Source organism: Larkinella ripae, assembly GCF_054780775.1.
The window spans coordinates 57,672-115,342 of sequence record NZ_BAAGVR010000028.1; the positions used below are offsets into that span (position 1 = coordinate 57,672).

Here is a 57,671-nt window from a genome sequence, read left to right on the forward strand (position 1 = left end):
GTCAGTTTATTGTCTTCAGGGAACGCCTGCCGGTGACGGACCAGAATCTCGCGACCGATCTGTTCCAGACCCATGCCGCCGATGCGGGAGATCGTACCCGTAAAGTAGGTGTCAACGACTTCTTTGTTCAGCCCCAGACACTCGAAAATCATGGCACCCTGGTAGGATTGCAGGGTCGAGATGCCCATTTTCGAGAAGATCTTCAGCAGCTCCTTGTTAACGGCCTTGATGTAGTTCTGGTGCAGTTTTTCCACCGGGTAATCGACCTGAATCAGGCCGCGCTCCTTCATGTCGGTAATCGTTTCAAAGGCCATGTAGGGATTCACTCCCGAGGCTCCGTAACCAATCAGCGTGGCAAAATGGTGCGTTTCCCACACGTCACCCGCTTCCACCAGAATACCGACCTGGCCGCGTAATCCCTTGCGAATCAGGTGGTGGTGGATGGACGAGGTCGCCAGCAGCGACGGAATCGGCGCGTGGTCGGAGTCGATGGCGCGGTCGGAGAGGATGATGATTTCAAAACCGTCTTCGATGGCATCTTCGGCGTAGCGGCAAATCCGTTCCAGGGCCCGCTCCAGCCCAATTCCGCCCTGATCGGCGCGGAAATAGGTGTTGATGGTTTTGGCCTGAAAGTGATTTTTGTCCACAAACCGCAGTTTGTCGAATTCTTCGATGGTCAGCACCGGCTGCGTCAGTTCGATCAACCGGCAGTGTTCGGGTTTTTCGCTCAGCAGGTTGCCGTTGGCACCCACGAACGAAATCAGCGACATGATGGCCCGCTCGCGGATCGAGTCGATTGGTGGGTTGGTCACCTGCGCAAACAGTTGCTTGAAGTAGTTGGCCAGGTGCTGGCTTTGGTCCGACAGCACGGCCAGGGGCGAGTCGGTTCCCATCGAACCCAGCGCTTCCAGACCGGTTTCGGCCATCGGTCCCAGAATCATCCGCAGGTCTTCGGAAGTGTAGCCAAACGCCTGCTGACGCTGCGTAATGTCCTGTTTCCGCATGTGACTGAACGTGCGGACCGGTTTTGGCAGGTCGGAAATTTTGATTTTATTTTCGTCGAGCCACTGCTGATACGGTTGTCGTGAGCAGATATCGGCTTTCACTTCTTCATCGCTGATGATCCGGCCCTCCTGCATGTCAACGACGAACATTCGACCCGGTTGCAGACGGCCTTTCTTGACCACCCGGGCGGGATCAACATCGTTCACCCCGGCTTCCGACGCCATGATCACCACATCTTCGTCGGTCACCCAGTAGCGCGAAGGCCGTAAGCCGTTGCGGTCAAGGGTGGCGCCCACAATCCATCCGTCCGTGAACGAAATCGACGCGGGACCGTCCCAGGGCTCCATAATGGCCGCGTGGTATTCGTAGAAAGCGTGCCGGTCGGGGTCCATGCTTTCGTTGCCGTCCCAGGCTTCCGGAATCAGCATCATCATCACGTGCGGCAACGACCGTCCCGACATCACCAGCAATTCGATGGCGTTGTCAAGGTTGGCCGAATCCGACTGATTCAGGTTACAGATCGGGCGCAGCATGGCCAGCTCGTCCTTGGTAAATAACTTGGACTCCAGCATGGCTTCGGCCGTTTTCATCCAGTTGACGTTGCCTTTCACGGTATTGATCTCGCCGTTGTGGGCAATGTACCGGAACGGCTGCGCCAGTTGCCAGGATGGAAAGGTGTTGGTCGAAAACCGGGAGTGCACCACGCCCAGGGCCGAAACAAGTTCTTCGCGTTGTAGATCCGGGAAATAATCCCGGAGTTGTTTGGTCGTTAACTGACCCTTATACGTAATGACCCGGCTCGAGAGCGAGGAGTAGTAAAAACTGTTTTGCAGGCCGGTTACGGTTTCGTTGATGATCCGGCTGCTGTAGTTTCGGATGATGTAAAGTTTACGCTCAAATTCGTCGGCGGTCAAGGTTTCGGGTTTGCGAATGAACACCTGCTCCATCTGCGGCTCGACGGAACGCGAACCGTTGCCCAGGTCGGACGAATCAACCGGAACGACGCGGTAGCCGATCAGTTCCAGGTTTAGTTTTTTGATGGTCCGGTTCAGAATATCGCGGCATTCTTTCCGCAGACGGTCGTCTTTGGGCATGTAGATCATCCCGACCCCGTAGTCGCCGGCCGATGGCAGGGAAAAGCTCAGCTTGCGGCATTCATCGACAAACAGTTCGTGCGGAATCTGAATCAGGATGCCCGCGCCGTCCCCCGTATTGGTTTCGTATCCAACCGCACCCCGGTGATCCATGCGCGTGAGCATCGTCAAGGCATCCTCCACAATCTGGTGCGATTTGCGGCCTTTTACGTGCGCGACGAATCCAATTCCACAGGCGTCATGTTCAAACTCAGGCCGGTAAAGACCCTGTTGCGGTGCGTTAGAAGAAGACATCGGCGTAAACTCTTTTGTGGTTTTGTTATTGAAAAAATGACAAAAAAAGTGGTCTACATGCAGGTTAAGGAAAAACTCGAAATGGAAGTAGACACTACTGTTTTTGCGTTGGAAGTGCAAGTTACATTAAAATATATTTTGTGAAAAGACCGAAATGCGGAATTTCATTTGCATCAATCATTTTATGATTTCGGTGCAAAATACTCTTGGTTAGTGAATAATTTTGAGAGATTTTACCGAAAATTTGAAGAAGTCTAAATAGGAAAAAACCGCTTTTTTTGCGGTTTTTTCTACTCCTAAATAGATAGTTGGGCTACCTGTTCAAGCAGGGGGAGGTATTCCAGCTCAACTTCCAGCCCAATACGGCCAATCAGCCCCGGTAGTAGTTTGCCGACGGTTTTTGTCCAGCCCGATTGCAGTTTTTTCTTCTGTAGACGCTGAATGTAGCCGGTCAGATCCGTGCCAAACGGGCGATCAGCCGCTACCCAGCGCGTTCGGATGTAGGCCATCAACTGAATCAGGGCGCCCAGAAGCAGCGGTTTTTTGACGGCATTTTTAAGTAGGGTCAGCAGGAAGAAATCGAAGCGGTACGGAATCCGGCCTTTGAATTCGCCGGTTTCGTAGTGGTTCGTAAGGGAGTTGTGCCGGATTCCTTCCGGCTTCAGGTGGTAAAAATGGTAGGGGAGCGTGCGGGTTTCCCAGCCTTTCAGCCGGGCCAAAAACGTATCGATTTCATCCTCCCCGCGGATGGTGTAAAACGGGCCGATCTCGTCGAAACAGCGCCGGCGGTAAATTCGGGTGGCGCCCCGCACCCCCGTCCAGTCGGTGATTTCTTCCGGAAGGCCGTCCTGTACCAGATGACCGGAGGCCAGCCCCAATTGCGGGTTTTGGCGAAATTCGGCGAAAATCTGTTCAAAAAAATCCGCCGGAAACGAAATGTCAGAATCGATCTTGACGACAAAATCGACGGGTTCATCCCGGATCAGTTCCCGGGCGTGGTTGAGCAGGGCTCCGCTGCGGCCGCCGGTGGTCTGCAGGTCGGGCCGGAAATCCCGGAGCGTAATGACGTCAATCCAGGGATGCTGCCGCTGGTAGCGCTGAATAATTTCGGGGCTTCTGTCGGTTGAGTTGTCATCCAGGATAATCCATCTCTGGGGCGTAACCGTCTGGGAACAAACGGATTGTAGGGTCCTTTCGATGTACTTCTCTTCATTTTTAGTGGGGGACAGGATGAGGTAGTTCATAACGGTTCTCGCAGGCTGCTCATTGGATAACGAATTAGCTGGGGTCGAGGTTGCGGTATTTCCAGAAGTAAGCCCGCCAGGTTGCCACCACGAAAATGCCGACACTGAGTGGCCAGAGCAGCGGCAAACCGTGTTTTCGGTAGAAATGAATCGTTTTTTGAATCGAGTTTACGGAATACCGATTAAAAAAACTTTTGAAAAAAACCGGAAAAGCCGGTTTCAGGTAAGCGGTTCCGGCGGCCGTTAACGAAACCCGGTCATAGACTACCGCATCCCACGAAATAAAAACCGGGATTCCGGCCGCCAGCGCCGTAAGGGCCAGGTCGTCGTCCGAACCGTACTGCGGAAACCGCCGTTCGTCGAGCAGACCGATCTGGTCAAAAACCGAAAAGGGGATGAGCGTGCCGCGACCGTTGAGGGCCTGCGTCGGATAATTTCCGGAAAACCGCTCCCGCTGAAAGGGGGCAAACGATTCCAGGTAATTGACGGTTTTCATCGACCAGAGAATGGTTTTTCGGGTGCCGCCAAACGTGATCCGGGCGGGTTGTTCGTAAGTCACGGAAAGGCTGCCCACAATGGCGTTTTTGCCCGCCCTGTGCTGCGCCTGCACCAGATTCCGGACATAATCCGGCTCAACGTACGAATCGTCGTTCAGGATCAGGACGTGATCGCAGGAAAGATGGGTTTGGGCAAACCCAATGCCCTGATTGACGGATTTGGTAAACCACCAGTTTCCGGGTCCCCGGACCACATGAACCCGCGGATAATCCTGTTGCAGCAGGGCGACCGTACCGTCGGTAGACCCGTCGACGACCACCACAATTTCAAGCGAAAAGGGGCCGGTTTGTTGCTGAAAGAGTTGATTCAGCAAGAGTTCTAAGTACGTTTTCCGATTGTACGTAGGAATGACAACCGCCATTGAATACGTAAAGTTCATTCGAAATAAGCTGGGGACAGGATGGTAAAATACCAGTCAAATATAAGAAAAATTACGTTTGTCGGCTGCTCATATTACCGTTTGATCAAGCTTGTACACTTCAGTACCAATTTTTGACGACTCATTCGTACAATTGTGGCGGCAATCGCGTTCTGTCGTCTACCTTCGTTCCGTTCAGAATCATCCGCATCATGCTGAAAACAGTCATCATAGGAGTTGTCATGTTGCTCACTGGCGGGACCGGTATCGCCCAGACCGCATCCGCCGGTTCACGATACCCGTTTTCGTACAAAAACCGCCAGCTTATTGTCGGTGAGGGGGGAGGATTTACGGGCGAATCGCGGGCGTATTACCTCTTGGAAAACGGCTACCTGTATGCCAAATCCGACACGGATTCGCTGTATACCCGCCTGGGCCGAAAATCAGCCGCTACCACCCGACGGCTGTTTAACGAGCTGGAAACCGGGTGCCGAATCAAAACGACCCGCTTTGATCAGCCGGGCAACCGCTACCAGTTTGTCACCTGGAAAAAAAACCGGCAGGAACACACCGTTACCTGGGGCAATGAGCGGCAACCACCACCCGCCCGGTTTACCAAATTCTACAAACAATTCATGGCCCAGATTCCGGCCGCTCCCTGAGTACAAAACCGTTTTTACAACAAATACACCCATGAAATCATTTTTATCATCTGTCTTTCTCCTGTGTGCCGTCGGGGCGCTGGCCCAATCTCCGCCGACGGGTTTTGACCGGAAGCTGAAAACGCAGCCCCCCACGCCCGATCTGGCGCAGAAGCTCAATGCCGAGGTGGCGGCTTCGCCCCGAACCGGCAACGTTCGGGTGGCTGCGGGAATCAGCCCGGTTTCCTTTTCGACGCAACCGCTGCATCTAAGGGTGGTGCGCGACACGGCCACCAACCTGCCGATTTACATCGAAAACCGCGCTCCGGTTCCGGCTTCGGCCAAAGGAGCGCGCGTGAGTGCCCGCGTTTCGGCTTTTGCGTTTATGAACCAGATCAAAACGCTGCTGAACGTCGAAAAACCGGAAGATCAATTCCAGATCAAAAGCACCGAAACCGACCAGCTGGGGCAGACGCACGTCCGGATGGCGCAGACGTTCCAGGGCATTCCGGTGTATGGCCGGGAGCTGGTGGCGCACCTGAAAAACGGAACCGTAACGCTGCTCAACGGGCAGTATAGTCTGATCAAAAATGCCACTGTGACGGCCCGGCTGTCGCTGGAACAGGCCACCGAGCGCGCTTTCCGGGATGTCGGCAGTGAATCGGTGGTGCGGACGTTCGGGCAGAATCTGTTCGATATGAAACCCTCGCAGGGGGCGCTGTGCCTCTATCCGGTAGCCGATAAAACCGTATTGGCCTACGAAATCACGATTCGGCCGAACCTGGTGGAACGCTGGCAATACATGGTGGACGCCCAAACCGGCGCAATCCTGAACAAATACAACCACACCTGCGGGGTTGATGGACCGGTGAAAGCAACGAGCAAAGACCTCAACGGCATTTCGCAGAACATCAACGGCTACCAGGCGGGTTCGACCTACTACCTGATGGATGCCGCCCGGGGCATGTTCGATGCCAAATCGTCGACGATGCCCCAAAAACCGGTGGGCGTTATCCTGACCTACGACGCCCGGAACAAGCGCACCGATGACGGCAATATGAGCCTGTATTACGTGACTTCCCAGACCAATTCCGACTGGAAACCGACGGCCATTTCGGCCCAGACCAACGCGGGTCTGGCCTACGAATACTTCCTGAAGGCCCACAAGCGCAATTCGCTAAACGGCAAAGGCGGCTCAATCTATTCGATCATCAACGTGGCGGAAAAGGATGGTACGGGCATGGACAACGCGTTCTGGAATGGCGGTTACATGGGCTACGGCAACGGCAACAAGAGCTTTAAACCCCTGGCCGGTGGACTGGATGCCGCCGGCCACGAAATGACCCACGGCGTGATCGAAAATACCGCCAACCTGATTTATCAGGATCAGTCGGGGGCCATAAATGAGTCGATGGCCGACGTATTCGGCGTAATGATCGACCGCGACGACTGGAACGTGGGCGAGGATGTGGTGCTGAAAACCGCCTATCCGACGGGCACCATGCGGAGCATGTCGAATCCAAACCAAAACGGTCCCAGTGTGCGGGGGTATCAGCCCAAAACGATGGATCAGTTTCTGGTGACCAAAAGCGACAACGGCGGGGTGCACGGCAACAGCGGGATTCCGAACTATGCCTTCTATTTGTTTGCCAACAAGATCGGGAAAGACAAAGCCGAGCAGGTGTACTACCGGGCCCTGACGAACTACCTGACGCTATCGTCCAAATTTCTGGATTTGCGGCTGGCGGTCATCCGGTCGGCGGGCGATCTGTACGGGGCCGGAGGGGCCGAAGCCAAAGCCGCGCAGGATGCCTTCGACGCCGTTGGCATTGTTGAAAGTACTACCAAACCGGAAGAGCCGAAGGATTTGCCGACCAACAACGGAACGGATATGCTGATGCTGTACAGCGCGGGCGATCAGAAGCTCTACACGGCCCCCATCAGCACGGGCAACCTGACGGCGCGGGTCAAGGCGGAAGTCAAGCACAAACCGAGCATTACCGACGACGGCAAAGCCGCCTATTACGTGACGACCGACGGCCGAATCCGGGCGGTGAGCCTGACCGGCGCGGTGGAAGAAGTGGTGGTGTCGAACGAGACGATCTGGGATAATGTGGCCGTTTCGCGGGATGGCAAGAAGCTGGCGGCCCTGACGAAAGAAAAAGATAAGTCGATCTGGATCTACAGCTACGACCTGAAAAAATGGAAGAAATTTCCGCTCTTCAACCCCACGACGGCGGAGGGAGTGACCACGGGCGAAGTGGAGTATGCCGACTCGTTCGAGTGGAATCATTCCGGCGAATTTCTGGTGTATGACGCCTACAACAGCCTGAAAAATGCCGACGGCGACGACATTAATTACTGGGATGTGGGATTCATCAATGTCTGGGACAAAGCCGGAAATACATTCGGCGACGGCAGCATCCTGAAGCTGTTTCCCAAACTGGAAGAAGGCGAGAGCGTGGGCAACCCGAGTTATTCGAAAAATTCGCCCGACATCATTGCGTTCGATTACCTGAACAGCATCGATGAAACCTACAGCATTCTGGCGGGGGATCTGCAAACCGGTAAACTGAGTGCGGTTATCACCAACACGACGATCGGGTATCCGGATTATTCGCGGCTGGACGACCGGCTGGTTTTCAATACGCTGAACAAAACCGGTGATGTGGAAATGGTGGCCATGATTGAATTGCAGGCCGACAAAATTTCGCCCAAAGGCGACGTAAAACCGCTGTATGACCACGCCAAATGGGCGGTCTGGTATGCCACCGGCACGCGGCTCGAAACCAGCAAAACCGCCCAGACCATCACGTTTAACGAAATCCCCGACAAGTACGCCGACGATGGTTCGTTTACGCTGGCAGCCACGGCTTCGTCCAAACTGCCGGTCAGCTTCGTTATTGTTTCCGGTCCGGCCACGCTTTCGGGCACCAAATTGACCCCGACCAAAGCGGGAGTGGTAACGGTGCGGGCCACGCAGGCGGGTAACGATCAGTTTGCCGCTGCCACACCGGTTGAACGGAAATTCAACGTGCTGGCGGTGACGGGAACCGAGCCGACCTGGGCCGATGCGCTCAAGTTTTACCCCAACCCGGTCAGCACGTCGTTGACGGTCGAGTTGCCGGAAGGCGAATATTCCGAGGAGGTCACGCTGACGACGGTTTCGGGAGCGACCCTGATTCGGGAAACCGGCAAAAACCGCCGGCATCAATTGGATACCAGCCAGTTGCCGTCCGGTTTTTACGTCCTGAAAGTGCAGACGGCGAAAGGCGTTGTGCACCGCAAAGTGGTAAAACCGTAAGGCCAGGGTTCCCGGTCAAAAGGACCAATGGGATAGCCCAAGAAAAACTCCGGAAGAGCGCCCTTGATTTGGTTCAGGACGCTCTTCCGGAGTTTTGGTGAACTACGGTCCTAAACCGGTTTTGACAGGAAGCCGCTGCGGGATTTTCGGACCAATTGCCGGGCGACCGACTCGCCAGCGATCCCGGATTTTCAGATTTCCGTCGTCTGGCCTTCAACAGCCAGGTACGTTTCCGGAAAAACCGCCCGGGCCTGCACCAGAAATTCCTCGGTGGTTTTGTAGCGGGACGAAAAATGGCCGATCATCAGCCGGCCCACCTCGGTCTGGCGGGCCGTTAACGCGGCCTGGCGGGCGGTGGAGTGAAAGTATTTTTCGCTGAGCGCTTCCATGTCCTCCAGAAATGAGGCTTCGTGATACAGCAAATCCACCCCGCGAATCTGGTCGAACATGGCTTCGTTGTAGCGGGTGTCGGAACAGAAGGCGTAGGAGCGGGGCTGGGGCGCGGGCAGCGTGAATTCCTCGTAACTGTACAGCACCTGTCCCTGATCGTCCAGAATGTCCTGACCGTCTTTCAGCAGCCGGTAATAAGCCACCGGCAGGTCGGTGGGCAGTTTGTCGGCAATGAGCTTCCGGCGCCGGTTTTTTTCCCGAAACAGAAAACCGGTACAATCGATGCGGTGTTGCAGCGGAATGGTTTCCACCCGCACCTGCGGATGGTCGAGCAGCAGCGTCGGTTGCTGGGGGTTCGTTTCCTGAAAATGAATCGGGTAATTCAGTTTGGTGTCCGAATAGCGGAACTGCACGGAGATGATCTCCCACAGCCCGCGCGGCCCAAACAACCACAGATCATCCGTACGGCCCGACAGATTCAGGCTCGACAGCAGCGGCACCAGGCCAAAATAATGGTCGCCGTGGAGGTGGCTGATAAAAATGTATTTGAGACGCCCCGGCCGGAGGTGATTTTCCATCAGCCGGTACTGCGTTCCTTCTCCGCAATCGATGAGAAAATAGTCGCCCTCGACGGTAATGACCTGGGCGGTGGTGTGGCGGTCCAGCACGGGCGTGGCCGAGCCGCTGCCGAGGATGGTCAGGTTGAATGTCATATTTTTCGTAAACTTGCCGGAATTGCATTCAGTTTCCAAAAACCGGCGAAATATTCAGACGGTTTGCGGTTTTCGGTATCCGGTTTTCGGTTGACGGCCTGGCGTGTACAGGCTGTCAAAGCGTCGCCCAGCGAATCGTTGCCCGACAAATCGTTGCCCGGCGAAAACCGGATACTGTAAACCGAATACCGTAAACCGTATACCGAAAACCCAAAACTGAAAACCCGTACTCAACTCTTCTTTATGCTGCATCTTGGTTTTGTAAGTGCCATTCTGGCGGAATATGATCTGGAACACGTGCTGGAATTTGCCTCCGAACACCGGTTCAAGTGCGTCGAAGTGATGTGCTGGCCCACCGACAACGCCGACGCCCGTCGGTATGCCGGGGTTTCGCACATCGACGTGGATCATTTCGACGGCAAACACATTCAGTTGCTGACCCAAAAATACGGCGTGTACATTTCGGGTCTGGGGTATTACCCGAATCCGCTCGACCCCGATCCGGAAAAGGCGGAATACTACCGCGAACACATCAAAAAAGTGATCCGGGCGGCTGCCCGGCTGGGCGTGCCGGTGGTCAACACGTTCATTGGCCGGAATCCGGGGCTGAGCATCACGGAAAACCTCCGGCTGTTTGCCCAGCACTGGCCCGCGATCATCAAAGTGGCCGAGGAAAATAACGTCAAGATCGGAATCGAAAACTGCCCGATGTGGTTTACGGACGATGAGTGGCCGGGCGGCAAAAACCTGGCGACGACGCCCGCCATCTGGGATCGGATGTTCGAGATCATTCCGTCCCGGATTCTGGGCTTGAATTACGATCCGTCGCACCTGATTTTTCAGATGATGAACGAGGTGCGGCCCCTTTACGAGTACAAAGACCGGCTGCACCACATTCACCTCAAGGACGTAAAAGTGTACCGCGACAAGCTCGACCGCGTGGGCATCATGGCGAATCCGCTGGAATACCACTCGCCGAAACTGCCCGGTTTGGGTGATGTGCGCTGGGGAGACTTTTTTGCGGCCCTCACCGACGTGCGGTACCGCGGCCCGGTCTGCATCGAAGTGGAAGACAAAGCCTACGAAGGCAGCGCCGAAGACGTCCAAACCGCGATTCTGACCGCTCGTAATTACCTAAGTCAGTTCCTGGTGCTTTAACTGTTTACGGTTTTCGGTAGCCGGTTTTCGGTTTAAAGCCAGCCGCTCCGAGACGGCGGCCTGGCGAAGCATCGCTGGCGAAAACTGAAAACCGGCTACCGAAGACCGTAAACCCAAAACCGTATTCCGGATGCCGAAATTCAAAGTGGCCCTCATCGGTGGGGGAAATATTGCCGATAAAAATCACATTCCGGCCCTGAAACAACTGCCGGATCTGGCGGAAGTGGTGGCCGTTTGCGGCCGAGATGGCGTCAAAGCGGGCGCGCTGGCACAGAAGCACGGCATTCCGCACGCTTTTACGGATGCCACCCTGATGCTTGCGCAGTGCAAACCGGATGCGGTCGTCATCAGCACGCCGAACAACCTGCATTATCCGTTCGCGATGCAGGCACTGGAAGCCGGCTGCCACGTGCTGTGCGAAAAACCGCCCGCGCTGCGCGCCCACGAAGCGCGGGAAATGGCCGATCTGGCGACCCGCAACGGGCTAGTGCTGGCGTATAACCTGCAACTGCGGCAAACCAGCGAATGGGAACTGCTGATGCGGAGCAAAACCGCCGGGCAACTGGGCGAGATTTACCACATCAAGGCCAATTTTCTGCGTCGGCGGGGCATTCCGGGTTGGGGGTATTTTACCGACAAAAGCATGCAGGGCGGGGGCGCGTTGATGGATCTGGGGGTCCACGTCCTCGACCTGGCGTTGTCGGCGCTTGATTACGCCGTTCCGTCGCAGATTCTGGCCAACACCTACGATTTCATCGGAAAAACCGGCGGGAAAGGGCTGATGGGGGCCTGGGACCCGGCAAAGTTTGAGGTGGAAGATGCCTGCATGGCGTACCTGTCGTTTCCAAACAACGCGTCGATCATGCTGTCGTCGTCGTTTGCCCTGAACACGCAAACCGACGTCAACCGGAATCTGGAGGTATTTGGCAGCAAAGGCGGGGCCAGGCTGTTTCCGTTCACGCTCTACACTGAGGTGGCGGGTGAATTGGCGGACGTGAGTTTTCCGTATCTGGAAGATCGGGATATTCAGCTCAAAAACACGGCGGCTTTTCTGGATGCCTGCCTGGGAAAACCGTCCAACGTTTGCACGGGTGAGCAGGGGGCGGTTTTGCAGGAGGTCGTCGAGCGGATTTACCAGTCGGCGGAACGGGCCCGGGCCTAGCACTGGGTTCGCAGGCGGTTTTTAAGTCCCCGAACTTAAAAACCGCCTTGTTCGCTTGACCGGGATTTGGCTAGTCTTCCGAGCTGCCGCCGAATTCGTAGCTATCGTCGTCTTCGCTGCGGAAATCGTTCTCGAGTTCGTTCATAAACACGGCATCGACGGCTTCCTCCACGGTGGGCAGAATGGTCAGATCCGGGATTTTTGCTCCGTCGAGGTAATCGATCACCTCATCCTGCTTGGTTACCAGAATAAACAGGCCGGACTCGTTGGTACACTGCCGGTTGATTTTCCGGATGATGGGCACCCCCGCATCGTCAATTTCATTGACGCCACTGATGTCGACGATGATGTTGCTGTATCCTTCCCGAAACAGGTTGCGGCTGAGGGTTTCAAACGTGGCGGGAACCTCTCCGCCAAAAACCGGTTCTTGGAGCGATACCAGCGTATATTGCTCGTTTTTTTCGATTGCGTAATTCATAGTAGGAACGAACTTTCCGTTTCAAAAATAAGTAACCGCGAGCGAACGACGGATGTTTTCTTCGATCCGGTGGTAAATCGTGTCGGTTTCGGAGCGAACAAACGACTGACCGGTGACGGTTTCGTAGAGTTCGATGTACCGGTTGGTGATCTGGCTGATCCATTCGTCGGTCATCGCCGGAATGGTTTGCCCTTCTTTGCCCTGAAACTGGTTGGCGATGAGCCACTCCCGCACGAATTCCTTCGACAACTGCTTTTGCTGAATGCCTTTCGCCTGGTTTTCGGCGTAGGAGTCGGCGTAGAAATACCGGGAGGAGTCGGGCGTGTGAATTTCGTCGATCAGGTAAATCTGGCCGTTTAGGGCGCCAAATTCGTATTTTGTATCGACCAGGATCAGGCCGCGCTCGGCGGCCATCTCGGTGCCGCGCTGAAACAGGGCCAGCGTGTATTTTTCCAGCTGAACATACTCGCTTTCGGGAACGATGCCCTGTTTCAGAATCGCTTCCCGCGAGATATCCTCATCGTGCCCTTCCTGCGCTTTTGTGGACGGTGTGATGATGGGTTCGGGTAATTGATCGGATTCGTTCAGGCCCTCGGGCAGCGTAACGCCACAAAGCGTCCTTTTGCCGGCGCGGTACTCCCGCCAGGCGTGGCCCGCCAAATACCCCCGAACCACCATTTCGACCGGGTACGAACGGCATTTCAGGCCCACGCTCACGTTCGGATCGGGCACATCCAGCAACCAGTTCGGCACGATGTCGGCGGTGGCTTTCAGAAAATGGGCTGCGGTTTGGTTCAGCACCTGCCCCTTGTACGGAATGGCCCGGGGCAGCACCACGTCGAAGGCCGAAATCCGGTCGGAAGCCACCATCACCAGCCGGTCTTCAAAATGGTACACATCGCGGACTTTGCCCCGGTAAAAACCGGTTTGCCCGTCAAAATGAAAGTTGGTCTCTTTTATGGCCTGATCAGCAGTGCTCATGGAATGAAAAATTAATTATAAATGTAAAATGATAAATGTTGAATGTAAAAGTTGCTTGTGGAGAAATCACTTTTACATTCAACATTTATCATTTATCATTTTACACTTTTAAATCAAATCTTCTCAATCACCAGCGCCGAAGCTCCTCCTCCGCCGTGGCAAATGCCGACGGTGCCGATGCGGCCGTTTTCCTGCTGCAAGATGCTGGTCAGGGTCGTTACGATGCGGGCGCCGGATGCGCCCAGCGGATGCCCCAGGGCCACCGCCCCGCCGTAGATGTTCAGTTTGGCCTGCGGAATTTCCAGGATTTGACTGCACACCAGGGCTACGGCCGAAAAGGCTTCGTTAATCTCGTAAAAGTCAACCGCGTCCGGTTTTAGACCCGCCCGTTTCAGAGCCGCCGGAATGGCCAGCGTCGGGCTGGTCGGGAAACTGGCCGGTTCCTGTTCGGCATCGGCGTAGCCCAGAATGCGGGCCAGCGGTTTGATGCCCAGTTCATCGGCTTTTTTCCGGCTCATCACCACCAGTGCCGAGGCACCATCGTTGATGGTCGATGCATTGGCCGCTGTCACCGTTCCGTCGGGCATGAAAGCCGGTTTCAGGTTCGGAATTTTGTCAAAAAAGACGTTTTTGTATTCTTCGTCTTCGGTGACCGTCAGGCTGCCCCTGGACTGCGGAACATCGACCGGAATGATCTCGGCCCCAAATTTACCTTTTTCCGTCGCATCAGCCACCCGTTTGTACGATTGGACGGCAAAAGCATCCTGCGTTTCGCGGCTGATGTTGTATTTTTTCGCCGTAATATCGGCGTAAACGCCCATGGCGCACTGGTCGAAGGGGTCCATCAAACCGTCTTTGGCCAGCCCGTCGATCAGTTGCGCATTTCCGTATTTGTAGCCAAACCGGGCTTTCGGGACGTAGTACGGCGCATTCGACATGCTTTCCATCCCCCCGGCGATGATGATATCGGCCTGCCCCAGCTGAATGGACTGGGCCGCCAGCATAATAGCTTTGGTGCCCGACGCACACACTTTATTGATCGTGGTGCACCGCACGCTGGGCGGCAAACCGGCTTTCAGCGTGGCCTGCCGCGCCGGAGCCTGGCCGAGATTGGCCGACACCACGTTTCCCATGATTACTTCATCCACCAGTTCGGGCGGAATACTGGCTTTTTCATACGCGGCCCGGATCGCCATGCTGCCCAGGTCGGTGGCCGAGAGCGGGGCCAGCACCCCGCCGAAACTACCGATGGGCGTGCGAACGGCCGATACGATAACTACTTCATTCATGTTCAGTGGTAAGTCTGTGGTTGGTTGATGAACGCGGTGACGATTGCCCGTCAATAGGTATTGAATTGCTGACGGACTTTGGCCGTCGATGCCTGTTTGCGCTGGTGAATATACTGCACTTCATTGTCCTGCATGGCATTCAGGATCGACAGGGCTTGTTCCTCCGACAAATTTAACGAGCGCAACCGGCGCAGCAGTTCATCCTTGTTGTCGCCCGGTTCCACCTGCGTGCCTGATTCCTGACCGCTTTCCGGCGTCACCTCGGTTTCGGTCCGGGTTGGCCGGGGCCGGGGTTTGGGGCGCTGGGCGAGGTGGGGGTTCGGTTGGCCCGAATAGGTTTTTCGGATCAGCTCGTAGTTGAACTGGGCCGGTTCGAGGGCCGGAACGGTGGTCAGCGCTTTTCGGAACAGGGTCAGCGCGGAGGCCGAATCGCCCTGCATTACGGCGAGAATGCCCAACTGGACTTCGGCGGCTGCGGCCAGGTCGGGCTGGTTGACCTGCGCCACCAGGCGGTAGTGCTTCTGCGCCTGGGCATACTGCCGAAGCTGAAAATACGAATGCGCCAGGTTCAGCCGGGCCGACGGTTCGACGAACAGGGTGGAATTGACCAGGGCCGCGTAGTACTCGGCGGCCCGTTTGTACTGACCGGCCTGGTAGGCCCGCAAGCCCTCCAGCCGGGCAACATTATCATGCGAAATCTTATCGAACGATCGGTTGTCGTACAACCAGAGCAGGACCGATAAAACCAAATAGGTCATAGTGGGTTTAAAAGCGTCCGGCAAAAATACAAACTCTTTTCACAAAGGGAACGCCGGTTAGAGCTTAAATGTTCGGACGGTGATCAGAACGTCGATGGCGATCAGGGCGAGCGCCACGGCCAGAAAATAATAGTATTTGTTGGTGGTCACTTCCAGTTTGCGCTGGTCGATCAGCCGGTTTTCGAGGTTCTGAATGGCCGCAATCAGCGGGCTCAGGTCGCCCGACGACGACGCCAGCTCGAGGTACGAACCCCGGGTGTCCTGCACAAACTGGCGCAGGAAGCCCCGGTTCAGGTGCGTATGAACAAGGGTGCCGTCTTTGGCGCGCAGATTTCCGCGGGGCGTCGGAATGGTGGAGCCGTTTTCGGTGCCGACGCCCACGACAAAGGGCGCCACGCCGTATCGCCGGACCTGAGCCGCCAGCGCCGGGTCGCATTCGCCGAAATCTTCGCCGTCCGTTAGCAGAATCAGGACTTTGGTTTGGGTCAGGTCCGAGGTTTCGGCCAGTTGTTTCCGGAGGGCCAGCTCAACGGCCGAGCAAAGGTTGGTGCCGGATTCGGGCACCAGCCGGGTGTTCAGCGACTGCACAAACAGGGCCAGCGCACCCTGGTCGGAGGTGAGCGGAGCGTGCACGTAGGCTTCGGTGGAAAAAACCAGCAGGCCGAAGCGGTTGCCGGGCAGGGCTTCGATCAGCCGTTTGAGTTCGTACTTGACTTTTTCCAGGCGGGTAGGGGGAATGTCGGGTGCGTCCATCGACTTCGACAGGTCCACGGCGATATAGATGTCTTTGCCTTCCGAAATCAGTTCTTTTTCGACCACCCCGAACGACGGTCCCAGCAGGGCGATCAGCAGCAGCGTCAGGTAGCCGGTGCGCAGAAAAAATTTCGGGATGGTGGCCCAAGCCGTGGTGCCCAGCTGGCGGGCTACCCGAAACGTCCGGAAAAAGTAGTAGCCGTAGAGCAGCAGAAAAACCGCAATAAACAGATACTCAGTTTGGGTCAGGCTGTGATTCCAATTCATGCACGCAGACGGCGGATCAGATCGGCGGCCCGGCCAGGGCGTTGGACTGCATCCGTGAAGGGGCTAAATTACGGGAAATAAGCGGTTGGCTGGTTATCGGCGGCCCATTGCTGCGAAACTTTTGGGGAAAACCTTTGGCGATACGGATGGAAAACTTCTATATTTGTGACCCCAATGACGCCAAAGCGGGATTTGGGAGGTGACTGGAGAGATGCCTGAGAGGCCGAAAGGAACAGTTTGCTAAACTGTCGTACTGGCAACGGTACCGAGGGTTCGAATCCCTCTCTCTCCGCCAGCCGTGCTCACGGTGAGAATAAACACAAACCGGTTTTCATTTCTGACAAAAAACCGTACCTTTGTGCTCTCAAACGTTTTCGGGGTGTAGCGTAGCCCGGTATCGCGCCTGGTTTGGGACCAGGAGGTCGTAGGTTCGAATCCTGCCACCCCGACGCTAAAAACCGCCTGAATCTCCGGATTTGGGCGGTTTTTTTGTGTTTATTGGTTTAGGATTTACTCGACGGCCGGGGGTGTTGACGGGCGGTCGTTTGCTAACTTCAGTGGCCCATTCCTGGTACTCTTTTTCCGTCTTGCCAGTGATGGCAACAAATCGCTCTAAATTCCGGCGAGCAACTTGAATTCTTCCATTGATTTATAGATAGTTAATTTTTAGATATCCTCTGTGAATTCTCCCGGCATTACGGATTGAAAAAGCGTTTTAACGAAAATATTTTGCGCTTATACTAAATGTTACCAATCTTGGAAAAATTTAGACAAAATAGTTATCTTTCCAAGATTATAAACTTTAAGCGCAAAAAACAATGAAAGTATTGTTTATTCAATTATCGGATATACATTTTAGAGAGAATAATAATCCCGTTTTAACTAAATCTGAAAAACTTTTTGAAGCTATTGCCAATAATACATTAGGTGTAGATAAAGTCTTTTTAATATTAACAGGTGATATAGCATTCTCTGGAACCGAGGGAGAATACAAAATTGCATATAATTTTTTTTATGATTTAGTATTGAAATTAGAAATATATTCAACATTGCCGGTTGACACAATTATGATACCTGGAAATCATGATTGTGATTTCAGAAATAAAAATAATTCACGTGAAGCCTTAATAAAATCAATTCAAACAAATGGAGTTGATATTGTAGATAATAGTATTATTGATATTTTAACAGCTCCACAGAAAGATTTTTTTTATTTTCAAAATCGCTTAAGTGTAAAGGATAATTGCACATTAGAAAGTAAAATTGTTAATATTTATAAATTCAAATTAAACGATAAAGAAATCTGTATTAATTGTATAAATTCAGCATACATATCTCAGTTAAATGAACTTCCTGGCCAGATGTTTATGCCCATAGACTTTATGGCCCAGGATATTGTCAATAAATCATCTGATCTTATTATCACTTTATTTCATCATCCTATTCATTGGCTTAATCCTGATAATAGAAGAGAATTTAAAGCTTTCATAGAAAGGAACTCAGATGTTTATTTAACGGGACATGAACATCAGAGCTCAATGTCTCTAATCTCTGACCTTGAAAATAATAATACTCTGTATATTGAAGGAGACGTCTTTCAAGAATCAAACGATCCTAACAAAAGTGGATTTAATTTAATATTTTTTGATTTAGATACAAATGAATATTCTATAAACAAATACCAATGGGAAGAAAATATATATAATAATACATCGTTAGGGAAAGGCAACATTTTGAAAGAGGTTTGCCTAAAATTATTAACTCATTTTTTTTAAACAATGAATTTAAAAAATCTTTAAATGATATTGGAGCGAATCTGACGCATCCAAATGTTTCACAGGTTGGATTAAAAGATATATTTTTGTACCCTAAGATTGAACAAATAAATTATGATGAGCAAAATTCGAAAGAAAGAGTACATTATATTTTTGATTCAGAATCTGTAATAGATTCTTTGGGAAATAACATAAATATTTCTATTGTTGGCCCTGAAAATATTGGAAAAAGTTCATTGTTGAAAATGATTTTTTATAAATTATATACTAAAGCTCTTGTGCCCATTTTGATCCAAGGATCTAAAATTACTCAAACCGGTATTGAAGATTTTAGACGTTCAGCGGCTGACGAGTTTTTGAAGCAATATCATTTTGATAGTTCCCAATATTTTTATCAACTTCCTAAAGAAAAAATTGTAATTATAATAGATAATTTTGACAAAGTTAAATTTAATAAAAAGTACAAAGGTAGGCTTCTTAATTCATTAAAATCATATTATGATAATATAATTATTTCTGGGAATGATTTGATGTCAATTGAAGATTTTTTAACTGAGGACTCTGCTGACAGTGTTCTTATGTCTTCATTTAAAACCTATAGGATAAGACCATTTGGACATCTATTACGGAGTAGATTTATAAATAAATGGATCACTCTTGGAAATCAAGAAATTATTTCTGAGGAAGATAGAATAAGGAAATTGAATGAATCTGAGGCCATTATAAATACAGTAACTGGAAGGAATTTAGTGCCGAATTACCCTATCTTTATATTAACTATATTACAGGCCATTGAACTCGGTAATCCATCTGATTTAACGGCCAGTACATTTGGTCACTATTACCAATATTTAATTCAGAAAGCGTTTGGGAATATTTTAAAGACCCAGCATGAAATTACTAGTTATAATAACTATCTAGCTGAACTGGCTTTTCACCTTTTTGACAAAAAGGTGAAAAGCCAAAGTATTGAGGAAATGAATTCGTTTGACAAAATATACAGGGAAAAATATACCATCACACATTCTATTCATACTATTATCGATAATCTTTGTAGTGCAAAAATATTGGTAGAATATGATAAAAATTTCGAATTTAAATATTCCTATATTTATTATTTTTTTATTTCGAAATATTTGTCTGATAATATTGATAATGATAATATTAAAATTATGATTACCTCGATAACAAAAAGAATATATCAAACGGAATTTGCCAATATACTACTGTTCTTAACACATCATTCTAAACATAAGTTTCTTTTAGAAGAAGCCTTGAGGAGTTCGAAAGATATTTTCAATGAATTGGAAGTTTTTAAACTTGAACAGAATAATAAAGTTTTTGCAAAGTTACTTAATTCTCTACCAAATAGAGTCTATGAAGCAAGAACAGTTAATGAATACAGAGATGAGGTAAATTATAATAAAGATGAAGATGAAAACGACAAAGATGAAGGATTGGTTCAAACTGCTGACTTGAATGATGATGTATCGAAAGTGGATATGATTTCAAAATTAAATTTGTCATTTAAAATGTTAGAAGTTCTAGGTCAAATTCTAAAAAACAATTATGGAAAGATTTCAAACCAAGTTCTATATAGCATAGTTGACGAGTCTTATTTCCTTGGTTTGAGAACATTAAACATTTTTTTTAAATCATTAGAGGGTAATATAGATAGTTTAATTAATCAAATAGTCCAAATTTTGTCTGAAAAAAATTATGATTCTAAATTGAAAATTGAACAAGCGGCAAAGAGGATACTGTTCGTTATAGTTAGCGAAATTACTTACGGATTTGTAAAGCAAATCTCTGAATCCTCAGGAACTCAAGATCTAGAACGTATTTACAAAGAAGTACTGTCAAAGAATGATTATAACTCAGTTAAACTCATAGATTTTTCAATTAAATTAGATCATTTTCGAAATTTTCCTAATAGCGAAATGAAAAAGCTGCATGGTGATTTTTTGAAAATACCTCTTGCTACAGATATTATGAGAAGAATGGTGATTGATTATTTATATTTGTTTCCAACTACTACGGACCAAAAACAAAGAATATTAAATTATTTAGGAATTCCGATGAGTTTTCAAAGAAAAATAGAATTTGATTCTTCAAAAAAGAAGTAAACATCTGGTTCAATTTTAATTCTTAAAATGGAATTTTTAGCGTCTTTTGATAGGCATGTTTTAGTTTGGTTTTGATACTTGATGTTTTTATAGTAACAAAATCCGCCCCAAAAACTTGTTGCAGATTCCGAAACTCGGTCAATCCGGCAGAAAGCACAACTGTATCCTTCTGATCAAAGCAATACCGTGTACCTATCCACAAGAGCCGATGTTCGTAAATGATTCGGCCACCAAAACTGGTTAGCTGGCAAACAGCCGAAATTGTAACACAATCACAATCCGGCGGTTTTATTGACTTTATGCCGGATTATGGGCTACTTACGGAAACTTCACACCGAAACGACATGGCACTCGCGTGGTTCATCTCAATCGTGATCCTGGCCTATTATTGCGGAAAGGCGCTACGGACTCCGGGCAAACCCAATTGGAACAAGGCGATTGTGTCGGCGCTCTTCTGGCCGTTGTCGATCCTGACGAACTGGCTGGCCGAAAAGAGAAATCCGCACTAACCACGACTCCATTCGATTTCGACCCTAACCCTCCCTTTTGATGCTGTCAACCATCCTGGCCGGGCTGGTAAGCCTGTCCGCGCTTCGTTGCCCTCCGCCCAGCTCCGCCGTTCGGGCCGACACCCTGTCCGTCAGCGGGCAATGCTGGGACGTTTCGACCGGCGCCGATCTCAAAGCCCGCATCAGCGCGACGGTGGGGGCGGAAGTCATCAAGGTCGGCGAAAGCAATGCCGTGGGCCAGTTTGCCATCCATCTTCCGGATTCGACCCGGTTTTTGACGTTCGAAGTTGAAGGCTACCCAACGACAACTGTGCCGGTGCATATGGTGGGAAAACCCGGAAAGAACGACCGGTTTGGGATCTCGCTGCCGATGATCAACCCGGATTCGCAGCAGGTGGTCCGAAACTATCCGGCGGTTTTGACGCCCGGCAAAAAACCGGAAAAACCGCCCCAGGGGGCTAAAGAGGTTTACTTTCAGGCGAAAGATGCCCGGACGTTCCGGCGTCTGCCGGCCACCGTTTGCTTCACGGATGCTGGCGGCCGCACCCACTGTGCGGCATTGGATTCGGTCCGGATTCCGTCGGCGGTCGGGCTAAAACCGGGTGAGAACTTCGCGTTTGAAGTGCGCTCGGCGGGTTACCAGACCTACCGGGGCAAGCTGGTGGTGGGGCCGTCCGGAAGCGAAGACGTTCTGTATCAAATCAAACTGTTACGGCTTAACAACGTGCTGGCGATGGCGTATGACGTGCCGGAAACTCTGAAAATTCAGTACGAATTTCGGGTCGCTAAAAACCGGGCGGTTCAAACCCGGTTTGACGTGCCCTTGTCGTATTTTGAGTGGAATCTTTTCAAACCGGGCGAAACGTATGAACTGAGGGCCGCGACGGAAGACGGGCGTTTGTTGCTGACGGACCAGTTTACGATGGAACCCGGTTTTAATTTCAAGGTGAATCGCTTGCCAAAACCGGTGTCGCCGAACTTGCCAACGGCGTCGGGGCCCGACCGGTTTTTCGACAGTACGGTTTTGTATTTTGCCCAGAGCGACTACACCCTGCGAAAAGACGCCAAAGGAAAACTGGACTCCATTTCGTGGCTCCTCATCCGGCAACGGGGTCTGGTCGCCCAGCTGACCGGCCATACCGACAACGTTGGAAACCGGGATCTGAACCTGACCCTGTCCGAGTACCGGACCCGCGTTGTTGCCAGCTATTTGCAGCAGAAAGGCATTCAACCCCACCAGCTTTCACCGACCTGGCGGGGCCCCGACTCGCCCGCTGCCCCCAACGACACCGAGGAAAACAAGACCAAAAACCGGCGGGTGGTGGTGCGGCTTTTCCCGAAATGAGGGCTGCCGAAGCAGGTTTCAGTAACGGATTGCTGCAATGGCGTTGACGGTAGAGGCTGCCAGCCAGACGACGGGCAACCGGATGGGCGGAAATCAGGTGGGGTTTTCTTGCGAATTGCGGCCATTGTTGTATTTTTGCGCCCTGAACGGCAGCATTCCGCCGGCTCATCCGTCCATTTCAGGTCCCGTAGCTCAGTTGGATAGAGCAACTGATTTCTAATCAGTCGGTCTTTGGTTCGAATCCAAACGGGATCACTTGATAATCAGTAGATTAGCCACTCATTTTAAAAGAGTGGCTTTTTCTTTGATACGCCGTTTGATACACAATTTGGGGTTGTTACTCGTCCACAATAGCCATTTCCCCCCGACTATTTTTGTAATTTCTTACACTTTTTGCAATTAAATCACGGATGGCGTCAGACGCGCTTATCTCGCGCTCCTCACAGGATGCCATAACTCAGCTTTGAGCTTGCTGCTAATTTTAATGTTCAAACTGCTGTCTTTCATTGTTTTAGTAAGTTGGTTACGTACTACTAAAGATAGCAAAAAATACGTATAACGTGAGTATAAATCAGGCACTTAAAGGTGAGTACGTTGTACACACGGCCCTATGAGAACTCTTGTACGTTCGATTAAGTCTTGTCAATTCAGGCTATTCTCACCATCTTTTAGGTCTCACTATAAATGCTGCACTACCGGCGAAACGGGTAATACGTATGAAAAGAATATTTACGTTCGTTGCCATCGGAGTAGCAGGGTTTATTCAATCATGTACGCAAAGTCATGGACAAACCCAGGTCAGTATCCAGGATGTAGTTTCTATTCGTCATGCGGCATTTAATCACAATGAAGTTAAAAAGAGAATCTCCACGGCTTATAGCATGGGTTACAAAATTGAAAACTCGATTACCTCCTGCTACAATCAAGATTGCTTGACCACATTAGTGTTTGCCTCTAGATAAGTTATGTACGCCATGGCAAAAAAGGCAGCTCAACAGGTAGGAGAACGGAAGTACGTAGCTAATTACAGGGTATCGACGGCAAAGCAGGGCCGGTCAGGGCTAGGGCTTGACGCGCAGAAGGCGGCCGTTGCGGGCTTTGTCAAAGATGCCCCAATCATTGATGAATTTATTGAGATAGAGTCTGGCAAGAACAACCAGCGCGAGCAGTTGCAGCAGGCTATCAATGCGGCCAAGAAACACGGCGCCACGCTGATCATTGCGAAGCTCGACCGCCTGAGCCGTAATGTGGCTTTCATTTTCGCGCTTCGGGACTCGGGCGTTAACTTTCAGTGTGTGGATCTACCCGAAGCCTCAACGTTGACTGTGGGCATATTTGCGACTTTGGCCCAACACGAGCGCGAACTGATCAGCGGCCGGACGAAGGCCGCACTGGCGGAAAAGATTGCTCAGGGTGCAAACCTAGGTAAGCCAGAGAATATGACGCACCAGGCGCAGCTCAAGGGTGCAGAGACCAACCGGCAGAAGGCAGCCAGCAACTAAAACAACCGCCGGGTGTCGGCAATGGTCGCCTATCTACGGAGCCAGGGCAAGACGTATGCCCAGATCGCCGAGCAATTAAACAAGGATGGATTCTTTACCTCTACCGGAAAAGATTTTCAGGCCAAGCAAGTGCAACGGCTCCACATACGGGCTGAAATGGCAAAAAATAATTGAAAAAACTTAAAGCTATTTACTGACAAAAACCCTTAGAGGCAAAGTGTTCAACAAAGGTTAGTTTCTTGACGTTGATTTCTAGTCTGAGTTAATGAATTGCCCATTCTCAACAGGTCAGATAGGGGCGGGAAGAATGATCGTGACTATTAATCTCTCGTTTTTGAGTCAAATCCCTAGTTGTCTCAATTGGAATTCGGCAGTCTGGTTTAATTGACGAAGCTCTTCCAACGTTCTTCTTTGGGCCTTCTAGCTTGCTTCATAGGTAGCGATAAGCGATTTACTTGAAGCGAGATTATCAAAACTGGGAGCAATATGCAAGCCATCAGCAAATTTAAAGCTAATGTGTTCAGTTCGTTTGATTTGCCGTGGTAGTGAACTAATATCCAGCCGGAGCCAATTTAAATGAGATTGCTTATCCATACGCCTGGCCGTTTACAGGGGCAAAAACATTATATTAGCTAAAATGCCTACTCTTGGCAGTCTTTCTAAATCTGGGGTATGATAGCCGTCTCCCACCAAAACTTTCGAAGGCCCAGTATGGTTTGTTCCCACCTTTCGGACTTAAAGTGTGGCCGTGGCTGATCGATTTGCCTGAATAACCGGAATGCTGCCGAGCCGTCAATGAAGATGAATGGGTAGTTATTGAGCGAAAAATAAGTTTCATGCCAGGTAGACGCTCTGGCTCCATAAAAGGACTGAAATCGCAAAAAATAACTAAGAAAACGTAAGGTGACTTACCTGCCCCCCCGAGGGCTATTCCTACGTAAAAAAGTCGGCTGCGATTTTAGGAAAGCTGCCTCAGTATAGTTTCCAGTTCGGTTACCGTTTGCATCATCCGCTGGAGCACATTGTCGGCTGTTTTGCCTGCTACCGGTGCTGCCTGCTCATCCTGAAGAGTTTTCTTTAACAATATTAACCGAGGGGCTATTTCATTGTTAACTCGTTCAACTAACTCATCGAGTTCCCGATTCCGGTTTTCCAAATGCCGTTTTACCGTTGTCAAAGCTTTGTTTGTTTTTCTTAACCCCAATAAATGCACGACCTGTTTGGCAAGTATTTGCAGGGCGGCAAGTTGGTCAGGCCTTAATTGTTTTGGCGTCTGATCAATGACACACAAAGACCCTAACGGATACCCATTGGAATCAACCAGGGGTACACCAGCGTAAAAAATAACATAGGGATCGCCGGTTACCAGCGGATTACCTGAAAACCGCTCATCATTCCTAGAATCTTGGACGATCAGGGTTTCGTTGGGATTTATAATTGCGTGGGTGCAAAAAGCGAACTCGCGGGGTGTTTCCCGGACCTGAAGGCCATGATTGGACTTAAACCACTGCCGTTTGTCATCGATCAGGCTGATCAAAGAAATAGGCGTCTGACAGATTCCTGAGGCCAACCGGGTCAGATCGTCGTAATCTTTCTCGGGCATCGAATCCAGAATATCATAACTTCTGAGCGCACGGGAGGAATGTACTGGGATTGGAACACGGGGTATATTTTCTTTAAACTGGAAGGTACATCCCCCCAGGCACCCATTGAAACAACTGGTAATACCTTTATGTATCATATTGGGTTGTTTGGAGGATACCGCACCCGTACCCTCAACAACTTGCGGACGATAACGTTGCCCTTTGGCGGGCAAGGCATCCAGGTTGTGACGAATCAAACTCCTCAAGTATCTATCAAGGCGGATTTATTAAAGGTTTTTGATGGCGTTACGGCCCTGAGTATTGCCCAATACCCCGATGTTATGATCTCGGCCAAATCGGCAGATATTGCCACTAATTATGCCCAGATGTTTCGGGTCGATCAGGTTACGAATTAAATTTGAGCATGAAAAGAAAAGTCATCCTGATCCTGCTGCTCTGTATAATTGTTTTTTGGGCTCAGGCCCACGAGTTCTGGTTGCAGCCCAACCGATTTTTTGCCGCCGTCGGCGATCTGATTTCCATCGAGGTGTTGGTCGGAGAAGGCTTTAAGGGAGAACGCTCCGAAGGCAAAAAAAACCGTATTGTCCAGTATAGCCACTGGATTAAGGCACTGCCCCGCCAGGACCTGACACCTACCTTATCCAAGGGCCAGTATGGCCTCACCTCCGTCAGGATGACCTCGCCGGGCACGCACCTGATTGCCCTGGCTAATACCAATAAGTACCTCTCGTTGAGTTCCAAAGAATTTCTGGCGTACTTGAAGGAAGATGGGCTGGACCTGGTGATTCAGGCCCGCCAGCAGAACGGCGAGTCATCTAAGCCCAGCCGGGAAGTGTACCGCCGGTGTGTCAAAACCCTGATTCAGGTGGGCTCCACGCCCGATGAAACTTTTGCCACGGCCACCGGCATGCCCCTGGAAATTATTCCGGTTCAGAATCCCTATGCGCTGAAAAGTGGGCAGACTGCCGAATTCCGCGTACTGTACCAGCAGAAACCGCTGGCGGGAGCTCTGGTCCGGTATTGGAACTACGTCCCGCCCAAAGGCACTTTGAAGCATGAGCAGCAACGGTCGGATAAAAAGGGTCGGGTTCGGTTTCCGCTTCGGCCCGGGCAAACGATGGTCAGCCTGGTCTGGATGGTTCCCTACGAAAAGTCCTCGCCCAGCGACACGACCCGGGCCGACTGGCAGAGTTACTGGAGCAGCTTGACTTTTGGCGGCCGGTAAGCGACGGAACACTCTTGGTATAGAATCCCTTTTGATGAAGACTATTTATTTAATCCTCCTGCTGCTGGCTGGTAGTCGCATATGTCTGGCCCAAACCGGCAGCATTTCCGGCTACATTGTTTCGTTTGATCAACGCCCTCTGCGAGATGTCTCGGTTCGCTTGCAAAACACCGCCTACGGCAGTATAACCGACGACAAAGGCTATTTCACCATGGCCAGGGTGCCGCCCGGCAATTACACCCTGATTGCTTCATCGCTGGGGTATTCGGTGGTGAAACAAAATGTGGTGGTGAGCAGCAAAAAGCCCACCGTGCTGGAGTTTCAGCTTTCGGAAGATTTGAAAGAATTGCAGGAAGTAACCATCACCAGCCGCAGGAGCTCCTACAAAACCGACCATTCGGCGCTGGCAACCCGCAGCGATATTCCCTTACTGGCAACGCCCCAGTCCGTGCAGGTGATTTCCCAGCAGGTCATTCAGGACCGGCAGGCGTTTACGCTCAATGACCTTGCCCCGTTACTGACGGGCGTCAAAGCCAACAATTCGATGGGCGGTTTTGCCTTGCGGGGCTTCACCGGCTACAACCCCAATGATGCCAGCTTTACCACCTTCAACGGCATTCGTGGCACCCTTTACCTGTGGAGCCAGCAACCGCTGCTTTACAATATTGAAAAGGTGGAGGTGCTCAAAGGCCCGGCCTCGGTGCTCCTTAGCGAAGGGATGCCGGGGGGAGTGATTAATTTTGTCACCAAGAAGCCCCAGGCCCAACAACAGCTGGAATTCACCGCCACCTACGGGAGCTGGAATGCCGTGAGGGTTTCGGGTGATGCCACGGGTTCGTTAACCAAAAACGGTAAGCTGTTGTACCGGGCCATCGTGGGCTACGACCGAACGAATAGTTTTCGGGACTACCAGGCGGTAAAAAATCTGTTTCTGGCCCCGTCGCTCACGTATCTGTTCTCTCCTTCGACGAAACTCAACCTGGAGATCAATTATGCCCAGCAGCGGGCCGTGCAGCAGTATGACCGGGGCACCTACGTCAAAGATAACGGCAATGAGACCTTCGATTTTAATTACTACCCGACCAACCTAACGGTTCAAAGTCCGTCCGATTTTGGTAAAACCAAAAACTCCTCGGCGACACTGACCTTTGATCACCGGATCAACCCCGCGCTTTCGCTGACGGTGGTCCAGCGCTACGTCCGGAGCCGCTTTAATTTCGCCGATCATTTTGTGGTGGGCAGTATTCGCAACGATTCCGTCAGCCGCACCTATTCGTATTGGGACTACGACCAGTTCAATGCCCAGACGACCGTCTACTTTAATTACAAGGTGGGCCGCGGCTGGGTAAAACACAGCCTCCTGGCGGGCATCGACTATAACCGCTTTGGCTGGTCTAAGAACGATTACCGCAACTCACCGACCACCCGCATCGCAATCCTGCGCCCGGACTACACCAATGATGTACCGGCGCCCAATCCCGCCGTTGATTACTACGATGATAACCGGCAGGTCACCAATCTGGTGGGTGGCTACGTGCAGGACCAGATTAGTTTAGGCTCTCAACTTAAAGCGTTGCTTTCGCTTCGCTACGATCGCTACCGTCTGAAGCAAGTTCCCCTCTCGGACCGGGATGATCTGCAAGGGGATGAATCCGACGCTACGGCCTGGTTGCCCCGCTTTGGCCTGGTTTATCTCCCCATGCCCAACCTTTCTTTTTACGGCAGTTACACCAAATCGTTTGCTCCCCAGTTATCCAATAGCGGGGGGGCGGGTGGGCCTTTTCCGCCCCGTCAGGCGGAGCAATACGAGGTCGGCTACAAAGGGGATTTTTTTAAAAACCAGCTATCCACGATGGTGGCGCTATACAGCATCGACTACACCAACATTCTGGCTGCGGATCCCACACCGGCCAACCCCAACCGGCGAACGGTGGTGCCTGGCACGCGGAGCAAAGGGCTGGAGGTGACGCTGCAAGGCTCGATGAAGGGCCTGAGTGTGCTGGCGGGCTATGCCTACAACGATCATGTGCTGACTTCTACCAGCACGCTGGGCAAACAGGGTGACCGCTACGTGAACGCACCCCATCATATCGCCAATACCCTGGTGAAGTATACGTTCAATAGCCGGGCTCTCAATGGGCTGAGCCTGGGGATTGGGGGGCGTTACACTAGCGATCAGGTGGGCAATCTAGCCCGACAATCGTTTATTGTACCAGCCTCCACGGTGCTGGATGCATTGGTCAGTTATCAATTTAACCGCTTCAGCGCTCAGTTCAACCTGTATAATTTGACCAATGCCCGCTATTTCAACGGCGGTTTATCCCGGAACACCGTGGCGTCCCTGGGAAATCCGATTAATTACAGAATAGGGCTAGCGTATCGGGTATACTAAGGGATTAAGGGACAGATAGGATATTTTTTGATAATATAACTACCTATCTAATGGTATGTTTGATAGTTTGATACATAAAGATTCATTTGTCTCACGCCTGGAGCATATTGCGAAATGACATTAGGTGGAGTTAGCTACCACAAATCTTTGTAGTTTGAACCCTTAATAAGCAAATCCCATGTTAATTGTTACAACGGTCAGTTTTAGCAGCTATGCAATCTAATAGGGATAACATAGTACGTTTGTAATAGTTGCGCAACTTCCTTATTTTGAATATCTTAAACAAGATAAAGAGCCACCAGTGTGAGCAAGTCTGTGGTTAACATGGGCCAACCCCGCACATTATGATCTGACCCACACTGGCCAATTTTGCAACCTTGAACAGTTCCATTGGCAAAACCCGCGTATACTATGCTAAGTGGCAAAGTTGGTGGCTGGTTATCAGACGAATATCAACTTTCTTTCCCCTTTCTCCATGAAAACGTATGTTGGTATCGATGTGGCTAAAGACTCGCTCGCCCTAGCATATGCTGAGTCAAACAACGTCTGGAAAACAGGCAGCTTTTCTAACTCACCGGAAGGGATCCGGCGGCTGATTAGTTTTCTTCCTCCAGCTGCTCACGGTGTGGTAGAAGCCACCGGGTCCTATTCGGTACTAGTAACTTATATGCTCTGTCAGGCCCAGATCTGCCTTTCAGTGATTAACCCTCGGCAAAGTCACCACTTTGCCAAGATGCGACTATCGGTCACTAAAACTGATGAGAGCGATGCGGTACTATTAGCTCGCTATGGTCAGATGACTCAACCAGCTATCTATCAAATGGATAGCGATGATTTGCTCAGACTGCGTCAAAAACGAACGTTGCTTCGCCAATATAAAAAGCACTACCGGGCGATGCAGAATTTGAAGCATTCGTTTTCGTCTCTACCGGTTAAAGATGAGCCTGTTCAAATCAGCTTGGCACATATTCTAGAGGAGTTGGAAACTGAAACGAAAACTTTAGTGAACGAGATTGAACAGCTTACCAAAGCCCATTTTAGTCAGCAGCTGAAGCGATTAACATCTGTAGTCGGGATCTCGACATCGATTGCCACGGCCTTAATTGAAGTAACAAGTGGCTTTGAGCACTTTCATTCGGCGAAAGCTTTGGCCAAGTTTATTGGTGTCGCTCCGGTAATTTATCAGTCCGGAAAACTGAATGCGGTGAAAGGGATTTGCAAGACAGGTGATGCTCAACTGAGGAGTATGCTCTATGTGGCGTCATGGTCGGCGATCCAGCACAATAAAGCGTGTCGAGAGTTGTATTATCGGCTAAAAGCGGCTGGCAAAGCATCGAAGGTAGCATTAATTGCAGTGGTCAATAAACTACTTCGCCAGGCATTTGCAGTCGTGAAGTTTGATCAAGATTTTGACCCAAATTATTTGCCAGTTTTACGTACTTGTGCTTGACTTTTAACACAGTTCATAATGCTGATAAGGCACTACCATTGGGAATATGAAATAGCCTCCAAAGAAAACCTAACAGGCGGGTGGCTCATAGTATTAGCAACAAGGACAGTAATTCACGTAATAATCATTGGCGGCAAATCGAACGGTATAATAAAAAGGGTGCCTGTCAACTATGACTTTTAATTTGATGATCCGTCAACTTAGAGTTAAATTCTTTTTTAATAGATGATAATCAATAAGTTATATTGATAAGTTCGAATCCAAACGGGATCACCTCGGTAGTCAATAAGGTAGCCACTCCGTTTAAAGAGTGGCTTTTTCTTTGATACCTAATTGAAGATATAATTGGTGTGGTATTCTTTCACGCCGGCCATTTCTCTCGATCCTCTTTGTGATCCCTGACCGGTTTTGCTAAAAATCGCCAATCACATCGGATGCGTATACGTCGCCCTCCCCGGGAGAGCTTGTTATCAATGCATCCAGGATTATAAATTATTTTCCTAAGGAAATTATCAGGGGTTCTTAAGCAAATTCTAAGGAGTGGCAGCCTATTTTGTATTGTCGAATGGATTGGGAGTGAGGTACTATTTATCCTGATTGTTCCGCGTTTTTAGGTTAGAGTAAATAGCCATTCGACTTTCGGGTGGCTATTTTATCAATGCCTGAAGGGCTGCTGGCAGCGGTGTATGGATCACAGGCAACAGGAAAATTAAAGACGGTTTTGTTTAAGCGCTGGTCTGTTCAGGATACCGCCGGTGAAAAGTTGAAGAATAGAAAATGGATCAAAGAAGCCCATTGACGTATGAATTGTACGAAACGGAAAACCAGAAAAATGTCCTGCAAGGCTAATCGGCCCGCTAAATTGTCGACCAAAGGGGTAACATTCAGGCACCGCGTTGACTGGACCGTGATTCTGACGGTCATCGTGTTCATCTTTGTTCTTTTGTTTAAAATTCAGGTTGAGGTGTCCTGAAAAAGGTAGCACACGGAAACGTTGGAATGTTTCCAACGAAAACAACCTGTTAGAGGCTGCCCTGTTGCCCCAGCGGGTTACGGGGAAGGAGGACTCGAAACAAGATGGGTTGTCCGGCTACGGAGGAAACGCTGATCTGTCCGCCGTGCAGACGAACAATTCGCTCAACCAACGACAATCCAATGCCATAACCCCGGGCCAAACCGGCAGTCTGGCCACTGCGGTAGAAAGGTTGAAACAGGTACGGCAAATCATCCGCCGGAATGGGCGGCCCTTCATTTTGAATTTCAATTCGGATGGCAACCGGATCGAACTGCGCTTTTACCACCGCCCGTCCGTCTACGGCAAATTTACAGGCATTTTCCGCCAGATTTTTCAGAGCCGTACTCAGGAGGGTTTTGTTGCCCGTTACCGTTAACTGGTCGGGGTCGTCCGGTAGCTTACCCAAATCGACGGCAACCGCATAACGCGGGTTGAGTGCGATTACCTCGTCGCGAATATCCCAGATGGCTTCGTCAATTCGGACTGTGTCGGTCAAAAAACCGGCCGCCTGGTCCTGACTCACCTGGGAGAGCAGTAATAACTCATGCGTCAGTGCCGCCAAATCCCGGACGTCATCGAGCACCGACCGAATGGTTTGCCGGTAGGCTTCCGGATCACGCTGGTTCAATAAGCTGACTTCCAGTTGCGAAGTGACCTGAGTAAGCGGATTCTGGAGTTCGTGGGATGCATTGGCCACGAAGAGCCGCTGCAAGCGAAACGACTCCGAAATGCGGTCGAGCAGCCGGTTAATGGTTGACGACAGCCGGCTGATTTCGTCTCCGTCGTCTCCAACCGGGAGCCGTTGATCCTGATTACTGGGAAAAATACGGCCCAACTGTTCGTCAAGCCGCTTCATGGGCCGGAGTGCATCACCGGCGTATAGCCAACCCGAAAACAAGGTAAGACCCGCAATGAGAATAAATAACACGATCAGTGCTCCCTGCAAATAACGCATAAACGATTCGCCGTATACGTTTTGTGCGAGTGCCAGCACCACATACTGAGCGGCTGGCTTTGAGGGTGTTGTGATTTTCAACGGGATGCCTAAACCCTCGTACCGGCCCTGGCGAAAATCCTGCCGTCCCTGCTTCCGAATGGCCAACAGACGATCCAGAGGAATCAGGGAAACCCCCGCGGGGTCGGTGGTAAAGATGATCGAATCCCGCTCATCCAGAACAATAATTTTTTGTTCGGGCAGCTGGTCCTTGCGAATCAAGCCAAATTGCCGAATCAACTCAAAATTCAACTGGTACCGAGTGAGCATTTCACCGTACGTGCTGGCCTTCCGGTCGAGTCGGCGGTAAAAATCGGAGGTGACAAAATACGCGCAGAAGGCATAAATACTGATAAAGGTAATCAGCAGAATGGCGGATACCAGGGCGGTAAATCGCAGCGCCAGACGGTTGCGGATGGTCATAGCGCCGGATTAGTGTTCTTTGAAAACGTATCCCATGCCAAACTGGGTATGAATGAGCTTGCGGTCAAAACCCCGGTCCATTTTTTTTCGGAGGTAATTGATATACACTTCCACCACATTGGTGTCGGAATCAAAATTGAGATCCCAAACCTGTTCCGCAATTTCGGATTTGGATAGGACCCGGCCCTGATTCCGCATCAGGAACTCCAGCAGGGCAAATTCGCGGGCTGTTAAATCGATGGGCTGTCCATCGCGGGTTACGATTTTGGCATCCAGGTTCATTTCCAGACCTCCGTAACGCAACGTACGGGCCGTCATCGCCACCTGCGTTCCTCTTTTGGTGAGCGAGCGTACCCGCGCCAGCAATTCGGAAAACTGGAACGGCTTGGTCAGGTATTGGTCGGCTCCAGCGTCGAAACCGGTGATTTTGTCATCCGTTTCGGCCAGGGCCGTCAGCAGCAGAACCGGCGTGGTAAGTCCCTCCGCCCGCAGTTGGCGAATCAGTTCATAGCCATTAATACCCGGCAGAATAACATCGGTAATGATCAGAGCGTAATTATTTTTCAGGGCCAGCCGACGGGCAATTAAGCCGTCGTACGCAATGTCTACTTCAAACTGACTTTCTTCCAGCCCCTGCTGAATGGCCTGTAACGTTTTGGGTTCATCCTCGATGACGAGCAGTCTCATGAACGATTGATAATACGGATTGTTCTCTAATAACCTCCTTTAGGGATAATAAGTTAAGGCGATTGATAAACTTGTCCAGCGTAATCCCGACGGTATTCAAGACGAAAGTTCAACCACCGAAATAGCTGCCGTATCAGCCTGTCCTGGCAGGCTGGAAACCTGCCTAAGTGCTGGAGTGTCCGTGATTTGATAGTGGGAGAAGGAGAGTGAAGAGGAGCGTCATGCCCCTCTTTTTAGTTTCCGCAGTTCGCGTTTAGGGATGTTGCTTCGTTTTTCCTGTTACTTTTGCCGGCAAGCTACCCTACGCTTTTACCATTACTTTTACGTACCTCAGCTCACGTAGGCCGCCGTATCGCCTGGGTAGCCTGAACCGGTTTGCCGGTTTTCGTTTTAAACGGCCCCGGTTCAACTAATGCGTACTGAAGTGGGTTGCCGGTTTTCACGCAGTGAATGAGGAAGTCAATTAAGGGCACTTGTTACGGGCCTGTTGATTGTTTTTAGCCTTTTAATATAATGGTTTCCATCTATTAAAAGTTATAAGTTGAGTAAGGTTCATATTTCCCTGTTAGTAATGAAGTCTTTACCATTTATCCATGATCCAACCGGTGTTCCAAAGCCGAAGGGTTTTCTAGACCGGTTTTTGGTTCGATTTATCAAAGACGAACGCGATTTGCCCTTTGTCCGGCTAATTGCAAAAATCACGGTGGTGCTTTTACCCCTGAGTCTGGTCCTTTATCTGCCTTTTGTAACGGGCGTATGGTGGTGGTGCCTCGCTGCCCTCCACTTTTCGGTTAATCATGTTGTCTTTAAAGGTCCCTTTGGCTTAATGTTGCATTGCACCAGCCACCGGCCGCTGTTCCGGGCTCGCTACCGCTGGATGAACCATTATCTGCCCTGGGTTATCACGCCATTCTTTGGACAAACGCCCGAAACCTATTACAGCCACCACATTGGGATGCATCATCCGGAAAATAACCAGCAGGAGGACGACAGTAGCACGATGGCCTATCAACGCGATAATGTAAGGGATTTTCTGCGGTACTTCACAACGTTTCTGTTTATGGGGCTGATCGGGCTGACGACTTACCTGACTCGCAAGAAAAGATCCAAGCTGGCTCACCGCGCGCTGATCGGTGAATTGTCTTACTTCGCGCTTTGCATTGGGTTGTGTTTTGTGAATTGGCCCGCTACTATGGTGGTGTTTATAGTGCCTTTTTTTGTTTCACGGTTCATAATGATGTTGGGCAATTGGACCCAGCATAGTTTTATTGATCCTCATCAGCCGGGCAATCCCTACACCAATGCCATCACCTGTATCAACATCAAGTACAATCACAAATGCTGGAATGATGGCTACCACATTGCCCACCACGAACGCCCTTCGCTGCACTGGACGGAATATCCCCTCTATTTTCAAAAGAGTTTGCCCTCCTATGTGACTAATCAATCCTTGATTTTTGAGGGGATTGGCTATCCGACTGTCTTTTTTTTCCTGATGACCCGAAACTACCCGGCGCTGGCTAAGAACGTAGTCAACGTTGACAATATGTTCGAAGATGAACAACAGGTCATTCGGATAATGCAGCAACGGACCCGGCCTTTTACATCGGCAGCTAAAGCCGTCGATTTACGTATGGTATCCTGACCAATTGGTAGACGACGTCTGGCTCCGATTCCTTTCCAAAACGCGAGCTAAATGCCTTTGAAGTGATCCATAAGAAGGGCAAGAACCACAAACCGCTGTCGTAGGGAACTCAGCGAGGTTTGAGTTATTTCGGTAGCCTTATTCGCACCTACTGCTACGACTTCGCTACTTCAGCGTTTTTCGCAGCCAGGCCCGTACCGGTTCATCGTACAACTTCAAACTGGCATACGCCAACACGATGGCGCCTGAAAAGGTGAGCATTGCATAAGGCCAGGCCTGCCCTAATGTAATGCCCTTGTGATTGCTTACCCAGGCGACATAAAAATAGACCAGCACATAATGCGTCATGTACAGGGGATAGGAAAGGTCGCCGAGGAACTGACAAATTTTCGCTTCCGCCTGATTGCGCACCACACCACTGGCACCGATATAAACAATGAGTGGAAAGACAATGATGATGCAAAACGCTTCGTACAAACCATTCATCCAGAGATGTTCGGCACCGCCTATTCTTGGCATCAGCAAAACAGCTGCCACCAGCAGGCTACACCACAAGAACGCATAGTTGATGGAGGTAGGCCGTGTTACCCGGGATAAAAGCAAACCGGCAAAAAAAGGATATAGGGTCCGCGTTATCCCAATACGCATGTGTTCCGCATTGAGTGTCCAGCCACCGGTAACGTCGCCGTTCGGATTCGTAACCGCAAAGTGCACCAGCCCGGCAGCGGCCAGAACGACAAAGCAAGCCAAGGCCTTGTTTGGTAATTTCCGTAGACCCAGCGCGTAAAGAATATTGGCTATATACTCAAAAAATAAGGACCAGCCCACACTATTGAGCGGATGCATTTCGAACCAGCCGCGAATATCCATCGACAGTGGGATGGGCAGAAGCGTGTAGCCAATCAGCATAACGACGATCAGTTTCCACCCCGGAACGGTATGAATAAGCGGCCAGATCGTTGAGTCGGTAAAGTAAAAACCGATGGCGCCGAGCGTCATGCCCAATACAACGAGGGGTTGCAGCCGCTCGAACCGGCGCCGAAGAAAACCGCCGATGGTTAATTGGTCCCATCTGTCGTCGTAGGCGTACCCAATGACAAAACCGGATAGAAGAAAGAAAAAATCAACGGCCAGATAACCGTGGTTTACAACATTGTCAAGGTGGCTGGTGGCAAGTGGCTCGGTCAGATGAAAGAATACTACGATAATCGCTGCTACACCCCGAAGTCCATCTAACAGGTGATAATGCGGCTTCGTGCCAAGTGTGTTATTGTCCATTCACAGCAGAAAAGTTGGGCAATATACGGTGGCTGGGCCAGGGATTACATGGAATTGACCTTTTATTTCTTCCGAACCGGTTGATTCAGAGCCATGGTAGAATTACAGTAGGGATCAGCCGCTTCCCGCAGTTAATAACCCGGGGAGTGTTTAATCCCTGGCGCTGCAATGCCCGCTGAAGCGTTGCTTCCGGGACAAACTGCCCGGCCGGCGGGCATCGTGAGAGGTGTCCGGTTACTACCTGACTCCTGCATGGTTACCCTGTTACTTACGGGGGATTGCTCAACCGACAAAATGATTTCCGCACCATGACCCGGTTTTTGAAGGTGCCGGAACAAAGAAAACAAACCAGTCAGACAAACCGCCTGACCATTTTATAAGAACAAACCGGCTTAGTACGGCCAAATCCTCACTTTCACCAACAACCCGGAAGCGGTGTGGTTTATACGGCTGTGGGATCGATAGAGGGGTTGTCTATATTAGTGTATAAGAGTGAATAGCCAGACGGAGACCTGTCTGGCTATTTTTTTTGAGCTACCTACCTACTTCCCTGCCGTCACGCGGTTAAACAGGGGAGTGGTAAAAGTGTTATGGATTGAAATAACCGGGCAAACTTCATTACCCGGTTATTTTTGCAATTCGTATCCCTGACCAACTTCCCACCTTACGACCTACGTTCGCAAGGTAAATCGTCCTGAAAAGCGTTAAGGAAGATCCGTGAACGGTAAACGCGGTTTAATCATGGGACGGCCTGGCTGGTCGTGCTGCACAAGCAGGATCGGTGCCATTTCGAAACGCTGCCCCCTTACCAGCGTCTGAAATTGATGCCATGCATTCCTGCCGGGCCCGGATCTTTTAAAAATCGGGTGGTCCTGATCGATGAGAGGACGGAATATATTCTTCAAATAGTTTATCATTCCATAAGCCAGACCTGGCGTACGTTGGTACATTCTACCTTGAAAAGATTTTACAGTCATGGCAATTGAATTAATATAAAACAAAATGAAAAGATCAACGACAGCTATCAGCGGTTGACGAACCCGACTCTGGTCATCAAAAAACCGATGAAAAAAAATAAACAAACAGAAAGCTAAAACCGGTGAACGGGCGACCCAATAAAGTGGAGACAAGGGGCCGTTGAAGAGGTAGCTACATACTAAACAGTTTATTGGCCGTTAAGTTGCTACGGACAGCCTTTTTATTTGAGGTCAGGCGTGTTGGGGACAAAATTTGCTGGAATAGGGTTAAGGTACAGCGCTTTTGTTTGCCATTTTTCGTCTTGATTCGGCTTTCAGTTAGGCTTTGATGCCGACGCTTTTTCAATCCTCTCTTCAATCTTTTGTACCCAAACGTTCCTGGGCGAAATGCCTTTGCAGCCCGTTAGCGCAGCTTTTCCGGTTGTATTCCAGTTAAATTCTACGGAGAGTGGGCGGTTTTGAACGGCTGCCTCCGGCCTTCTGCGGGTTTTCGCACGAATCTCTGCCATCCTTTCTGAAAATCGATAGGACTGATGGTCAAGGGCCACCACTTTAGATCCGTATGTAAAATAAATAGGGCCGGCAGGGAATTTAACCGCTCCGGGTACGTTATCTTACTATCTGCTTCTGCTTCATCAGTTTCGAAATGACAGGCCATTCAACCCTCTCATGGCGTTCCTCTTTTAGTCAGGCACTTCTTTTTCGGATTTAGTACGCCAATTGCGAATCGAACAAAATGGATCCGTCCGGCTTGTTATTCCGGACAGTCTTCGGCGTAGTTGATGTTGCAGACTACCTCCTGTCGACTTCTAAAACGGATTGCACAATCATATAAAACCTTTCAGTATGGATCAATTAGCCAGTAAGCTCCGCAAAATCAAAGAGAATTCGACTCAGACCACAGGCGGCTTTTGCCTCACTGATTTTCATGCCTCAGATGCCAACAACGGTTTGAAGCTTTTTCGGCTGCATTTTCGGCGGCAGGGTGCGTTGCGGCCAACCTCGTTTGATGTATCCATCCATTATTCCAGTAACTTTGTGGTGGACTATCGAGACCGGGATCAGGACACTACCCGTCTGCATTTTGCCGATAGTGAAGCCGTCCTTGACTATTTAACGGCGAAGTAATGGCCGATTTGGCAGCCGTAAATGGTGAGAAATTGGGTTTGACCGACTTTATAATTCCAAGTTTCGTTAACTAACGCTATCTTTTCACCTAAATCTCCACAGTATGGCCCAGCAAAAAGCTCCCACGAAAGGCAGCGCCAAAAAAGAGGCAGCAAAGTCATTAAAAGAGAAAAGAGCCGACAAACAAGCCAAGCGTGATAACAAAAAGGACTACTGATTTAAAATCAGTCACTTGTTTTCGCGCAAACGCAGTTCGGATGAGAATCGTTTAAACTCCTCAGAATTACTTGAATCGAATGGCTTGGAAGTTTGCTTCCAAGCCATTCATTGTTTATACCTGATACCGCACCAATGAGCGGGCTGATCACGGCCAACAGGCGATGAACCAGGCCGGTATGAACAAACGAAAGCAGCACCAAATAACCGCTCCAAAGGCCCTTTCGCAAAAACTGATCTTGACTTAACCAATTGGGCAACGCACGTAGCTGTTTATCGCTCTTGCCCAAAACGCTTGCCTTTAGGGGTTTTCTTCATAGGGATAAACCTCATAAATCATGGCCGTGGAGGTCCCGTCGGCAAAATCAATCTTTTTCAAAAGTCGCAATACGCCCTGGGTGAAATCAGTCAGTGAAGAATTAAAGGCAATGTAAAATTGACGGTATTGCGTTGCCACGGCCCCCCCGGTTTTAAAGACCAGATTGACCTCATAGCCGTCCACCCGTACATCAATCAATTGCGCGTCCCGTGGTAAAGCCACCTCATTAAAACCGGCAAACAGAATAATGGTGATTTGTCGGGCTGCGGTCATAGGAGGGAGGGTAAAACCGGTGGAAGAATAAGCGGCCTTTTAAGTAACACTGTGTCGATAGTCTTCCCGGCTCCGTCCGGCGGTGTTGACAAAACCGGGTTGGTTTGACAAACGGTTTTCCAACGGTTTAAGAGAGCTTCCCGGCGGCTAGAAAGGCGACCAAGGCCGATCGTAGGTCAAAAGCAACAGGCTCCATACGTCCTTAGTCAAGGTGCAACATCCGGTTTGACGGCGCCCACCGGTCAAAGCAGAGGAGTTATTTAAGGATTACTAGGCTTTTGACAAACCCAACCATATCGCTCATGGCATTTGATTTATTCGTGAATCCCTGGGCACCCAACTGTCGGCAGCGATCGGCCTCCGTTCCATCGGAAAGGGATGACCAGACCTGCACGGGAATGGCCTGGAGGTGCTCCTGGTGCTTCAGCCATACTAGGACTTCGGGAGCGTTGTAAGGGTATGGTCGCAGGTGGTAATCCAGTAACAACAAATCCGGCAGAGGCTCATCAAGAGCCAGACTGGTCTGTAGATCGGGAACGGTAAGCACAACTTTTACCTGAACCTGGTCTTTGTACACCAGTCTGATCGTAAATAACAGCAGTTTGCCGATGTCGACATGATCATCGGCGACTAACAAATAAAAGGGTTTCATCAGCAGCGAGCTTTCTGAATAAACTTTTCTTGCCTTCAGTTGCCCTAATTCGGGGGTTGAAATGAGGAAAAGGCCCGGATCAGGACAACCTCCAAAACGGTTACTTGCACCGTTGCTGGATACCCGTACTGCTTTTTGATGGTCGTGGTTGAAACATGAACCTTCCTGTTTGCGAAAGTCGAGTGCTTATTATTGGTGTAAACGAATCCGTCCCGACAGGTTGTCGGCCGGTATTTTTCGCAGGACGTATATTGGTACAGTTATTGTAGGGATAAAACCGTATATTCTCTGTTTTATTTTCGCTTACTACCCGGCTATCTGGTCGGGTTTTTTCTTTGGGTATCAGCGTGATCAAATACAGGAATGAAATATCCAGAATTGACAAAACTCAAGAGTTCTGTTTGGGAAATAGCTCAAGGAAAACGAGTGCTGACGCTAAATTTAACGGCCAGGCTCCTGCCCATTCACCCGCCTGGTTTTCTGAGCGAACAGAAATTTTATTAAGGCTGCCGGACCGGCAGGAGAATGGTGAACTGAGCCCCGGCCCGACCACTCGTGTTAACCGAAATAACCCCGCCATGATTCGCTACAATTTTTTTGCAGATGGCCAGCCCAAAACCCAGTCCTAAAAAGCCTGCGCTGGGCTTCTTATGGATCTGAAATAGTTTATCACTTAGCCCCGCTTCAATACCGGGACCGTTATCTCGATACGTAATCCGAACAAACTCTTCGTAGCGGTACTTGCCCTGAATAGCCCGGAAACCATTGTGCTCGATGAGTTGGCCCGCGACGGTCAGTTCAACCGCTACCTGGCCTGGCTGGGTCCGAAATTGAACGGAATTCTTCATAAGTTGGACGAACAATTCAATTAACTGCCTGGGATCTCCTTCGACCCGGGGCAACCCTTCAGTCGTCAGCTGAATGCCATCCGTTTCAAACTGCTGGCTGACCCTCGTCTCGGCTTCTTTCATAACCTGCTGTAAATCAACCGCAGTGAAACGGTGTGGGGCGGCTTCAAGCAGCAGGTATTCACGCAGGCGCCGGATTAATTCCCGCATATTCTCACTGGCTTCAATGATCCGGTCCAGCAACCTCCGGTCTTCCGCCAGCAGGTTTTCACGCACATCCTCCCGCAACACATCCGCCAGTAGGGCAATCTTTCGCAACGGCTCCTGGAGGTCATGAGTAATCAGTTTGCCAAATTGCCAGAGTTCCTGGTTCTTCTGCTGTAGCTCCACCAACTGGTGATCCAGTAATTGCTGGTGACGCTCCAGGGCTTGCTTGGCTTCGGCCAGTTCCTTGTTTTCACGCAGCGCCTGTTCGGCCAGATGTTTGGCCCGCAGAATTTCCTCCTCGTACTTTTGGCGCTGATGAACCGCCATGCAAATGCATTGATAGACCGGTGAATCACCCGGTTTTATTCTTGAGGCATTCAGTAGAACGGGCAGACTTCCGCCACTCTTCATCCGAAGACTCAGAAAAATTTCATCTGCTTTTCCCTGAAGTTTAAGCAACGGATAAAAATGGGTCTGGTAAAAAATCCGACTGGCAATCGTCAGCAGTGATTCGATGGATCGTCCGGTGACTTCCGGGGCGTTGTACCCCAACTGAGTAAGCAGCGTCCGATTAATGCTCACCAACGTTCCCTGCTCATCAAACTGGAAATACCCGGCGGGCATTTCATGGAATAAATCATCTGCCGGTTCACTCATAACCGGTTTTCAAAAGAATGCTGGAGGTATGAATTCATGGCTTTTATCGTCTCCTGGGGCGCACTCATGTGGGGGCAGTGCCCGGTTGCATTGAGCAGAACGAGCTGGCTATCCCGCAGGTGTTGATGAACGTACGTGCCGACTTCGACGGGGGCAATCAAATCCTGAGTGCATTGCAGGATGAGGGCCGGAACCGTCGATTTGACCAGATCCGAACGGTTATCGGATAAAAAAGTAACCTGGGCAAATTGCCGGGCGATGACTGGATCCGTGGAGCAGAAGCTCTCGTTTAATTCCTCAGTGACAGCGGGTTGGTGGGGATCATTCACCACGACCGGAGCCAGGAAATTAGCCCATCCGATGTAATTTTTATCCATGGTTTGCAGGAGCTCCTCAATGTCGGTGCGGCTAAAACCACCCCGGTAGCCCGCAGCATCATCGATGTAACAGGGCGAGGGACCGATTAGAATCAGGCGGCTGAAGCGTTCGGGGGCTTTCAGTGAAGCCAGCAGACCAATCATGCAACTGACGGAATGACCAACAAAAATGACATCGTTCAGATCCAGGGCGGAACAGATGTCGAGCAGATCCTGGGCGTAACCATTGAGATTGCTGTAGCGCTCGGGGTTATAGGCGGTGCGTTGAGACGAGCCCGAACCAACGTAATCAAATAAAATAAGCCGGTAGTTTTCCTCGAAGGCGGGGGTAATGTACCGCCACATCTGCTGACTGCACCCAAAACCGTGCGCAAAAATCATGGGCTGATGGCCGGAACCCCGGATGGTAACGTGATTACGGGCTAGAACGGACGTTTCCATGATTGCACTTATTTGGACTCTTTCAGTAAAGATAGGGAAAACCCTTTGGAACACTAAAACTTTGCTGGTCGGGGCCGCAAGAACCTGCGGTTTTCAGCCTCCTCATTGCGAACCTACTCAGCGATTGGTAAGCAATCTGAATGAGTTTAACCAGGCGACAACTGGGAAATGGGATCCCCGTACTCCAACCCCTTACCGTTGAAGCTAACTAGAACCGCAAGGGGCGCATTCGGAACTGAGTTAATAGGGAAATCAGCTACTTTAAACCGGTAAATATAGGCAAAAAGTAGCACCCTGACCGGGCGTACTTTGGGCCGAAATCGCTCCACCGTGGTTGGTTATAACTTTTTGAACAATTGCCAGGCCAATACCGGTCCCGGCGTACTCGCTGCGACCATGCAGCCGCTGAAATACTTCAAACATTCGGTCCAGGTATTTTTCGTTAAAGCCAATGCCGTTATCGATCACTTTGATGAGGTGATAGGCTTCGGCTTTCCGGCTGGGCTTTATCCCGACCGGAAGGTCATCGGCCGCCACCTGGCTGAGGGTTAGTTCAATCACCGGAGCCACTCCCAACCGTCGAAACTTCAACGCATTGCTGAGCAAATTGCTGAATAACTGACTCAGTTGCAGGGCATCACCCGCGACGGTGGGCAAGGGGGGGACAAGGACCGTAGCTCCCGTTTCTTCGACAACCAGGTCGAGGTCCTGCAGGGCATTTTGGACCACCTGATTCAACGGCACCTGCTCACTCAATTCGCGCTGGGTTGAAATACGCGAGAAATTCAGCAAGTCCCGAATCAGGGTGGACATGCGGCTGGCGGCAGCCTGCATCCGCTCCAGATAATCCAGTTCTGAACCCGATGTACCCAAAATCCCGGTTTTTAAAAGATCACCGAACTGTTGAATTTTGCGCAGGGGTTCCTGCAGGTCATGCGAGGCCACATAGGCAAACCGCTGCAAATTTTCATTGGAGCGCACTAACAGGTCATTGGACTCCAGCAGTTCTTGGGTGGTGGCTTCGAGTTCTTCGTTGATGGTGGCAAATTCTTCGTTGGCTGAACTTAATTCTTCATTGGCGGCTGCCAGCTCTTCGGTGCGCTGTTCCACCTGCTGTTCCAGGAGCAGTTGGTAATTGCGCTGGGCGGTAATATCCTGGGTAACGCCAACCATGCGTTCTGGCTGGCCATCAGCAGCGTAAAAAGGATTGCCCAGCGCCTGAATCCAGTGCAGGCTGCCATCGGGCCAGAAAACCCGGTACTCACTCTTATACGTGCGGTTATTGGCAATGGCTTCGGCGACGGCTTGCCTAACCGGTTGAACATCCTCGGCCACAATGGAATTGATCAAATCCGTATACGTGTAAGAATCATCGATTGGCCAGCCCAGATTTGCTTTGCACTGATCCGTACATTGCATTTTGCCACTTTTTAGATCCAGGTCGTACGAGCCGAGATGACCCGCTTCCAGGGCCAGATTTAGGCGTTGGTACGTTTGCCGGAGCTCCACCTGGGCGGCTTCCAGTTCGTGCCGCGCCCTGATTTCACCGGTGACATCAATGGCAATATCAAGAATGGCGTAAACCTGCCCCGCGGTATCACGCAAAGGGGTGTACGTAATGTTGTAATAGTTATTGGTCATTACTCCATCTTGCACGATCTGCACCAGCGAACCGAAGCTTTGGAACATCTGGCCGGAGGTATACACCTGATCTAAAATTTGCAGGAAAGGCTGGTTCTCGGAGATTAATTCAGGCATCACCTCCCGTAGTGGTTTGCCGCTGATGTCGGGCCCTTTCCCGACAATGTCGATGAAGGCCTGATTGGGCAGTTCAACGACCAGATCCCGGCCCACAAACAGACCCATGGCCGCCGGAGCGGTTGCGATGATGGAGCGGAGTTTGGCTTCACTAGCCAGTAAAGCATCTTCGGCCAGCTTCTGATCGTGCACGTCGACCACGGTGCCGATCATACCCAGGTAGTGTCCGTCGGAACCGAATCGGGGGCTTCCTTTATCGATGGCCCAGCGGTAGGTGCCGTCCCGGCGTCGCAGGCGGTACAATAAAGCAAAGCCCATGCGGTTTTCATTGGCTTCCATGAACTGTTTTCCGGCAACCTGCTTATCATCGGGGTGGGTGGCATCAAGCCAGCCGACGCCTTCAGCCTGGGCGGGCGTCTGGCCGGTGTAGTCATACCAATGCTGGTTTAGGTAGGTGCAGTTCCCATCGGGCTCGGTGGTCCAGATGATGGCCGGAACCGTATCGGTTAACTGCCGGGAATACGCTTCGCTGGCCTGAATTTTTTGGCGGGCCAGCACCTGTTCGGTAACTTCGACACAAACGACGGTTACACCGCTGATGACACCGTCCGGTTCTCGAACCGGCTCGTAGACAAAATCAATATAGGTTTGGTCCAGATGGCCATTTCGCTCGAGTTGAACGGTCAGCTCTTTGGCCACAAAGCGTTCGCCGGTAGTATATACCCTCCTCAACAACTCCTCAAAACCCTGACCACTGGCTTCCGGCAGCGCAGTAAACAGCGGCTTGCCAACGACCTGCTGCCGGGTACGTCCCCAGTACGCCAGAACCCGCTCATTGGCTAGGGTTATGACAAATTGAGGACCACTGAACAAGGCCATGGCCACGGGAGCCTGTTCGAGAATCTGGCGCAAGCGGTTTTCTCGTTCGGTCAGCTGGGAATGATTTCCCTGGTATTCCGACTCCGGCCCGTCCGGATGGTTGGCCTCGACAACGGTATAAAGAAGGCATTGGATCTGGCCGTCGTTCGTGAGTACCGGCTGAATGACCGACTTCCAATCCTGCTCGACAAACAAACCCGTTTCGGGATTGAAAATCGCATACCGCTGATGCTCCAGGTGTTGGGGCTTCTTCTGGGTCACTACCGCGTGAAGAGAGGCCCTTAAACTGGCAGGGCCGGTGGCTGCCGAATGATCAACTCCATTCGGTAGGGCCTCCAGGACGCTTTTGCCAATCAGCTCTTCCCTGCGGGTGTGGGTCGTCTGCAGATAGGCGTCCGTAACTCCAACAATGGTAAAGGTTGGGGCATCGGGCAATAAAATGAGGTGGTTTCCAGGTAAGGCATTGAGAACCAATAAGGCGTCAAAAGGCTGGTCAGTCATTCGGGATTCAAAATGTATTCAACTAACTACGTAATCAGAAAGGGTCCGGTAATGTTTCCAAACAAGGGGCAGCAAATTAAATTTGAGGTGGATTACGTTGTACCCGGGACCAGATGCCGCTGCTGACGGCTGGAATGGATTCCCTTCAGACACTTCCGGTAAGCCGCTGTAAATCGGAGTATTTTCAGGAATTCACGGACGCCCGGCGAACCTGCTGGTGCAGTTTACTCCAGCGTTCAACGGGTGAGTCGAGGGCTATGTGTCAGGCACTTACCAATCTAAAAATAAGCTGGCCGCCATTTTGGTAGCAATGAACCGACCTGAACCCACCCCTGCGAACGAACGCTCAGGTGCGGGGATAACGGGTGGGAATCAGTCCTCTTTTCGGTAGTAAATAGTGGGTAGCGCAACCGTTTCAACCCAGTAAAGGCGCAGGGCCTCCAGTAAAGTCTTCCAACCGCCAAGGTCAAACGGTTTGGCAGCAAACGAATTGGCTCCGGTTTCGTACGAATTGCGAATATCCGCCGGTGCCCGGCTGATGGTGAGCATCACGACGGGCAGTCCGTTATACTGCCTTTTGGAACGTAAGTAAGTCAAAAAGTCAAACCCGGTTTCCGGACTGTCCAGATTGATATCGAGCAGGATTAACCGGGGGCCGTAGCCTTCTAGGGAATGCAGGTAGTCTTTAGCCTCCTTTGCCGTCGCCACTTGGGTGAAGGTCGCAGTGGGAAAGCTGGTTGGGGCAACCCGGTTTAAAATTTCCAGTATCGTGGAGTCGTCGTCAATAAGCAGAATTTCGAATGTCGGGGGCATAGCTGAAAATGGATCGGGAAGAGTTAGTCACTATGCCTGATTGCCACAAAACCAGACTAACTTCAAAAAGAAATCGTGGGCACCGAAATGCTTTGGACGGGCCGACTTCCCGGAGGCAATTGGTCCTACTTCAGGCGGTTTTAGGTACCCGATGGTAAACTGATTGTTTTAAACCAATACTGCTTGAGCATTTCAACGTAAGCTTTCCAGCCTTCCAGCGATTCCGGCTTGTGCGTAAAAGCAACCGCACCCGTATCATACGCCTGCTGTATTTCGGGCTCTCCTTTTAAATTGGAAAGCATAATGATGGGAATGTGTCCCCGAAATTGGTGACGGAGTTGACTTAACAGCGAAAATCCATCCGTTTCCTGGTGAAAATCGATATCCAGCAGGACAAGGTGTGGCTGGGGTTTGGATCGATCGTCCAGATAATGGATAGCTTCCTGGGGAGAAGATTTCAAGACAAATTGGGCCTCCGGAAAAAATTGCCGGCCAACTCGGGTCAAGATCTCAAAAACAACAGCCTCATCATCGACAACCAAAATCTCGGGCTGCGGACCAGTTTGCATAAACCATTTGCGATTTAGGCAGCAAAGTAGGGTATAAATCTCCGCTATCCAACCATTTCTCGTGAAAACGTTTTTATTCGCCGGCTAAGGCAAAGCGGGCCCGAAGCCCGTTGCGGTTGCGCAGAAACCCACCCGGCAGGGCCCTCTTTTTTGCGGACCGCCCGAAGGGGCTTACGGCAAGCGTACCGGAATAAATGCCGGTTTGCAACTGCGGACTCCGGATTGAACCAGTACCGGTTTTCTTCCAGCCCGAAAGCGACCTTTTGAGCGGGTCCATAAATTTTGCTTAATAAACAGTATTATTGCAGCGGATCTTCCTTGACTTTACGAATGGCAAAGCTGTTGGCTTTTTGTTCCGTACGTCTGTACGGGCTTCTATTGCTGGCTATCCTGCCCATGCAGGGCTATGCCCGTCCCAGGCCGACCCCAAAAGCAATCCCCAATCAGTTTGAACACCTGTCCGTTGAGGACGGCTTGTCCAACAATTACATCACGTCCATTCTTCAGGATCGGGACGGTTTTATGTGGTTTGGCACCGGCGATGGACTCAATAGATACGACGGATCTTCCTTCACCGTTTATAAACCCGACCCCAGCCAGCCAACCCGTAGCTTTCAGAATGGCTTTGTAATGGGAATGTGCGAAGGCGATTCCGACCGACTATGGGCGGTTACGAACGGGGGTGGTCTGCACGAAGTAAACCGGAAAACCGGGTTGGTTACGCCACATCCCATTCAGGCGGGTCGGGCCAATCGCTGGAACACCCAGCTTTCGGTTTACCGGGACCGGCAACGCATTCTCTGGGTCAGCACCCAGGCGGGTCTGGCGCGCTATGATCCCGCCCGCCACCACTTCACCCTGTATCCGTCGCCCGACATCGACCTGGAGATTAAAACCGTCTTTGAAGACCGGCAGCAGCGGTTTTGGGTGGCCACTCACCGCGGATTGTATCTTTTCAACCGCGCCACCGGCCAGTTCCGGCGGATCGCCATTTCGGGCTTGAAGGGCCCGCAGCCTTCTTTTCAATCCTTTTTCCTGGATGAAAACGATGTGCTCTGGCTGGGGTGCTCGACGACGGGGTACAGTCTGTTCAAACTGGATCTGCGCCAGCGGCCGTGGATCCTGATTCCGTTCAACCCGGGCGGCCAACTCAATTCGTACGTGTGGCGGAACACCATCCATCAGGATTCGTCGGGTATGGTGTGGCTGGGCAGCACCCAGGGGTTGCAGGGGCTCAATCCGGTAACCAACCAGGTGGTTACCTACCAGTCCGATCCCAGCCACTACAAGGGACTCGCCAGCAGCAGCGCCCAGGCGGTTTTTCACGACCGGTCGGGAATGCTCTGGGTCGGAACCGATAACGGAATCGACCGTCAGGCCCTGAACACCAAAGCCTTTAGCGTTTACCAGGTGAAGGCCAACGAGCGCCGGGCCAGTGTGCCCGAAAACCGGACCTACGCCATTTTCAAGGATCGCCAGGGGCAGCTCTGGTTCAACAATTCGCCCATTCTGTACCGCCTTTCGCCGGACCAAAAACGGCTGGAACGAATACCCCCCGAAAACCGGGCCCCCGTGGTGGGGACGAACACCAACGAAGTGACCGAGTTCTTAGCCGACGATCAGGACGGAATCTGGATGGGGTCGTATGAAGGGCTGTATCACTACGACCCGGCGTCGCGACGGTTTGCCAATTATCCCTCCAAAATTCCGGCCCGGTACATAGCGGCCCAGCAGAACGGGGATCGGACGGTGGGGGATGTCTGGATTGCCGGTCATGGCGGTTTTGCGTCCTTCAACACCCGCACCCATCAGTACACCTACTATCCATATGAACCGGAAAATCCAAACAGCATTCCGGACAAGGACGTATACGGGGTCCTGGTGAGCCGGGTCGGCGAGGTCTGGCTGTTGATTCACCGCCTGGGCGTGTGCCGCCTGGATCCCAAAACCGGCCGGATGACGCGCTATTCTGCCGGCGCCCAAGGGCAGCTAAGCAGCAATGATGTCCGGTCCATTCACGAAGACCGGGACGGGACCATCTGGATCGGAACGCACCGGGGCGGTTTGAACCGGTTCGACTACCGGACGGGCTTGTTTTCGGCCATCACCCACCAGGACGGCATCCCCGGCAACGCCATCATCGGAATTATCGATGATGCGTCGGGAAACCTCTGGCTGAGCACCAATGAAGGCCTGTGCCGGGTCAATCCCCGCACCAAAGCCATTCAGAGCTACACGGTTTCGGATGGCCTGCCCAGCGACAATTTCAAGCATAACGCCGTCTTTCGGGCCGGCGATCAGCTCTTTTTCGGCAGTGAAAATGGAATTGTCCAGTTTAACCCCGACCAGATTCTGGAAGACAAGCGGCCTTTTCCGGTTTACATCACCCACCTGACGGTGATGGAACAGCCCCGGGCACTCACCGACACGGTAATCCGTCTGAGGCACGACGAAAACCTGATGTCGATCAGTTTTGCGGCTCTGGCCTACGAGCAGCCCCGGCAAAACCAGTTTGCCTACCAGCTCGTGGGCATCAACAAAGGGTGGGTGCAGAACGGAAACCGGAACGTGGTCAACTTCACCAGCCTGCCCCCTGGCCACTATACGTTTCGGGTAAAGGCCGCAAACAGCAACGGTTTCTGGACAAAAAACGAAGCCTCCATCCACCTCATGGTGCAGCCGCCGTGGTGGGCCACCTGGTGGGCCTACGGTTTCTACGCGCTGGTGGCCGGCGGCCTGGTCTGGGCGTATATCCGGTTTTCGGTCAATCGACTTCGGCAACGCCAGGAGCTTGAGCTGAACCGCCGGCAGGCCGAACAGCTCAAAGCCGTGGATGAACTGAAAACCCGGTTTTTTTCCAACATCACCCACGAATTTCGCACCCCGCTTTCGCTGATCATTGCCCCGGTGGAGAAAATGATTCAGGAAGAGCGTTACGACGGGCCGATGCTCAAACTGATTAATCACAACGCCCGGCAGCTGCTGCGGTTGATCAACCAGTTGCTGGATCTGTCCAAACTGGATGGGCAGTACATGGCCGTATCGCTCATGCGGGGGGAGGTCACCGATTTTGTTCAGCAGATCGTTGCGGTTTTCCAGCGGGCCGCCGAACAGAAGGGGCTTACGCTGACGTGTAGCCTGGAGCGTTTTCCCGATCGGGAGTACGTATTCGACGCCGATAAGTGGGAGAAAATCCTGACCAATCTGCTCGCGAATGCCCTGAAATTCACCGAAGCGGGCGGGCACGTGACGCTGAGCCTTTCGCCCGTTTGGACGGACGACGCAATGACGGGAGTCCAGTTTCAGTTGGTCGATACCGGCATCGGCATTGCGACGGAACAGGTACCGCATATTTTCGACCGGTTTTATCAGGCCGATGCGTCCACCACCCGGGCCCACGAAGGAACCGGGCTCGGCCTGGCGCTGGTTCACGAATTGATTCAATTGCTGGGGGGAAATATCCACGTCGAGAGCCAGGTGGGAGTCGGGACCCGCTTTCACTGGACCCTGCCGGTCGGACCGGTTTCCCAGGATCTGGACCTGCCGCGCGTGAACGGGATGCAGCAGCCGGTTGCCGAACCACGCAGCCCACTGGCAACGACGTCCGGTCCCGGTACGAATCCGCCCTGGGAGCAAACCGCCCGCCCGCGACTCCTGATCGTGGAAGATAACCGGGAGTTGCGGGAGTTTCTGGTGAGTGAACTGAACGCTGCGTACCACGTTTTGCAGGCCGTCGATGGGCAGGAAGGGTGGGAGGTAACGCAGGCCGAATTGCCCGACATAATCCTGACGGATGTGATGATGCCCCGGATGGATGGCGTTGAATTGTGTCAACGAATCAAAAACCACGCGGAAACCGACCACATCGCCGTCGTGATGCTGACGGCCAAAGCCGCCCAGCCCAGCCGGATTCAGGGGCTACAGCACGGCGCCGACGACTACCTATCCAAGCCCTTTAGCGTGGCCGAACTGCACCTGCGGCTCCGGAACCTGATCACCCGGCAGCAGAAATTAGGCGATTTTTACCGGCAGCAGTTCGCCCTGCCCACCCGGTCCAACGGAAAACCGGAAAGGGCCCCCAACGCCCCGGTGCTTATTCCGGAGGGCATCACCGATCCCTTTCTGATGCAGTTTCTTTCCGTGCTGGACCAGCATCTGGATGACCCGGCGGTGGGGGTTGACTGGCTGGCCGACCAACTGGCCGTAAGCCGGAAAACCCTGTACCGGAAAATCCAGAGCCTGATTCAAATGGCACCGACGGACCTGATCCGGCACCACCGCATCCGGAAAGCGGCCGAGTTGCTGCGGGCGGGGCATACGGTGGCGGAAACGGCCGATCGGGTCGGTTTTAGTACCCCCTCTCATTTCACGGTGGTATTCAAAGAACTCCATCAGCAGACTCCGACGGAGTACATCGCCAGCCTGATGAAAAAGCACTGACCAGGCGTTTGCGGGCTTTTTTCGGTAGAATGTCCCCAATCAGACGAAATCTGACCCTATTCCGATAGCCTCAGGAGCGGAAAAAGGCGATTTTTGCCTTACCAAATTCACCCCTTAACGTGAATTACGGTTCAGCTGGCTTAGCGGCCGGCTGGCAAGACGTTCTTTGCTTCCAGGTTACCGACGGGATGCCCCTCCAGGGCAGCATACCCCTGATGCACATTGATTGATTTTCGATTCATACGGTTTTACTGTTTTTGGTCTGCTTGGTAAAAAGTGCTGATTATCCTTACTATATCCATACTATTTCAATCTGTTAGTTAGTAGAAAGCATATTCGATAAAAAGGTATTAAACTGCTAAACCATGGCCACCACACGTTTATGTTCCGGACTAATTGGGCTGCTTCTTGTCCTTGAATTTTTGGGCTGTGTCGATCACCGCATTCCGGCCGTTGCGCCCGGTGCCAGCCGGTTACGGGTAAAATCCATTGCCCAGCAGATAACGGGCAGCAATAGCCTGAGTACCGTCAGCGCTTTCTCCTACGACGGCCAGGGGCGGCTGAGCTTGATTGTGGCTTATCAGCTACCCGATAGCGCGGCCACCCCCGTCGAAAATACGGTTTATCAGTATGATGGGCAAAACCGGCTCACGCAGGTGAAGCACTCCGTCGTTCGCCGGGGAACGGATGAAGAAACGTACACCCTGACCTACAATGGAGCGGGCCAGGTGGAGTCGTTGGCGAAGGAACCCGCTACCTTTCGGATAACACCCCAGTATGATTCCGATAACAAGATTTACCGCTATGGCAGAAGCATCAGCGTAGGCGGCCTCATGTCGAGCGGAGGAGGCACATTTACGTATACCGAAAACAATATAACGTCCACCACCGATGGATTGTCAATCGTTCGGACCGGAGGACCCGGCGGGAATGTGTACAGCCGATCAACGGCCACGACGTATACGTTTGATGACAAAATCAATCCCTTTTATGGCGTATTCATCGTTCCCGCGCCGGGGGTGTTTCAGCCGTTTGCCAATTCACCGTCGTATTTTAATCCCTATTATACCCTGTACGGCGGCATTGACAACCCCAACAATTTTAGTCAGAACAACATCCTGACCGCCGTCGATTCGCACGGAAAGACGATTGGCTACAGCTATACGTACAACGGGTCCAACCTGCCCACTTCCCGCACCACCACGACCAACGGGAGTGTGACGGAGGTCCTGCAATACGAATACGAGTCGTATTGAGTCGAAAGCGGTTTTAACGAAGCGCATGCCGTCCTTTTCTGTCCTAAGCGTGTTCGAAACCGTAAGCAATCAGCAAACGCTTACGGTTTCTTCCCGGATTTCGATCCGGCGGAGGGACGTTTCTGGGGCGTCGTGGTCGGTCCCGAAATGGTGATTTTGCCGTTTTTGACCTGCATCCGGTCCACGAAAACCACCCGCTCGTCGCCGGTTTTGGCGGTGCGGCCGTGGTAGACGCAGAACATTTCGCTGCCGTCGGGCGAGTAGGCAATGCTGTTGTGTCCGGTACCCGTCACGGAGCCGCCTTTGTCGACATTCTGTTGCAGAATCGGATTGTTAGCGGCTTTTTTAAACGGCCCCAGTGGCGACGAGGCCGTTGCGTAACCAATGGCGTAATAGCGACCGCCAAAATGATTTGCCGAGTACATAATGTAATACATATTCTCTTTCTTGAACGTAACGGAGCCCTCGGTCCAGCGACGATTAACCTCGCGCGCTGTCACCGAGCGGCTTTCCCATTCGGCCTGTTTGTCGTTGAGCCGAACCGGGGGGCGCAGCACCAAAACCGGCTGGCCGATGACGCCGGAAAAATCCGGTTTTAGTTCGACGCCGTACACCCAGCTTTCCTCAATCTCCTTATACCAGCCTTTTTTACGGGCAAAATCGGCCACTTCACTTGCCACGGGATGTTTGTAGCAGGCCCGGGAGTAATACAGATACGCCTTGCCGTTGGTATCAAAAAAAACATTGGCGTCGATGATCGGGTAGCCCGGATCAAAAACCGGTTTGTTGGCCAGGTCGACAAAGGGGCCGGTCGGCTTGTCGGCCACGGCCACCCCGATGCGGAAATTTTCCACTTCGTTCGTCGGGTTTTCTTTCCACTGTGCACTGTAAAACAGGTAAAACTTCCCCTTCACTTCGTACACTTCCGGCGCCCAGTAGGCACCCTGCCAACTGGCTTTCGGATCGCTCCACCCGTTTTTATTGTCGTGAAAATAGACCTGCCCTTCCGGTTTCCAGTTCACCAGATCGTTGGATGAATACGTAACAAATCCTTTTTTGGCTCCTCCGCCCGTGCCGTACAGGTAATATTTTCCCTGCGTAAACAGGATGTAGGGATCACCCAGCTTGATCGGCAAAGGATTGGAAAACGTGGTTTGGGCCACAGCCGGGCCCCAATGCAGCAGGGAAACAACGGCAAACAGGAATAGGAATCGTTTCATGGGAATGATCAAATGGGAAATGCCCAACGGTGCCCCACCCGGTTTTCACGGCGCGAGAGTCCGGGCGTTCGTCAGGTAAAAAATTGAACTCGCAAAGATAAGCCGGTCCGCCACTTTTTAGGAATTCCGGCGCGTTTGTTTTGCGACCGCCTTTCTCGGGCCATTGGTAAGAAATGGCCCGGCCCTGAAAAACCGGAAATTTCGGCGTAACTCCTTTGGAGGTGGACTTATAACGAAAGAATCAAGCCGATTGGGCAAGGCGGTTTTAGGAAGGTATACGAGCTTAAGCACTTTTGCAGGAATCGAAAAGAGGCTACGAAAACACTTCCGGAGACGAATCATCCCGAAACCGATACGAACGACGAAAAGGGGTCCGCAAGTGGAAAGCTACCGGAGAACTTAAAAATGGTGGTGGCGTTAGCTGAATACCCGGAAAAACACAGCCGGAAAACCAAAACGGAAGGAGCCGCTCTGGTGGAACCAGTTTGTGGAGGCATAGAATTTTACCGTGATAAGAAGGGAGTCCGCGAATAATTCGGTATTATTGGCTAAGTAATTATACGTCGTGTGTATGGCCCGGTTTCTCCTGTTTGTGCTGCCGCTGACCGCGGCCTTTTCTTCGTTTGTTTACCAGAAAAAAGCCTCACAATTCGGCAACCGCCCATCCGGTGGCTGACGGTCTGGCAAACCGCGATTTACATTCCTGATCGATCTCAATTTCTCCTAAACCAGACCGATGCAATCGTTGCTGATGAAATGCCTGGCCGTTACGTTATGCTTCAGCCTGCTGCTGACCGCTGCGGGCTTCGGGCAACCGACCCTACCTGACACCTTTACGGCCCTGCAGGCGCAACTCGAACCGCTGCCCGACTCGGTTCAGTTCGAACGCCTGAACAATTTCATCCGGGCCCGGGTTGAGCAGGGCAACTTTATGGAAGCGACAAGTGCTCATCAACGGATGCTGGTGATTGCAAAGCGGACCGGAAACCAGCTGTTTCTGGCCCAGTATTACTCATCGGCGGGCTATCTGGCCAAAAATCAGGGCCAGCCCGCGCGGGCGGTGGTCCAGTTTCAGCGGGCGGCCGCCATTTATCAGAAAACCGGTAAGTGGCATCGCCAGGTGACCGCCCTGGAGCGCATTGGCCAGACCTACGCCGACGTGCGCAACCTGCCCCTGGCCGAAAACTACTACAACCAGGCGCTGGCCATCGCCCAGAAGCACAACCTGCCAAATGATGTGTCGGACGTTTATTCGAATCTGGCGGTGATCTACGACCTGCGCAAGCAGTACGACAAGGCCCTGGCGGTTAACGCCCAAAGCATCAAAATTGCGCAGTCCATCGGCGCTGACTATTCCGTATCCTTACTGAATCAAGGCATTTTTCTCAAGAACGCCGGTCGGTACACCGAATCCGTGGCGGCCTACCAACGGGCGTTGCAGTGGGCCGAAGCGCACCAGGATACCTACCTGAAAGAATTTATTTATCACAACCTGCCCAACACGCTGCTGCAACTGAACCGGCTCGACGAAGCTGAATACTACATCCGGAAGTCCCTGAAATCGGTTCGGCAGATGCCTTACCAGCAGATGCGGCTCAAAGACAGTTACGAAACGCTGACGGCCATCTACGAGCGACGAGGGCAGTACCGACAGGCGCTGGACTACCACAAACAGTGGGTTGTTCACCGCGACAGTGTCTTTAATGCCGAGAAAAGCCGCCAACTGATCGAGGCCGAAACCCGCTTTCAAACCCGCGAAAAGCAGCAGCAGATTCAACATCTGGACGAGGACAACCTCCGGCAGAAACAGCAAGTCCGGGGCCTGATTGGCGGGGTTTCGCTGCTGATCCTGTTGCTGGGCATCATGGGCTGGCAGTACCGGGCGCTCCAGCGGGCCAACCGGCGGGTCAATCAGGCGCTGACGGATTTGAAACGAACGCAGGATCAGTTGATTCAGAAGGAAAAAATGGCGTACCTGGGCGAGCTGACTGCCGGGATTGCCCACGAAATTCAGAATCCGCTCAACTTCGTCAACAATTTCTCCGAGGTGAGCGCGGATTTAGCCCGCGAACTCCGCGAAGAACTCGACAAAGTAGACCTGCCCGCCGACGACAGATCCTATCTGGGGGACATTGTCACGGATTTAACCCGCAATCAGGAAAAAATCAACCAGCACGGCCAACGGGCGGCCGGCATCGTGCGGGGAATGCTCGAACACTCCCGGGCCAGTACGGGCGAACGACAATCCACGGACCTGAACGCCCTGGCCGACGAGTACCTGAGAATGGCCTACCACGGTCTGAAAGCCAAAGAAAAGGATTTCAACGTGGCGCTGGTGACGGATTTTGACGACCGGCTGAGCAGCGTCGAGACGGTTCCGCAGGACATCGGCCGGGTGCTGCTGAATCTCTATAACAACGCTTTCTACGCCGTTCAGGAGAAGCAGGGCATGGGGCAGGCAGGCTATCAACCCACCATCACGGTGCGTACGCATCGCCAGAACGGGCAGGTTGAGCTGCGGGTAAACGACAACGGTACCAGCATCCCCGAGTCCGTGAAATCCAAAATCTTTCAACCGTTTTTCACCACCAAACCCACCGGACAAGGCACGGGTCTGGGCTTGTCGCTCAGTTACGACATTGTAACCAAAGGACATGGCGGCACGCTGGAAGTGGAAACGCAGCCGGGCGAAGGCACTCAGATGGTGGTTCGGTTGCCGGGCTAACGTCTCCGGGTAGCCGGTTTTTCCAGCGCGTACTGCCTGGGTTGGCGGATTACCGTTCTTTGATTGATCCTCCCAAAGCCGCTTTTCAGCGCTATAGACCCGGTTTTTGTCAGGCGCGGCCGGCGCGTTCAGCCACCGGTTTGGGTTCAGCTACTTTTGCTGCGGCTTTTGAACGTAAACGGACCCGACAGATGAAACCCCTCTTCAATTTAATACTGGCTGTCCTTGTGACGGTTTTCGCGCCGGGCCTGGGCGTTGCCCAGGCAAAAAAAGTGCTGATCGTTTCCACCAACGTGAACACCCTGCAAAACCAGGCGAATGGAACGTTTCTGATGGAAATTGCCTATCCGCTGGCGGTTTTTACCACACTCGGAATGGAGGTTGATGTGGTAACGCCCCGGGGCGGCAAAGCCGCTATTTATCACCGGGGGGGCCTTCCGGATAGCTTAGCGCGCATTCAGGCGAACGAGCTGTTTGTTCGGAAAACGACGCATACGCTGGCGCCCCACCAGGTAGTCGCATCGGCCTACGCCGGTATTTTTTACCCCGGCGGTGGGGGGCAGTTTTACGATGTGGTCCATAACGATGCGATTGCCCGGCTGGCGGCCGCCATTTACGAGGGTGGTGGCGTGGTCGGGAGCGCCGGTCACGGGGCGGTTTCCCTGCTCAACATCCGGCTGACGGATGGCGGTTTTCTGGTAAATCAGAAAAAAATCACCGGTTTTCCGCAGGCAATCTCGGCCAGGTGGCTGCCCATCGACTGGGAGGCCGAATTGAAAAAACGGGGTGCCACCGTCGTCCTGCCGGTTACGGCGGCCGAAAAGGAAAACGGCGTGGAGTTGTATGACCACCGAATGGTCAGCGGTTCCTACGCCGAAAATGCCCAATGGGTGGCCCGGCAAATGGTTCGCCTGATGAACTGACCTAAAAACCGCCTGCCAAAGCCGCCCGTCGTTTCACACTTCGTTTCCGGACGCCCGGCCCTCCGCAAAAGCCTG

At 51.6% G+C, this 57,671-nt stretch carries 47 protein-coding genes and 3 tRNA genes (2 of these 50 cut by a window edge); 24 read left to right on the forward strand and 26 right to left on the reverse strand.

Annotated elements, in window-relative coordinates; all coding sequences use genetic code 11:
- From gltB to ACYVHX_RS22045, 3 genes are all read right to left on the reverse strand, one after another.
- Positions 1-2,393: the 5' portion of a glutamate synthase large subunit gene (gene gltB / locus ACYVHX_RS22035; RefSeq protein WP_460673856.1), read on the reverse strand. It extends 2,182 nt beyond the left edge of the window; the window shows 2,393 of its 4,575 coding nt (coding positions 1-2,393); it begins with the start codon at positions 2,391-2,393; its stop codon lies beyond the left edge, outside the window.
- A gap of 296 nt (positions 2,394-2,689) precedes the next feature.
- Entirely contained in the window at positions 2,690-3,637 is a 948-nt protein-coding gene (locus ACYVHX_RS22040) for a glycosyltransferase family 2 protein (protein WP_460673857.1), read from the reverse strand.
- A gap of 34 nt (positions 3,638-3,671) precedes the next feature.
- On the reverse strand, positions 3,672-4,574 hold the full coding sequence (locus tag ACYVHX_RS22045; protein ID WP_460673858.1) for a glycosyltransferase family 2 protein: 903 nt from the start codon (positions 4,572-4,574) through the stop codon (positions 3,672-3,674).
- Positions 4,575-4,765: 191 nt separating this feature from the next.
- Between ACYVHX_RS22045 and ACYVHX_RS22050 the strand changes: the two genes are divergently transcribed.
- Both ACYVHX_RS22050 and ACYVHX_RS22055 read left to right on the forward strand, forming a co-directional pair.
- On the forward strand, positions 4,766-5,215 hold the full coding sequence (locus ACYVHX_RS22050) for an FAD-binding oxidoreductase (protein ID WP_460673859.1): 450 nt from the start codon (positions 4,766-4,768) through the stop codon (positions 5,213-5,215).
- 31 nt (positions 5,216-5,246) lie between these two features.
- Positions 5,247-8,498: a M4 family metallopeptidase gene (locus ACYVHX_RS22055; protein ID WP_460673860.1), complete on the forward strand. Its 3,252-nt coding sequence runs from the start codon at positions 5,247-5,249 to the stop codon at positions 8,496-8,498.
- A 191-nt stretch (positions 8,499-8,689) separates the two neighbouring features.
- On the opposite strand, the gene ACYVHX_RS22060 is transcribed toward ACYVHX_RS22055, so the two are convergent.
- On the reverse strand, positions 8,690-9,601 hold the full coding sequence (locus ACYVHX_RS22060; RefSeq protein WP_460673861.1) for a ribonuclease Z: 912 nt from the start codon (positions 9,599-9,601) through the stop codon (positions 8,690-8,692).
- A 243-nt stretch (positions 9,602-9,844) separates the two neighbouring features.
- Here ACYVHX_RS22060 and ACYVHX_RS22065 point away from each other — a divergent pair, with 243 nt between their 5' ends.
- Positions 9,845-10,759 (forward strand): sugar phosphate isomerase/epimerase family protein, encoded by a 915-nt coding sequence (locus ACYVHX_RS22065; RefSeq protein WP_460673862.1) that lies wholly within the window; start codon positions 9,845-9,847, stop codon positions 10,757-10,759.
- Positions 10,760-10,889: 130 nt separating this feature from the next.
- Positions 10,890-11,921 (forward strand): Gfo/Idh/MocA family protein, encoded by a 1,032-nt coding sequence (locus ACYVHX_RS22070; RefSeq protein WP_460673863.1) that lies wholly within the window; start codon positions 10,890-10,892, stop codon positions 11,919-11,921.
- Between the two features lie 70 nt (positions 11,922-11,991).
- On the opposite strand, the gene ACYVHX_RS22075 is transcribed toward ACYVHX_RS22070, so the two are convergent.
- The 5 genes from ACYVHX_RS22075 to ACYVHX_RS22095 all read right to left on the reverse strand — a co-directional run bounded on the left by ACYVHX_RS22075 (position 11,992) and on the right by ACYVHX_RS22095 (position 16,447).
- A complete protein-coding gene (locus ACYVHX_RS22075; protein ID WP_460673864.1) occupies positions 11,992-12,399 on the reverse strand; it encodes an STAS domain-containing protein in 408 nt (135 codons plus the stop codon).
- A gap of 21 nt (positions 12,400-12,420) precedes the next feature.
- Positions 12,421-13,380, reverse strand: a complete 960-nt coding sequence (locus ACYVHX_RS22080; protein ID WP_460673865.1) for a phosphoribosylaminoimidazolesuccinocarboxamide synthase — start codon at positions 13,378-13,380, stop codon at positions 12,421-12,423.
- Between the two features lie 113 nt (positions 13,381-13,493).
- Positions 13,494-14,669: an acetyl-CoA C-acyltransferase gene (locus ACYVHX_RS22085; protein ID WP_460673866.1), complete on the reverse strand. Its 1,176-nt coding sequence runs from the start codon at positions 14,667-14,669 to the stop codon at positions 13,494-13,496.
- A 50-nt stretch (positions 14,670-14,719) separates the two neighbouring features.
- Positions 14,720-15,427 carry a tetratricopeptide repeat protein gene (locus tag ACYVHX_RS22090; RefSeq protein WP_460673867.1) on the reverse strand — a complete coding sequence of 236 codons (708 nt, stop codon included), beginning with the start codon at positions 15,425-15,427 and terminating at the stop codon, positions 14,720-14,722.
- 57 nt (positions 15,428-15,484) lie between these two features.
- A complete protein-coding gene (locus ACYVHX_RS22095) occupies positions 15,485-16,447 on the reverse strand; it encodes a VWA domain-containing protein (RefSeq protein WP_460673868.1) in 963 nt (320 codons plus the stop codon).
- Positions 16,448-16,652: 205 nt separating this feature from the next.
- Here ACYVHX_RS22095 and ACYVHX_RS22100 point away from each other — a divergent pair.
- The 10 genes from ACYVHX_RS22100 (at position 16,653) to ACYVHX_RS22145 (ending at position 23,878) form a co-directional block, all read left to right on the forward strand.
- Positions 16,653-16,742: transfer RNA gene (locus tag ACYVHX_RS22100), tRNA-Ser, on the forward strand.
- Between the two features lie 80 nt (positions 16,743-16,822).
- A tRNA-Pro gene (locus tag ACYVHX_RS22105) sits at positions 16,823-16,896 on the forward strand.
- A gap of 369 nt (positions 16,897-17,265) precedes the next feature.
- Complete coding sequence (locus ACYVHX_RS22110; protein ID WP_460673869.1) at positions 17,266-18,222, forward strand: metallophosphoesterase family protein; 957 nt, start codon at positions 17,266-17,268, stop codon at positions 18,220-18,222.
- Entirely contained in the window at positions 18,192-20,348 is a 2,157-nt protein-coding gene (locus ACYVHX_RS22115; protein WP_460673870.1) for an NACHT domain-containing protein, read from the forward strand. Before ACYVHX_RS22110 ends, ACYVHX_RS22115 begins: the two co-directional genes overlap by 31 nt.
- A 344-nt stretch (positions 20,349-20,692) precedes the next feature.
- Positions 20,693-20,857 (forward strand): hypothetical protein, encoded by a 165-nt coding sequence (locus ACYVHX_RS22120; protein ID WP_460673871.1) that lies wholly within the window; start codon positions 20,693-20,695, stop codon positions 20,855-20,857.
- Between the two features lie 40 nt (positions 20,858-20,897).
- Complete coding sequence (locus ACYVHX_RS22125; RefSeq protein ID WP_460673872.1) at positions 20,898-22,202, forward strand: OmpA family protein; 1,305 nt, start codon at positions 20,898-20,900, stop codon at positions 22,200-22,202.
- Between the two features lie 181 nt (positions 22,203-22,383).
- A tRNA-Arg gene (locus ACYVHX_RS22130) sits at positions 22,384-22,457 on the forward strand.
- 461 nt (positions 22,458-22,918) lie between these two features.
- Positions 22,919-23,164, forward strand: a complete 246-nt coding sequence (locus tag ACYVHX_RS22135; RefSeq protein WP_460673873.1) for a hypothetical protein — start codon at positions 22,919-22,921, stop codon at positions 23,162-23,164.
- Between the two features lie 12 nt (positions 23,165-23,176).
- Positions 23,177-23,704 carry a recombinase family protein gene (locus tag ACYVHX_RS22140; RefSeq protein WP_460673874.1) on the forward strand — a complete coding sequence of 176 codons (528 nt, stop codon included), beginning with the start codon at positions 23,177-23,179 and terminating at the stop codon, positions 23,702-23,704.
- A gap of 21 nt (positions 23,705-23,725) precedes the next feature.
- Entirely contained in the window at positions 23,726-23,878 is a 153-nt protein-coding gene (locus ACYVHX_RS22145) for a recombinase family protein (protein WP_460673875.1), read from the forward strand.
- Positions 23,879-24,124: 246 nt separating this feature from the next.
- Here the strand turns inward: ACYVHX_RS22145 and ACYVHX_RS22150 are convergent, their stop codons facing one another.
- On the reverse strand, positions 24,125-24,298 hold the full coding sequence (locus ACYVHX_RS22150) for a hypothetical protein (protein ID WP_460673876.1): 174 nt from the start codon (positions 24,296-24,298) through the stop codon (positions 24,125-24,127).
- A 364-nt stretch (positions 24,299-24,662) separates the two neighbouring features.
- A complete protein-coding gene (locus tag ACYVHX_RS22155) occupies positions 24,663-25,307 on the reverse strand; it encodes a GAF domain-containing protein (RefSeq protein ID WP_460673877.1) in 645 nt (214 codons plus the stop codon).
- A gap of 39 nt (positions 25,308-25,346) precedes the next feature.
- Here ACYVHX_RS22155 and ACYVHX_RS22160 point away from each other — a divergent pair, with 39 nt between their 5' ends.
- The 4 genes from ACYVHX_RS22160 to ACYVHX_RS22175 all read left to right on the forward strand — a co-directional run bounded on the left by ACYVHX_RS22160 (position 25,347) and on the right by ACYVHX_RS22175 (position 30,375).
- Positions 25,347-25,703 carry an MbnP family protein gene (locus ACYVHX_RS22160; protein ID WP_460673878.1) on the forward strand — a complete coding sequence of 119 codons (357 nt, stop codon included), beginning with the start codon at positions 25,347-25,349 and terminating at the stop codon, positions 25,701-25,703.
- An 8-nt stretch (positions 25,704-25,711) separates the two neighbouring features.
- Entirely contained in the window at positions 25,712-26,533 is an 822-nt protein-coding gene (locus ACYVHX_RS22165) for a DUF4198 domain-containing protein (protein ID WP_460673879.1), read from the forward strand.
- 34 nt (positions 26,534-26,567) lie between these two features.
- Positions 26,568-28,925: a TonB-dependent siderophore receptor gene (locus ACYVHX_RS22170; protein WP_460673880.1), complete on the forward strand. Its 2,358-nt coding sequence runs from the start codon at positions 26,568-26,570 to the stop codon at positions 28,923-28,925.
- Positions 28,926-29,400: 475 nt separating this feature from the next.
- Positions 29,401-30,375, forward strand: a complete 975-nt coding sequence (locus ACYVHX_RS22175; RefSeq protein ID WP_460673881.1) for an IS110 family transposase — start codon at positions 29,401-29,403, stop codon at positions 30,373-30,375.
- 709 nt (positions 30,376-31,084) lie between these two features.
- On the opposite strand, the gene ACYVHX_RS22180 is transcribed toward ACYVHX_RS22175, so the two are convergent.
- Genes ACYVHX_RS22180 through ACYVHX_RS22190 form a run of 3 tightly spaced genes read right to left on the reverse strand, consistent with a single transcriptional unit; the run spans position 31,085 to position 33,494 of the window.
- Positions 31,085-31,384: a hypothetical protein gene (locus ACYVHX_RS22180; protein WP_460673882.1), complete on the reverse strand. Its 300-nt coding sequence runs from the start codon at positions 31,382-31,384 to the stop codon at positions 31,085-31,087.
- A 13-nt stretch (positions 31,385-31,397) separates the two neighbouring features.
- Entirely contained in the window at positions 31,398-32,807 is a 1,410-nt protein-coding gene (locus ACYVHX_RS22185) for a sensor histidine kinase (RefSeq protein ID WP_460673883.1), read from the reverse strand.
- Between the two features lie 9 nt (positions 32,808-32,816).
- Positions 32,817-33,494, reverse strand: coding sequence for a response regulator (locus tag ACYVHX_RS22190; RefSeq protein ID WP_460673884.1), 678 nt, complete (start codon positions 33,492-33,494; stop codon positions 32,817-32,819).
- Between the two features lie 571 nt (positions 33,495-34,065).
- Here ACYVHX_RS22190 and ACYVHX_RS22195 point away from each other — a divergent pair.
- Entirely contained in the window at positions 34,066-35,139 is a 1,074-nt protein-coding gene (locus ACYVHX_RS22195; protein WP_460673885.1) for a fatty acid desaturase family protein, read from the forward strand.
- Positions 35,140-35,304: 165 nt separating this feature from the next.
- Here the strand turns inward: ACYVHX_RS22195 and ACYVHX_RS22200 are convergent, their stop codons facing one another.
- Both ACYVHX_RS22200 and ACYVHX_RS22205 read right to left on the reverse strand, forming a co-directional pair.
- Positions 35,305-36,417, reverse strand: a complete 1,113-nt coding sequence (locus ACYVHX_RS22200) for an acyltransferase family protein (protein ID WP_460673886.1) — start codon at positions 36,415-36,417, stop codon at positions 35,305-35,307.
- A 704-nt stretch (positions 36,418-37,121) separates the two neighbouring features.
- The gene (locus ACYVHX_RS22205) at positions 37,122-37,547 is read right to left on the reverse strand and encodes a hypothetical protein (RefSeq protein WP_460673887.1); all 426 of its coding nucleotides are present in this window, start codon (positions 37,545-37,547) and stop codon (positions 37,122-37,124) included.
- A gap of 693 nt (positions 37,548-38,240) precedes the next feature.
- Here ACYVHX_RS22205 and ACYVHX_RS22210 point away from each other — a divergent pair.
- Positions 38,241-38,522, forward strand: a complete 282-nt coding sequence (locus ACYVHX_RS22210; protein WP_460673888.1) for a hypothetical protein — start codon at positions 38,241-38,243, stop codon at positions 38,520-38,522.
- 517 nt (positions 38,523-39,039) lie between these two features.
- Here ACYVHX_RS22210 and ACYVHX_RS22215 read toward each other — a convergent pair.
- The 8 genes from ACYVHX_RS22215 to ACYVHX_RS22250 all read right to left on the reverse strand — a co-directional run bounded on the left by ACYVHX_RS22215 (position 39,040) and on the right by ACYVHX_RS22250 (position 47,309).
- Positions 39,040-39,330: a hypothetical protein gene (locus ACYVHX_RS22215; protein ID WP_460673889.1), complete on the reverse strand. Its 291-nt coding sequence runs from the start codon at positions 39,328-39,330 to the stop codon at positions 39,040-39,042.
- A 256-nt stretch (positions 39,331-39,586) separates the two neighbouring features.
- A complete protein-coding gene (locus ACYVHX_RS22220; protein ID WP_460673890.1) occupies positions 39,587-39,982 on the reverse strand; it encodes a response regulator in 396 nt (131 codons plus the stop codon).
- Positions 39,983-40,482: 500 nt separating this feature from the next.
- A complete protein-coding gene (locus ACYVHX_RS22225; protein WP_460673891.1) occupies positions 40,483-41,694 on the reverse strand; it encodes a PAS domain-containing sensor histidine kinase in 1,212 nt (403 codons plus the stop codon).
- Positions 41,691-42,512: an alpha/beta fold hydrolase gene (locus ACYVHX_RS22230; RefSeq protein ID WP_460673892.1), complete on the reverse strand. Its 822-nt coding sequence runs from the start codon at positions 42,510-42,512 to the stop codon at positions 41,691-41,693. Before ACYVHX_RS22230 ends, ACYVHX_RS22225 begins: the two co-directional genes overlap by 4 nt.
- Before the next feature lie 261 nt (positions 42,513-42,773).
- A complete protein-coding gene (locus ACYVHX_RS22235) occupies positions 42,774-45,650 on the reverse strand; it encodes a PAS domain S-box protein (RefSeq protein ID WP_460673893.1) in 2,877 nt (958 codons plus the stop codon).
- A 372-nt stretch (positions 45,651-46,022) separates the two neighbouring features.
- Entirely contained in the window at positions 46,023-46,463 is a 441-nt protein-coding gene (locus ACYVHX_RS22240) for a response regulator (protein ID WP_460673894.1), read from the reverse strand.
- A 140-nt stretch (positions 46,464-46,603) separates the two neighbouring features.
- Complete coding sequence (locus tag ACYVHX_RS22245; protein WP_460673895.1) at positions 46,604-47,032, reverse strand: response regulator; 429 nt, start codon at positions 47,030-47,032, stop codon at positions 46,604-46,606.
- A 73-nt stretch (positions 47,033-47,105) separates the two neighbouring features.
- Positions 47,106-47,309: a hypothetical protein gene (locus ACYVHX_RS22250; RefSeq protein ID WP_460673896.1), complete on the reverse strand. Its 204-nt coding sequence runs from the start codon at positions 47,307-47,309 to the stop codon at positions 47,106-47,108.
- A 53-nt stretch (positions 47,310-47,362) separates the two neighbouring features.
- Between ACYVHX_RS22250 and ACYVHX_RS22255 the strand changes: the two genes are divergently transcribed.
- Positions 47,363-51,472: a hybrid sensor histidine kinase/response regulator transcription factor gene (locus tag ACYVHX_RS22255; protein ID WP_460673897.1), complete on the forward strand. Its 4,110-nt coding sequence runs from the start codon at positions 47,363-47,365 to the stop codon at positions 51,470-51,472.
- A gap of 365 nt (positions 51,473-51,837) precedes the next feature.
- Positions 51,838-52,728 (forward strand): hypothetical protein, encoded by an 891-nt coding sequence (locus tag ACYVHX_RS22260; protein ID WP_460673898.1) that lies wholly within the window; start codon positions 51,838-51,840, stop codon positions 52,726-52,728.
- A gap of 80 nt (positions 52,729-52,808) precedes the next feature.
- Here the strand turns inward: ACYVHX_RS22260 and ACYVHX_RS22265 are convergent, their stop codons facing one another.
- Positions 52,809-53,948, reverse strand: a complete 1,140-nt coding sequence (locus ACYVHX_RS22265; protein ID WP_460673899.1) for a glycoside hydrolase family 43 protein — start codon at positions 53,946-53,948, stop codon at positions 52,809-52,811.
- A gap of 736 nt (positions 53,949-54,684) precedes the next feature.
- Here ACYVHX_RS22265 and ACYVHX_RS22270 point away from each other — a divergent pair.
- Positions 54,685-56,673 (forward strand): tetratricopeptide repeat protein, encoded by a 1,989-nt coding sequence (locus ACYVHX_RS22270; protein ID WP_460673900.1) that lies wholly within the window; start codon positions 54,685-54,687, stop codon positions 56,671-56,673.
- 191 nt (positions 56,674-56,864) lie between these two features.
- Positions 56,865-57,596, forward strand: coding sequence for a DJ-1/PfpI family protein (locus ACYVHX_RS22275; RefSeq protein ID WP_460673901.1), 732 nt, complete (start codon positions 56,865-56,867; stop codon positions 57,594-57,596).
- A gap of 33 nt (positions 57,597-57,629) precedes the next feature.
- On the opposite strand, the gene ACYVHX_RS22280 is transcribed toward ACYVHX_RS22275, so the two are convergent.
- Positions 57,630-57,671, reverse strand: partial view of a 2-hydroxyacid dehydrogenase gene (locus tag ACYVHX_RS22280; RefSeq protein WP_460673902.1) — the final stretch only. It continues 945 nt past the right edge of the window; only the last 42 of its 987 coding nucleotides appear in the window; its start codon lies off the right edge, out of view — the gene reads right to left on this strand; it ends in the stop codon at positions 57,630-57,632.

Coding starts and splice junctions, on each gene's coding strand:
- ACYVHX_RS22040 (WP_460673857.1), bottom strand. CDS start 3,637: ATGAACTACCTCATCCTGTCCCCCACTAAAAATGAAGAGAAGTACATC.
- ACYVHX_RS22045 (WP_460673858.1), bottom strand. CDS start 4,574: ATGAACTTTACGTATTCAATGGCGGTTGTCATTCCTACGTACAATCGG.
- ACYVHX_RS22050 (WP_460673859.1), top strand. CDS start 4,766: ATGCTGAAAACAGTCATCATAGGAGTTGTCATGTTGCTCACTGGCGGG.
- ACYVHX_RS22055 (WP_460673860.1), top strand. CDS start 5,247: ATGAAATCATTTTTATCATCTGTCTTTCTCCTGTGTGCCGTCGGGGCG.
- ACYVHX_RS22060 (WP_460673861.1), bottom strand. CDS start 9,601: ATGACATTCAACCTGACCATCCTCGGCAGCGGCTCGGCCACGCCCGTG.
- ACYVHX_RS22065 (WP_460673862.1), top strand. CDS start 9,845: ATGCTGCATCTTGGTTTTGTAAGTGCCATTCTGGCGGAATATGATCTG.
- ACYVHX_RS22070 (WP_460673863.1), top strand. CDS start 10,890: ATGCCGAAATTCAAAGTGGCCCTCATCGGTGGGGGAAATATTGCCGAT.
- ACYVHX_RS22075 (WP_460673864.1), bottom strand. CDS start 12,399: ATGAATTACGCAATCGAAAAAAACGAGCAATATACGCTGGTATCGCTC.
- ACYVHX_RS22080 (WP_460673865.1), bottom strand. CDS start 13,380: ATGAGCACTGCTGATCAGGCCATAAAAGAGACCAACTTTCATTTTGAC.
- ACYVHX_RS22085 (WP_460673866.1), bottom strand. CDS start 14,669: ATGAATGAAGTAGTTATCGTATCGGCCGTTCGCACGCCCATCGGTAGT.
- ACYVHX_RS22090 (WP_460673867.1), bottom strand. CDS start 15,427: ATGACCTATTTGGTTTTATCGGTCCTGCTCTGGTTGTACGACAACCGA.
- ACYVHX_RS22095 (WP_460673868.1), bottom strand. CDS start 16,447: ATGAATTGGAATCACAGCCTGACCCAAACTGAGTATCTGTTTATTGCG.
- ACYVHX_RS22110 (WP_460673869.1), top strand. CDS start 17,266: ATGAAAGTATTGTTTATTCAATTATCGGATATACATTTTAGAGAGAAT.
- ACYVHX_RS22120 (WP_460673871.1), top strand. CDS start 20,693: ATGGCACTCGCGTGGTTCATCTCAATCGTGATCCTGGCCTATTATTGC.
- ACYVHX_RS22125 (WP_460673872.1), top strand. CDS start 20,898: ATGCTGTCAACCATCCTGGCCGGGCTGGTAAGCCTGTCCGCGCTTCGT.
- ACYVHX_RS22135 (WP_460673873.1), top strand. CDS start 22,919: ATGAAAAGAATATTTACGTTCGTTGCCATCGGAGTAGCAGGGTTTATT.
- ACYVHX_RS22140 (WP_460673874.1), top strand. CDS start 23,177: ATGGCAAAAAAGGCAGCTCAACAGGTAGGAGAACGGAAGTACGTAGCT.
- ACYVHX_RS22145 (WP_460673875.1), top strand. CDS start 23,726: ATGGTCGCCTATCTACGGAGCCAGGGCAAGACGTATGCCCAGATCGCC.
- ACYVHX_RS22150 (WP_460673876.1), bottom strand. CDS start 24,298: ATGGATAAGCAATCTCATTTAAATTGGCTCCGGCTGGATATTAGTTCA.
- ACYVHX_RS22155 (WP_460673877.1), bottom strand. CDS start 25,307: ATGCCCGAGAAAGATTACGACGATCTGACCCGGTTGGCCTCAGGAATC.
- ACYVHX_RS22160 (WP_460673878.1), top strand. CDS start 25,347: ATGTACTGGGATTGGAACACGGGGTATATTTTCTTTAAACTGGAAGGT.
- ACYVHX_RS22165 (WP_460673879.1), top strand. CDS start 25,712: ATGAAAAGAAAAGTCATCCTGATCCTGCTGCTCTGTATAATTGTTTTT.
- ACYVHX_RS22170 (WP_460673880.1), top strand. CDS start 26,568: ATGAAGACTATTTATTTAATCCTCCTGCTGCTGGCTGGTAGTCGCATA.
- ACYVHX_RS22175 (WP_460673881.1), top strand. CDS start 29,401: ATGAAAACGTATGTTGGTATCGATGTGGCTAAAGACTCGCTCGCCCTA.
- ACYVHX_RS22185 (WP_460673883.1), bottom strand. CDS start 32,807: ATGACCATCCGCAACCGTCTGGCGCTGCGATTTACCGCCCTGGTATCC.
- ACYVHX_RS22190 (WP_460673884.1), bottom strand. CDS start 33,494: ATGAGACTGCTCGTCATCGAGGATGAACCCAAAACGTTACAGGCCATT.
- ACYVHX_RS22195 (WP_460673885.1), top strand. CDS start 34,066: ATGAAGTCTTTACCATTTATCCATGATCCAACCGGTGTTCCAAAGCCG.
- ACYVHX_RS22200 (WP_460673886.1), bottom strand. CDS start 36,417: ATGGACAATAACACACTTGGCACGAAGCCGCATTATCACCTGTTAGAT.
- ACYVHX_RS22210 (WP_460673888.1), top strand. CDS start 38,241: ATGGATCAATTAGCCAGTAAGCTCCGCAAAATCAAAGAGAATTCGACT.
- ACYVHX_RS22215 (WP_460673889.1), bottom strand. CDS start 39,330: ATGACCGCAGCCCGACAAATCACCATTATTCTGTTTGCCGGTTTTAAT.
- ACYVHX_RS22220 (WP_460673890.1), bottom strand. CDS start 39,982: ATGAAACCCTTTTATTTGTTAGTCGCCGATGATCATGTCGACATCGGC.
- ACYVHX_RS22225 (WP_460673891.1), bottom strand. CDS start 41,694: ATGAGTGAACCGGCAGATGATTTATTCCATGAAATGCCCGCCGGGTAT.
- ACYVHX_RS22230 (WP_460673892.1), bottom strand. CDS start 42,512: ATGGAAACGTCCGTTCTAGCCCGTAATCACGTTACCATCCGGGGTTCC.
- ACYVHX_RS22235 (WP_460673893.1), bottom strand. CDS start 45,650: ATGACTGACCAGCCTTTTGACGCCTTATTGGTTCTCAATGCCTTACCT.
- ACYVHX_RS22240 (WP_460673894.1), bottom strand. CDS start 46,463: ATGCCCCCGACATTCGAAATTCTGCTTATTGACGACGACTCCACGATA.
- ACYVHX_RS22245 (WP_460673895.1), bottom strand. CDS start 47,032: ATGCAAACTGGTCCGCAGCCCGAGATTTTGGTTGTCGATGATGAGGCT.
- ACYVHX_RS22250 (WP_460673896.1), bottom strand. CDS start 47,309: ATGGACCCGCTCAAAAGGTCGCTTTCGGGCTGGAAGAAAACCGGTACT.
- ACYVHX_RS22255 (WP_460673897.1), top strand. CDS start 47,363: ATGGCAAAGCTGTTGGCTTTTTGTTCCGTACGTCTGTACGGGCTTCTA.
- ACYVHX_RS22260 (WP_460673898.1), top strand. CDS start 51,838: ATGGCCACCACACGTTTATGTTCCGGACTAATTGGGCTGCTTCTTGTC.
- ACYVHX_RS22265 (WP_460673899.1), bottom strand. CDS start 53,948: ATGAAACGATTCCTATTCCTGTTTGCCGTTGTTTCCCTGCTGCATTGG.
- ACYVHX_RS22270 (WP_460673900.1), top strand. CDS start 54,685: ATGCAATCGTTGCTGATGAAATGCCTGGCCGTTACGTTATGCTTCAGC.
- ACYVHX_RS22275 (WP_460673901.1), top strand. CDS start 56,865: ATGAAACCCCTCTTCAATTTAATACTGGCTGTCCTTGTGACGGTTTTC.